The organism is [Phormidium] sp. LEGE 05292, from assembly GCF_015207735.1.
Classification (GTDB): Bacteria; Cyanobacteriota; Cyanobacteriia; order Cyanobacteriales; family Aerosakkonemataceae; genus Floridanema.
In genome coordinates, this window is sequence record NZ_JADEWG010000046.1 from 1 (window position 1) to 44,177 (window position 44,177).

The following is a 44,177-nucleotide window of genomic DNA, read 5'->3' on the forward strand; positions in this document are numbered from 1 at the left end:
GTCCCCATCTCCCCAGTCCCCTTTTAAAAGGTAGAATCTCTATCGTTGTGTAAAACATAGGGAATCATGAAACGGCGAAAGTTGCTGCGTTATACGGGGGCGAGTTTGCTGACAGCTTTTGGTACTGCTTGGGCTTCAGGATGGCAAGCAACGCAAGCTCAAACTGGTAATTCGCTATCAGTTCGATGGCTGGGTCACACTTGCTTTTTGTTTACTGGTAATAATCAGCGTGTGTTAGTGAACCCTTTTCGCGCAATTGGTTGTACTGCTGGTTATCGGTTGCCAAATGTACAGGCAGATGTGGTTTTAATTAGTAGTCAATTGTTTGATGAAGGTGCGGTGGAAGGATTACCAGGTAATCCGAAAATACTTTATGAACCGGGAGTTTATCAATTTAATGGTATTCAATATCAGGGTATTCGCACTAATCATGATACGGTAGGTGGGCGCAGGTTTGGTACAAATGTAGCTTGGCGTTGGACTCAAGGTGGTCTTAATATTTTGCATTTGGGAGGGGCAGCTGCACCAATTGAAATTGAGCAAAAAATTCTCATGGGAAAACCAGATTTGTTGCTGCTTCCTGTAGGTGGAGGCTCAAAAGTTTATAATCCAAATCAAGCAATTGAAGCGATTAAATCTCTGAATCCAAAGATGGTGATTCCTACTCATTATCGAACTCAGGCTGCTGATGATAAGAGTTGCGATATTGTGGGTGTGGAGGAGTTTCTAAAATTGACGGATGGTAGTGGTATCTCTGTCCGCAATATTAATAGTGATTCTATAACTATTAGTACTGCTGATTTGCCTGCTAATGGTTCTACAGTTAATATTCTGAGTTATCAGTTTAATTCTGTACCTGTTGCGCCAAAACCTGTGGCACCAAAAAAGGGTAGTTAAGACATTTACAAATCAATTCAATAGTTTAAGTTTGTAGTAATTAAACGATCGAAGTCGTTACTACAAACTTATTATATGATTTATCGTTTAAGTTTGATTGCTGGTCGTTCGATTAGGTAATAGCTTGCGGTGGCTAGTAATGTTGATAAGATTAGGGTTTCTAAGAATCTTAGGAAGAAAGCTTGTAGAGGGTTATTTGAGGTAAATAAAATGGGTGTTAGTTTGGTAACTATTGGGTAATGCCAAACGTAGATGCCATAAGAGAGGTTGCCTAAGTAACCCAAGGTTATGAAGGGCAATTCCCAGAAAGATTTTTGGGGAAAGTGATAAGATTTGGGGTAGGGGTCGGATTCTATTAAGTAAAGGAATGTTGATGTTAGTAGGGCGGTTATTGTGGGAGCAATCAATAATAAGTTTAATTGATGGTAATATCTACAATAAGCTGTAAAAAAATAGAGAAATACAATTAATATAAATGCTAATTTAGCTTTAAATATTAATGTTTTATTAGGCTGATTAATTGGTTGTTTTGCTTTTTGTTTGATAATTATTGCATTGACTAAAAATCCACAAATAAAAGAGTCTAAGTTGGTGATTAAGGGGATGTAAATATAGCTGATGAAGCTGTTCATCTGTTCTTGGGGAAGGGAAGTTTGAGTAGCGATCAATGTCCAAATTAATATTCGGAGGCAAAAGGAAAGGAAAATTAGACTGAAGCATAAGGTAATTATTTGGTTGAGTTTGGTTAGGCGATCGCGCAAGTAAATATAAATAAACGGAATTACTAAATAAAACTGCACTTCTGTTGATATATACCAAAATGCTCCGTGAAAATCGACGGGCAAGGTATAATCGTAAGTAAAGGTTAAAATTCTGAGTAAATATTGTCGGTTTTCTGGTTGCCAAATTTGAGGATAAAAAATTAAACCTAAAATTATTACAGCAAAGTAGTAAAGGGGAAAAATTCTTAAGGCCCGATTCCGCCAAAAATTAAGTATTCCGATTAATTGGGCGGTGTAACGTTGATTATAAAAAGCTTTTCCGATTAAATAACCGGAGAGACAAAAGAAGATTCTGACTGCTACTCCTCCGGCTGTGAATATTAACCAAGTTAAGTCATAATTGTGAAAGTAAATTGTGGATTTGGGTGGTGCGGAATGTGCCATAACCACCATTAAACAAGCAAAACCTCGCAATGAAAGTAGCGGATCTACTGCTAACCTTAGTTTTATTTTAGGAACAAAAAGCAGTATTTTTTTCATTGCTGTAATAAATATTGTTTAATTGGTTAAATTTATCATAAATCGGGAAATGGGAAAATTTATTCAAAGGTTCTATCGCTAATTAACTAAAGTTAGAATATCATAGTATTTTTTAGGTAGTCTGCACTTATGCAAACAGAGTATCAGAAGCGTCGGGAAGAGTTAATGGCGAAAATAGGCAATGGTACAGCTATTTTTCGCAGTGCGCCAGTGGCGGTGATGCACAATGATGTAGAGTATGCTTATCGACAAGATAGTGATTTTTACTATTTGACGGGGTTTAATGAGGCGGATGCGGTAGCAGTTTTAGCGCCTCATCATGCGGAACATAGGTTTATTTTGTTTGTGCAACCGAAGGATAAAGAAAAGGAAGTTTGGACGGGATATCGCGTAGGGGTGGATGCGGCGAAGGAAAAGTATGGTGCTGATGAAGCTTATCCGATCGCAGAATTAGATGAAAAGTTACCCCAATATTTAGAAAAAGCTGACAGAATTTATTATCATTTGGGACGCGATCGCAAATTTAATGAAACCGTCCTTTCCCATTGGCAAAGGTTAATTGCCACTTATTCTAAACGGGGTACAGGTCCGATCGCAATTGAAGATTCTAACTTTATACTTCATCCGATGCGCTTGATTAAAAGTGCGGCAGAATTAGAGTTGATGCGAAAAGCGATCGCAATTTCTGTAGAAGCACATAATCACGCTAGAGAATTCGCAAAACCGGGACGTTACGAATACGAAATCCAAGCAGAAATTGAACATATTTTTCGCTTACGGGGTGGGATGGGACCTGCCTATCCTTCGATTGTTGCTTCTGGCGCGAATGCTTGCATTTTACATTATATTGAGAACGATCGGCAATTACAAGAAAATGATTTGTTGTTAATTGATGCAGGTTGTTGTTATCAATATTACAACGGAGATATTACCCGGACATTTCCGGTAAATGGCAAATTTACGCCCGAACAAAAGACAATTTACGATTTAGTTTTGACCGCACAATTAGCGGCAATTGACCAAGTAAAACCGGGAAATGCTTGGAACTTAGGACATGATAACGCAGTGCGAATTTTGACCGAAGGTTTAGTCGAGTTAGGGTTGTTAAAAGGTGACATTGAGGAATTGATTAAAGAAGAAAAATATAAAGCATTTTATATGCACAAAACTGGACATTGGTTAGGTTTAGATGTGCATGATGCAGGGATTTATAAACATGGGGAAGAGGTTTGGCAAACTTTACAACCGGGACAAATTTTAACTGTCGAACCGGGAATTTATATTGCACCTGATTACCAACCAGCAGAAGGACAACCTGAGATAGATGACAAGTGGCGAGGTATTGGCATTCGTATAGAAGATGATGTGTTAGTCACCGAGTCAGGAAATGAAATTTTGACTGCTGGTGTGCCTAAATAAAAATGCCTACAATGATGGATTTACTGTTTAAGATAGATTGGTATAAGGTATTTATTCCTAGTACCTCAGTTGCCGAACTTTTTGTGCGGGGAACGCTAGTTTATTTGATGTTATTTGCGATTCTGCGCTTTCTTCCTAACCGTCAAATCGGTGTGGTGGGAATTTCCGATTTACTAGTAGTAGTATTGTTTGCCGAAGCTGCCCAAAATGCAATGGCAAGCAATTATACATCTATTTCTGATGGTGTAATTTTAGTGAGTACAATTATTTTCTGGAGTTACACATTAAATTGGTTGGGTTTCAAATTTCGACCGTTTCAACGTTTTTTAAATCCTCCGCCAACACCATTGGTAGTTAATGGTAGAATGATACGGCAAAATTTGGAACAACAGTTAATTACCCAAGATGAATTAATGAGTATGCTTCGGAAACAGGGGGTGCAAAAAATGAGTGAGGTAAAATTGGCATTTATGGAGTCGGATGGCAATATTAGTGTGATTACTAATTTCTCAAAATCTACTATTCCTAAAGAATCAAATGAAGAATCTGAAGCTTATGCGACAGAATAAACCATTTGATGTGCGAGAATTTTGAGCAACTAGTGCAAGAAGGCAGAAGGCAGAGGGCAGAAGGCAGAAGGGTTTGATCAGCTTTTATGTTCAGCTTTCTAGCTGTTTTCAGCTGCTCAATCATTTCTGCCACGCTGCACTAGCAGCTTGAGTTATTAATTTACTGTCTTTTAGATAGATGCGGAAAAGTTAGATAAGGCTATAAGATTAATTGTTGTTAGTGCTTTTACTCGTTGATTGTGCAGGAAATAATAATTTTTTTTACTATTCGTAAAAAGTAGTCTAAACTGATCGGAAAATTAAGTAAATTACTGTTATTGAAAATAGGGTAGGATTGGGGCAATGCAAGTAGTAGATTTTTCTGTAGATTCTCCAGGGGAAAAGTTTAGATTTCTCCAAAATCAATTGCGCGATCGCTGGCAAAGTATCGAAGGTGTTAATCTGGGAGATTATGATATCTTGGTGATTCCTTCTGTGAGTTTAGATCAGCGAGAACTAAAGAAAGTGGAAGGATTTTTGAATTACGAAGAACGATTACTTTTTTCGTTAATTCGCTTGCGTAATCCTCGCACAAGAGTAATTTTTGTAACCTCTCAACCTCTGCCACCAATAGTAATTGATTATTACTTACAATTGCTCCCGGGAATTCCATTTTCTCATGCCCGCGATCGCTTAATGTTATTTTCCACTTATGATTCTTCTGCCAAACCTTTAACTCAAAAAATATTAGAACGTCCCCGATTAATGCAGCGGATTCGCCAAGCATTAAGACCTGATAAATCTTTTATGATTTGTTATAACTCTACTCAATTAGAGAAAGACTTATCTTTACAGTTAGAAGTACCTTTATTAGCCGCAGATCCAGATTTACTTTATTGGGGAAGTAAGAGTGGAAGTCGGCAAATTTTTGCTGAATGTGGTGTACCGCATCCCGATGGAAGTGAAATGGTAAAAAATGCTGATGATTTAGCAGAAGCAGCTGCGGAACTTTGGGAACGTCAACCGAATTTACAGCGGATGGTGGTTAAGCTGAATGAAGGTTTTTCTGGGGAAGGAAATGCCATTTTGGATTTAAGAGAAATATCTAATATTGCGCCTGGTATTGTTTCTCATCAAGAAAGAGTTGGGGTAATTAGCGATCGCTTTACTTCCATGAATTTCCAAGCTAAAAATGAAACATGGGAAAACTTTTCTAGTCGGATTCCTGAATTAGGGGCAATTGTGGAAGCTTTTGTAGAAGGAAAAACAAAAAACAGTCCTAGCGTTCAAGGTAGAATTACCCCCGAAGGCGAAGTAGAAATTCTCTCCACTCATGACCAAATTTTAGGCGGTTCTGATGGTCAAATTTACTTAGGTTGCTATTTTCCCGCCCAAGAATCTTATCGCTTACGTTTACAAGAATTAGGATTAAAAGTAGGAAAAAATCTGGCGGAAAAAGGCGCATTAGAAAGGTTTGGCGTTGACTTTATTGCTGTACGTCTACCTGATGTAGCAGGTAAACCACAATGGGATTTCCAAGCAATTGAAATTAACTTGAGAAAAGGTGGTACTACTCACCCGTTTATGACTCTAAAATTCTTAACAAATGGGCGTTATGATATGGCGACTGGCGTATTTTATAGTCAGCAAGGTAGCGCGAAATATTATATGGCTACTGATAACTTACAAAAAGAACGTTATCGTGGTTTGTTACCAAATGATTTGATGGATATCATTGCCGATCATCGCTTACATTTTGATACGAGTACGGAGACTGGAACAGTATTTCATTTAATGGGTTGTCTGTCAGAATTTGGGAAGTTGGGATTAACTTGTATTGGTAATTCTCCCCAACAAGCTAAAGATATTTACAACAAAGTAGTCAAGGTTTTAGATGAAGAGACAAAAGAAACAGCTCTTGATTCTCATGCGTTATCATCTCATTGTTTACCTATGACTTGGCATGAGTAATAGAGTTTTGTTTGTTAGGACATTATACTACTTTATACTCCCTTATTTCCCATTTGTCAGTATCTAATAATTCTAATATTAGATGGTGATATTTGAACAGAGTCGGACGATGACCGACGCTGATAAAAGTTGTCTGAGTACCTAACAGATGTCGATAAAGATTTTCCTCGTTTTTCACATCCAAAGCACTGGTAGCTTCATCTAAAATCACATACTTTGGTTTAGAAATTAACAGACGGGCAAAAGCCACACGCTGTTGTTCTCCTAAAGAAAGCACATCACCCCAATCTTTTTCGATATCAAAACCACCGGATCTTTCTACTAAATTGGGTAGGTTTACTTCTTGCAATACTTGATGCAATTCTCGATCGCTAATTGTATCATTAACCAGCGGATAGACTAACTGCTGACGGAGATTGCCCAACACCATATAAGGACGTTGCGGTAAAAATAAAATTTCCTCTAGTTTGGGTCGGATAATTGTGCCATTACCAGAATTCCATAAGCCAGCGATCGCTCGCAGTAGCGAACTTTTCCCACAGCCACTCGCACCCATAATTAACATTCCTTGTCCTGATTGCAGTTTTACCGAAACATCCTGGAATAAGGTTCTTTGATAGTTGGGTGTATACAATGTCAGGTCTTGAAGTGCTAAACAGCTATCTTCTACAGTATTAATAATTGTATGCTGAATGCTGCTGCTAATAATTCCTTTCTTGGGTTGTTGCAGGAAATTATAAAATTCAGATAAACGCTCAATTCCAGCAGCAAAACCAGCCAGTTCTTTAAACGTTCTGATAATTACATGAATTTCCCAAGAAAGAGTATTAAACGCCCCTTGTGCTTCAGCAAGTTTACCGATTTCTAACTCACCTGAAAAAATTTGAGGGGCAATAATTAGAGCAGGCAAAAAGCTAGGAATATAGTAATAAAAGCTGCCCCCAATATTCACAATTAGGTCTTGCCAAAATAGAATATTATTATAATTTTTAAATACTTGATTAAATAGGTGTTTAACTTGATTGAATTCCTGTGCTTCTCCCCGATAAAAGGCAACAGATTCAGCATTCTCTCGGAGTCGGACTAATCCAAAACGAAAATTAGCTTCTTTTTTTAACTGCTCGAAATTGAGTCTAACTAATTTTGTCCCAAATAACCAAATTGTGAGCAGGGTTCCACTAACAGCATAAATCACCAAAACCACCATCAAAGTGGGTGATATTATCCAAAGTACCGCGCTAAAAGCAATAATCTGTGAACCAGCATTGAACATATCAAAGAAGAAGAGTAGAAATCCGTCAGCGAATTTGTTGATATCTTCGGCTATTCGCTGATCTGGGTTATCAATTTTTTGTTGAAATTGACTGAGTTCATAAAAAGCCCGATTGCGGGAATATTTACCGAGAAAATGATGGGTTAACCACCTTCGCCAATAGAGAACAAGTTTTTTGCGGGTGTAGTGGTATGCACACCAAATAGTCGGTAACATCAGGGATAGCCCAAACAGTTTCCAAGTAGTCGTCCAGAATCCATTTACATCCTTGGCAACGAGTGTGGAAAGGATATTACCTTGTTGAGTGTTGGCAAGTACTTTGACCTGGGTGGAAACTAGAACCAGCGCAATCAAGGTCAGTAGTAACGCGATCGCTCCCCATTTTTCATTCCCACACCAATAAAGTTTCGCGATCGTCCAAAACCGCTGTAAAAAACCCCGGTTCCGTTTATTTATCATTTATCATTGCTATTAAGTCGATTAATATTTTTTTATATAAAAATGTAATAGCCGTTTTGTATAAGGCAATACAAAATTTTATCTCTTTATACAAAAATTAAGTAATTTTTACATTCTCTTCTTATTCGACAGGGAGTTTCGACTTTTCGATCGATTCGGGACTACGTTTTGAGGGCGAAAATTATCTCTCTCATTATGTTCAAGTTGTTGATTCCCATTACAACAATAAGAATCACGATCGCTATCTTCCACGCAAGAAACTTAGTTAAAGATTTATTCGTACATAATAATAACACTAGAAATGAGTAATTCGTAGTATAAATATACATTTCTTTTACATTATAAAAAGAATGTAATACTAAATAAAAAAAAATCGATAGAATTAAGGCTATAAGAATTTGTTTAACAATTGATTGCGAAACAATTACGTTTTTATAAAAACCAATCAAGAATAAAATTAACCATAGTGCTAGCGCGATCCAACCTAAAGCACTGTAGGCGAGATCTCTTGCAAAAAAGCTTAACTCTACCCTGTCTGAATGACCAGCAAAAGGCGAAGCAGAAACAAAATTTACTAGGAGAAAGTTATTTAGTAGCTCTTTTAAAACTAATAAAGGATTATTAATTAAGGTGACATTTATATAATTCAACTCTTTAATAACCGTATAAGGTAAAAAGAAGTAAGATCCTCCTAAAAACTTTTTTTGAACGAGATTTAGACAAAAAGACAAGAAAACCACAGTTCCACCGTATTCTAAAATTTTTCTAATTCTTTGATGATACTCTAGGGCGATAATTGTTACAGCGAAGCATAAAAATGTGACAACAAAATTAGTTAGCAGAATACCGAAAGAGAAAATACCAACCAAAATCCAATATAACCAATAAATTCTACTAGTTTGCAAAGAAATTATTAACAACAAACAGGTAATAACAATACTTAAAGCTTGCAAAGAACGAGATTCTGGTACAGCACTAAAAAACAACTGATTCATGCTCAAGCCAAATAATAAGGTAAAGCACGTTGTAGAAAAATATTTTTTAGTCAATAGCCAAAACACTATACAGGAAAAAAAGATAGTAAAACCGCCAAATAAAGAATTTAAAAAAATTGCTAAATGGACTTTGGAAATAGGAGGAGAAAAGAGTCTTAAAAACCCGAATATTTCTAGAAATAGTAATCGGTTTGCATGAGAGCCTTTATGGTATCGAGACCATTCTAGAGTAAGCCATTCATTTTGATCCGCTCCAAAAAAATCTCCTTGGAAGGGAATTAGTTCTAAACCGAGCGAAATGTATAAAGCAGTAAAGCCTAAAGATAAAGCTAGAGACAGTAGGATAACTTTTCTATAGTCGAACAAGACTTGCTTGAAGTGTAAAAATTCTTGAATTAGGCTCTGAAATAGTGCTGTTTTATTTTCCAATAGTCTGACGCAGAACGATATAAAGAAAATTAGACTAGTGGTAATAAAGAGCCAAATTAGAACATACCTAATCATATTTATACTTTCTTTTTCGATGAACAGGGTAAAATTGATACAGGTTAAGCACTAAAGTTATTATATGTTGAAGAATGCTCGTGGGTTAGTTGCGAAGATAACAAACTATGGCAAACTAACAACTAAGTCAAACGTTTAATAAATTATGGGTTTTTGGTCGATCGCTTTTTCCTTACCTGCATGAATAGCATATAATTTGCGATGAGTTTCTTTCATAGCGTTAATTAATTCGGGATAAGGGCGATCGGTAACATCAACCAAACCAATATTATAATTTTCCCCATCAAAACGTCCCGTACTTGGTTCATCTACCCATTGAAACCAATGTGTGCCAATTACTTCAGGAATTGCAGCTGCATTTTCCACATAATAACGATAAGCAACACCCCGTTGTTTTTGGTCACGAACTTGTTTTAAACCTGCTGACATTCCTCTTCCAGGTGTGCCAAAATGAAACTCACCAATTAACAAAGGTCTTCCGCTTAAATTGGCATATTTTTGTATCTCTTCTTTCTTCAAACTGTATTCATATTTATTAATAGTGAAAACATCAAAAAAACGTCCTGCTTTTATCATTTCATCTGGTGCATATCCGGCAAAACGAAAACCCAGAATTAAATGATTTGGATCGTATTTCCGAATCGCACTAGTGACAACTTGCAAATATTTATCGTAAGCGCGATAGAAAAACTCTTTACGTCTTTCTAGTGTATCTCCTTGCACCAAAAACTTTTGTAACTCCCGCCGAGTTGCTGTATCTGGGCCAGATAAGATCAGATTAATAATATCTAATTCCCGTCTCGGCCAAATTGGTTCGTTACCAATAAAATATCCCAGTAAAAAAGGGTCATTTTTGCGAATTCCAGACTCTTTTGCGGCAACAGATTCGCTATTTTGCAGAAACTCTGGGGAATAAACATCAGGAAATTGCAAATATGATTGCTTTGTTTCCCATCCAGTTATCGGCAATACATAAGGCATTCTCTGGGCATCAGTTACCAGTTTAGTTGACCAATTTGCGATCGTATTTATTCCCCATGCTTGCATTCGGCGCACTGTTAAATCAACCCAATCTTTCTGCCAACTTTCTCCGAAACGTCGCCAAATATTCCACTGATAAAAAGAGGTAACTGGTTGTTCTCTTTGCACTCTCACAGTTTGTGTATTTTCCGGGGGCATTGACTCAAACAAAGATTCTCTGTTAGTAATAGGTGTGCTAATTGTGGGAGTAATTACATTCACACCCGCAGAAAAAAACAAATGCCCTTCAGGATCGACAAACCACCATTTTTCCTCAATCAATTCTACCCGGAAAAAACCTGTAGGCTTAACTTTTGTTGCACAGTAACCCCCATATTGGCAGTAATCAAAATTACCTGGTTGTAGTTCTTTTTCCTCTGTTCTCCAAATTGCCTGTAACTCTGAAAGATTAGTGATTTTACCAGACCAATTATCCCGTATCCATTGCCCTAATTTGTCAACGAGTGGCTGTTTTTCTAGTACTGCATCTCCCGGAGATTCCTTTGTTAATTGCATTGTGCGAATTTGTAAAGCTGGTTTCCCGATCGCTTCTGGCATCGCTATACTAATAGAATCAACTTGATTAAGTTGTAAATATGGCCCCCAATTAAACATAAAATAACCAGCACGTTGATTGTTCAACAAAGATGCCATATCATTTCCCCGCTTAGGTGCATTGGAGAAAATTTCTAAAGGGATAGCAGCACGAATCCAACTATTTTGAAATGGATGAATGTAAGTACTAGTAACTCCCTGCGGAGTGTGCAACCGCAATAGAAAACGTTGCGGAGAAGAAGCTTTCATTTCTAAAACCAAAAACCGAAAATCCGACCAATCACTTGGCATTTTTGGTTGTAGTTCCGGCAAATTCCATTTGTATTCAGTTCTACTCTGACTGTCAAAAACTAATGTTTTCTTTTGTATTGCTATTACATTTAATGGAAAAATAAAGATACTAATTGCTAGCCAAGTTAGGAAAAAAATAAAAGTAAATTGAAATATCTTACGCATTGCTAAAGCTTTTATTTTGAATCTTTCAATTATAAATCACAAATATTTATCCGGCAATTAACGTTAACATACTTTTAAATAGGAAAAAATACTTTAACTCACTGCTTCATTGAACCATATTAACAAAAATTCTTTATGCTATAATTTGATCCTGTTTGGCAGCAAACAATCATGAATTTCTCTTAAAGTGAAAATAAAGGAAAATCAAGTGTCTCAAACTGTTGCCACAGCTGCCCATTGCATTAATCCTCTTTGCCCACGTCCTTATCCTCAAACTATGGGCAATAATTTTTGTAGTGTTTGTGGCGCACCATTGCGAATTTCAAACCGTTATATACCACTCAAAAAATTAGGAGTTGGCGGATTTGCTGCGATTTACACACTTTGGGATGAAAAAACTAAAAAAGAGCGAGTATTAAAAGTTTTACTAGAAACTTCTCCCAAAGCTTTAGCATTATTTGAACAAGAAGCCACAGTTTTAGCAAGTTTACGCCACCCAGGAGTACCAAAAGTAGAACCAGATAGTTATTTTTATGTCACTTTTGGCAAGTCTCCTGAAATCGTTTTGCCCTGTTTAGTAATGGAAAAAATTTCCGGGAAAACTTTAGAAGACATTTTAGAATATCATCAATCTCAAGGTTTGCCGGAAGCATGGGTGCAAAATTGGCTCAAACAAGCTGTATATATTTTACGAGAATTACACCAACGTAAAATTATTCACCGTGATATTAAACCTGCTAATTTAATGTTACGCGAAGGCACAGAACAAATAGTATTAATTGACTTTGGTGGGGCAAAACAAATTGGTGTAAAACAAGCTAATTTTCAGGCGAGTTCGACAAGGTTATTTTCTCCTGGATACAGTCCTCCAGAACAAATTGCTGGCGCAGTAGTTGGGCCAAATGCTGATTTTTATGCTTTAGGGATGACCTGTATTCACTTACTTACAGGTAAATATCCTTTAGATTTGGAAGACCCAAAGACGGGGGATTTACACTGGCAAAAATTCACTAATGTTAGCCCAAGTTTCGCTAATTTACTGGATGATATGATCCAGCCGAATATTCAAAAAAGACCAGCTAATGCTAATGAATTATTAAGTAGAATTAGGAGAACATCTTCTCAAACAATTACATCTGCTTTTGCTAAAGCATTATTTCAAATTATTAGCAAATTACCCGCAGATTTATTTAAATTGTCATTAGGTATTTTAGCATTTTTGGGTAAATCAATTACCCAAGCAATAGTTTTATTTTGGAAAACGATCGCACATATAACCAAAGCTTTTTTCAGTACTTTGTGGCAAATGATTTTAGGCGGAATTGGTGGTGCTTGTGGGTCAATAATTGGTTATTGGTTAGCTTACAAAACAGCTCTTGGTAAAGAATTAGACTATTTTATTTCTCAAAATTCACCTCAATTAACTGACTTTCCTATTTTCCTAAATTCAGGAATTATTTTGTTTGCTTGCGCTGGTTTAACTACTACTTGGGGCTTAATGTTAGCCGGAAAATTAAGACAACAACAACGTTATTTAATAGCGATAATAATCGGAATGAGCAGTTATATTTTAGGTTGTTTATTAGTGCAAAAAGTACCAGCAAGAACTATTTCACCAGAAGATTTAATATTAATGACCGGAGTAACAAGTGGTTTATTAACTTTGGGTTTAGGTTTACCAAGTCATCAAATAGTTTATATTTTAATTAGCGCCGTAGGTACAGCAATCACCTTTGCAGGTTTATTGGCGTTAGTTATGCAAATTGTTGTACCTTTGAATGGTGTTTTAGGAATTTATGGTAATTTTCTCGACAACTTCAATTGGACAAATTTTGCGTTTAGTATGGCATTTTTTAGTAGTATGGGAATAATTATTGGTTTTTGGTTGGGGGTCACTCACTTTTTTGTTGTACCTGTTTTACGAATGTTAGGTTGGCGTTAAGTAGAAATGAAAAAGTATTTGCAACTTAATTCATCTTTGCCTATTATTATTGCCCATCGAGGCGCAAGCGGTTTTCGTCCAGAACATACTTTAGCTTCTTATAAATTAGCCATTACTTTAGGTGCAGATTATATTGAACCGGATTTAGTTTCCACCAAAGATGGTGTATTAATCGCACGTCACGAAAATGAAATTTCTACTACTACTAATGTTGCTGAATATCCCGAATTTGTTAATCGTAAAACTACTAAATTAATCGATGGAAAACCAATTACAGGTTGGTTTACTGAAGACTTTACCTTGGCAGAGATTAAAACTCTGAAAGCTAAAGAACGTTTACCTTTTCGAGATCAAAGTTTTAACAATCAATTCTCAATTCCGACTTTTCAAGAGATTATTGATTTAGTTAAACTTAAAAGTGGGGAAATTGGTCGATCGATCGGAATTTACCCAGAAACTAAACACCCAACTTATTTTGCTTCTATTGGTTTACCTTTAGAAGAACCATTAATTGAAATTCTTCATAATAATGGATATAGATCTGCTAAAGATCCGATTTATATTCAATCTTTTGAAACAGCCAATTTGCAAAAGCTGAGAAAATTAACTGATTTACCATTGATTCAATTACTAGAAAATTTCGGGCAACCTTTTGATTTAGTAATGAAAGGCGATTCGCGAACCTACAAAGACTTAACAACACCCCAAGAATTAGCTAAAATCGCTGAATACGCTGCTGGAATCGGCCCCAATAAACAGATGATTATACCTGTGGATAAAGAGGGAAAATTACTATCTCCAACATCTTTAATTGCCGATGCTCATACTGTAGGATTACTAGTTCATCCTTACACTTTTCGGAATGAAAAGCAATATTTAGCACCTGATTACAATCAGAATCCAGAAGCAGAATATGAGCAATTTTTTAACTTAGGTGTAGATGGAGTATTTACTGATTTTACTAATACTGCATTAATGGTAATTCAGCGAATATGAACACTGAAGTGTTCACAACAGACATAAAAGTGATTTCCCCTCCCCGTTTACGGGGAGGGGATTAAGGGGTGGGGTTTAATTAAACCGATAGCCAATCTTGCTTGAATTGAGATTCAGGTAACTGAGTATATTCAGAAACAATTTTCCGCAACTCTTCGCCATCAATTGTTTCCTTATCGATCAACAAATCGACTAAACGATCGATCAAAGTGCGATTCTCCGCAATAATGCGTTTTGCATCGTCATAGCATTTGGACACGATCGATCTTACCTGTTCATCGACATCAGCCGCGATCGCTTCCGAATATTCCGAACGATTGGCAAAATCACGACCTAAAAACACCTCATTACCCTGATTTTCTAAAGCCAACAGACCCAAATTAGACATTCCGAAACGAGTCACCATTTGCCTTGCTAAATTACTTACCTGTTGCAAATCGCCACCTGCACCCGTTGTAACTTCCGCATCACCGAAAATCACATCTTCCGCAGCGCGACCACCCAAAGCATCGCAAATCATCCCAACCAACTGTGACTTAGAAATTAAACCCCGTTCTTCATTGGGAGTAAACCAAGTCAAACCCAAAGCTTGACCGCGAGGAATCAAAGTCACCTTTTCTACCGGGTCGTGACCTTTCATCAAAGTACCGACGATCGCATGACCGACTTCATGATAAGCAATTAACCGCTTCTTCTTGCTATCAACCAAAGGCGTACCTTCCATTCCTGCAACCACCCGGTCAACCGCATCGTTGATTTCCAGCATGGTAATTGCTTCTTTGCGCCGTCTAGCGGTCAAAATTGCCGCTTCATTGAGCAAATTCGCCAAATCTGCGCCTGTAAAACCGGGAGTTCTGCGTGCGATCGTTTCCAGCGACACCTCCTCTGACACCTTCTTATTCCGCGCATGAACCTTGAGGATTTCCAAACGTCCCTTCAGATCCGGTGCATCCACCATCACTTGTCGATCGAAACGTCCCGGACGCAACAAAGCAGAATCGAGCACATCAGGACGGTTAGTAGCAGCAATAATAATAATTCCCGAATTACCTTCAAACCCATCCATTTCCGTGAGTAACTGGTTTAAAGTTTGCTCCCGTTCATCATTTCCGCCACCAATCCCAGTTCCCCGCATTCTCCCGACCGCATCAATTTCATCGATAAACACCAAACAGGGAGCATTTTCCTTCGCCTTCTTAAACAAATCGCGGACGCGGGAAGCACCCACACCCACAAACATTTCCACAAACTCCGAACCAGAAATACTGAAGAAAGGAACACCCGCTTCACCTGCGATCGCTTTTGCTAACAAAGTTTTCCCAGTTCCCGGAGGGCCAATTAATAATACACCTTTAGGAATTTTCGCACCCACAGCCGTAAACCGTTCCGGCTGTTTCAAGAAAGTTACAACTTCTTGCAGTTCCTCTTTTGCTTCCTCAATACCCGCTACATCTTCAAACTTGATTCCGGTTTTCGCTTCCATTTGGAAACGGGCACGAGACTTCCCAAAATTCATTGCTTGATTAGAAGCATTAGCCGATCGCCTTACAATCATCAACAACCCTGAAATCAACAGGATCACCAACAGTAGATTGATGACAAAGCCTAAAGCTGCACTATTATCCGTTGTTGGTTGGACAGCAAAAGGGATGTCCTTTGCTCGCAACCTTTTAATTAATTCTGGATTATCCTCAAACAAATTCACCGTCGCTGGAGAATCCGTTTTATCCACTCCCTGCAATTCCACCCTAGCTACGCGCTGCGTCGGATCGATATCAACCTTCGTAACTTTGCCCGCATCTATTTTCTTCAGCAACTCATTGTAACTCATCGTTTCCTGCTGGTCAGAAGAAGCTAGAACAGGAGGAACTCCTGGCAACGCACTCTGCAATAATAACCAACTAGCTGTAATCGCTCCCGTCAAAAACACATTTTTTCTAGGGTGCTGTCTACTCGACTTTTTCATCCAGGAATTTTTCATAATGCGTTAGCCCTTTTGCTGCTGTGATTACCCAGATTACCCAAGGGTAATTTAAGAAAAGACACTTCTTTCCTCCAGTGTAGCTAAGCAGAGGTACTCCAAGGAGCCAACACTGTTTGGTTAAGGATAGGGCTTATCCGAAGCAGACGATCCCACTGTATTGGAATGGGCTGGTTCTCTGTATTTAAAACTCAAAACTTAAAACTTTCTACAATGGTGTGCGATCTTATCTAGAATGGTTTTGCTATCGAGCCAATTAGAATCCAAATACAAGCAAGCCTAATGTATATAGATACCCCTACTGCTCAACCAACACCTTTAATATTGGAAACTTTACCCGTTCCAGCTAACTTTGACGATCGCGAGTTTCCCAAACGCTCTCGGCAGCAAATAGACTTGATTTTACTGGTAATTGAAGCCTTGGATATTGGTGGTTCGGAAGCTATCCTCAGTGTGGCTAGGGAACTAGAATTGGAAGGAATAATTAAAAATCGGGTAACATTGTGGCGATTGCGCTGTACTAACCCAATGCGGCGTTACACTCAACGTCATTCTCTGAGTGTAGTCGAAGCCAAGGCATTGGTATTAATCGCCTGCAATCTAGCACGGCGGATGACAGTTCTGATCCGCCAGTTGCTACTGGCATATCAACAATTGTCCGAAAAACAATTGTCAGTAGAACATCATTTTCGACTTTCTTACTTTTTGGAGCGTTTCCGCAAACATTTTCGCAGCCGCATGAATCCCCGACGCTCTGGAGTGTTAGCTTATAGTTCAGACGAAAAGTTGAATGAGTTAGCGATCGCCCTATTGGGACAGCTACTTTTTTGTACAGGTACTTCTGGAATGCAACGCTTTTGGACTAGTCTGTTTGATGGGGAAATTTAAAACGGCTAAGAGGCAAGGGAACAAAAAAAAGGGAACGGGGAACAAATATTTCTGTTAGCTAGTCCCGGCTGATGTTGGTAGCCTATAAAAACTAACGAAAAACCCTGAAATACTAACCCCGAAAACCGATACAAATCCCCGACTGGAGTGAATCTAAAATCTGAAATCTAAAATCTAAAATCCCATGACTACGATCCAACGACAGTACAGCTTGCCCAATTGCACCCTGATCTTAGAAGGGTTGAGTGAAACCACAGGCGGTATCATTCAATCAGATATGCGCCCAGTCTTGTCAATTTTAGTCAATGCCGAATGTCGTTTGGCAGGTTATACTGGGCCTTCATTAAGTGGGGGAAGAGACTTTTTTGAAAGTTTGGTGACAGCAGTTAGCAGCTACGCTCAAGAAATTTTAAGTGGTTTACCCCATCAACATCAACATTTGGAAAATGGTCATGTACCTTTGGTGCAGTTGCGGCGCAATGGGCAAAATTTACATCGGTTAATTATCCAACCACACAATTTAAATGCTTTCTCTCATAGTGCGAGTACACCTACAACTCCTACAAATCCCATTGCAATTGATTTATCTACGGTGCAATTGTTTGATTTAGTAGAAGCTGTAGATCAGTTTTTTGCTGACAGCCAAACTTTGCCTAGTTTAGGGTTGAAGTTAGCGCCAGTGGAAAAACGCTTTGCTAAGTCGGATGAAGATTTGGTGAAACAAGCTGCACCAGCTGCTTTGGGTTTGTCTAGTTTAGCACTGGCTGCGATCGCACTCTTTTTTGCCCCCATTCCTGAAGTGCAAAGACCCAGAGAACCTTTACCACAAGAGAATTCTGGTGTTGTCTCCCCAAATTCTACTATTCCCGGACAATCTACCACCGAACCTCCCTTACCTCCCACAACCACAAATACAACTCCTCAATCTAATTTGGGCGGACAAACTACCACGCCTGTAACTTCCTCTACCACCGAAGTTCCTGCCAATTCTGCCGCAACACCCTTAGCAACACAAGTTCCACCCACTACTACTTCTAACTTGGGAACACAAACTCCCCCAGTTGCCACCCCCACACCAGAGGCAGTCCCAACTATACCGCCAAATTCCCCAGTTGCAGTGCAGTCAACTCCTGCGCCTGTTGCACCAACTGTACCGCCAACAGATTCTACAGTTGCAGTACAACCAACTCCTGCACCTGTCAGTACACCAACACCACCAACAGACTCTACAGTTGCAGTACAACCAACTCCCGCACCTGAGACATCAACTGCACCTAATTCAGTAGTGCAAACTCCTGTAGCTGTACCTACAATTCCCTCAACTGAGTCAAATGTAGGCTTGCAAACTCCTGCAACTACTTTACCTACCTCCACCCCTTCTACTTCAGGAACACAAACTCCCTTAATTACAGGAGCAACTTTAGGAAGGAATAATGAAATTGTTGATGCAGCTTCACTGAAAATTTTGAATCGTAATCTTTACAGACAACTTCAACAAAGTAGAACAGAAATTACTAAGTTTCCTGAAGAATTAGTTTATCGGGTTGCTATGCGCCCAGACGGAACAGTAATCAACTATGAACCTCGTAATCAACCTGCACAGGAATATTTAAACCAAACTCCTCTTCCCAACGTAGGTGTTGCTAATGTTCCCACAGATTCTACTAGCGTAAATCAACAACCAGTTGCATATTTTAAGGTTGTGTTTACTCCTAAAGGTGTGTTGCAAGTTAGTCCTTGGCGAGGTTATCAGTAAAACTACTAGACAATAGGGGTTTCTACCCTGACTGTTTATGTATTTCATCAGATAGGATGGAAAAGATTTATCATTGTTATTTCTATTGCAACTGATGAATATGAACTCCAATTCTCCCATGCCAGGGCATCAGAAAATAGCGCATCATTCCCGGAAATTTTGGGCTAATAAATTCAACTTGTGGAAAGATTCTGCCGATCGCCTAAGTATTAGCACTAAAATTAGATGTGGCTATGCTCTGGCTTTGGGGATTGCGGTTTTAGGGACAACTGTAGGTATTGGGTTGGGTCATTATTATGAAGAAGCTTTTCGGGAGGAAGCTGAAGAATGGCATGAAGCCGGGTTGCTGCTTAATGATTTACAAATAGCTGTTGGGCAAGCGCGATCGCACCAACAACAATTCGTCGCTTTACTGGAAAAACCAGAAGATTTTCAAAATCAACATTCCCATTTTATTGAATATATTCTTAATGTTAAATTACTACTTCAAAAAACCAAAACTTCTTTAAAAGTTCAACAAATTCCTGCGTCTAACGTTTTTTTTACAACTTATGAACAAGTAGTAGAAAATTATTTTACCCAAACAGAAAGTGTTATTAAAAAAATTAATTCAACCAATTTAAAGCCAACAGAAATTTCTCAATTACAGCAGTCACTATTAAATTTAACTATCAGTGAAACAGCACTAAAATTTGATGATTATTCAATGAAATTAGCCGAGATTGCTAGTCAGGCTTTTCGAGAAGAAACTACAGCAGCAAATAATGTAGAACGAAGTGAAGAATTACAAATTGGACTCACAATGTCTAGTATGTTGGTATCAGTGATACTAGCAATATTTTTAGCAATTTATACTAGTAGAGCCATCGCACGTCCTTTAAAAGCAACAACAGAAGTAGCTCAAAAAGTTACTCAAGAAGATAACTTTGACTTACAAGCACCTGTAACTACCAGCGATGAAGTAGGCGTTTTAAGTGTATCTTTAAATCAATTGATTAGTCGGGTTAAATATTTATTAGCAGAACAGAAAGCCGCAGCTACTCGACAAGAAGAGTTACAACAAAAACAGTTACTCCAAAGTGAGAAAATGTCTAGCTTAGGGCGCATGGTTGCTGGCATAGCTCATGAAATTAATAATCCGGTAAACTTTATTTATGGCAACCTTGTCCATGCTAGCGAATATGTTAGCGACCTTTTGGATATTTTAGCGTCTTACGAACAAGAACTAACTCAACCATCCTTAGCTTTACAAGAAAAAGCTGAAGAAATCGATTTAGAATTCTTGGAAGAAGATTTACCAAAAACTTTGCAATCAATGACTGTTGGTGCCGAAAGAATTCGCCAAATTGTGTTGAGTTTAAAAGATTTTTCCCGGTTGGATGAAGCCGAAGCTCAATTAGTTGATTTACACGCTTGTATTAATAGCACTTTATTAATTTTGCATAACCGCATTAAGAAGGGAATAAAAGTAGTTCTCAACTATGGTGATATTCCCAAAGTTTTAGGTTATACAGGTTTTCTTTATCAAGTATTCATGAATTTAATTAGTAATGCGATCGACTCTTTCGAGTCACACTCCGTGAACGATGCTTTAGCAGAAACTCTTACAACAGAAAACTCTTCAGATAAAGAACTTTTAATTACTACAGAACGCCTAGATAGTAACTGGGTAATGGTGCGAATTGCTGACAACGGTTGTGGGATTTCTCTGGAAAATCAGTCCAAAATTTTTGATACATTTTTTACTACAAAACCCAGAGGTATTGGCACAGGTTTAGGGTTAGCAATTACTCGGCAAATTGTGGAAGAAAAACATGGCGGTAAAATTACTTGTACTTCCGAAATTGGTAAAGGTACAGAATTTGCGATCGCACTTCCCATTGATGCTTCCGCAGGAAAAGTCAACCACGCAACTGCCGAATCAGTTGGTTCGTTGTGAGGACTTTAGTCCTTTTATTCCAGAAAGAAACGACTAAAGTCGGCACTACTAACTTTAACGGATAACTTGGCGCATATAATTTCCCCATAATAAAGCTGCTTGAGCACTAGCTCCTCTAGTTGGCGAATTATCATCATTTCCCAACCAAACACCAGTAACTAACTTCTGACTTGGAACATATCCAATAAACCACAAATCTCGGTTATCGCTATTAGTACCTGTTTTACCAGCTTCTTCTCCTAAACCTAAAGACGCATTTCTTCCTGTTCCAAATTGTACCACTCCGCGCAATAAAGTATTCATTCGATCGGCAACTTCTCGGCGTAAAACTCTTTGAGAATTGGCGTTTTTATCAGGAGTAAAAGAGTAGATTTCCGGGCAAGTTTTCAGATCTTTGATATCACGACAAAAACTGGTATCACGAATGCGAACTATAGCATGAGGACGATTCCAGACACCGTTATTTGCGATCGCACCAAAAGCACCAGTCATTTCTAAAGGATAAACTTCACTTTGTCCTAATACTAAACCTGGTACAGGATTAAGTTTAGATTGAATTCCCATTCTTTGTGCCATTTGCACAACATTATCTAAACCCACATCTTGCGCCACCCTTAAAGCAATCACATTTTCCGATTGCGCTATTCCATTGTACATATTTGCACTACCGCCGCCAGTACGTTCGCAACCTGGGTAACGTTTTTGCCAAACTAAAGGCGCACAAGAATAAGATTTATTAGGTGAAATACCTTTATCCAAAGCGGCTGCATAAGTAAACACTTTAAAAGTTGATGCTGCTTGTCGATGTGCTTGAGTAACCCGATTAAATTGACTTTGTTTGTAATCTAATCCCCCCACCATCGTTAAAATTGCCCCAGTATTAGAATCAAGGGTAACGATCGCACCTTGCGAAAACCTACTATTAGCACCAGCATTATTAACAGTATTCCGCAAAGCAGATTCCGCCTTAGCTTGCATTCCCAAATTCAAAGCAGTTTCAATGATAAAATTCCCTTCTCGCGCTAATTCTTCCCCCAACAAAAACTCCAATTCATTGAATACATAACTGTAGAAATAGGGAGAAATTTTACTAGCTTGTTCCTGACAAACTTTCGGGTTAACTTCTAAAGGCGATCGCCTCGCCTTACTCGCCTCCTCCACAGTAATTTTACCTTGCTCCAACATCCGAGCAATCACCCCATTTCGCAAAGTAATTGCTCTTTCCCGCGCCTGACTATCGCCACAAGGATTAAAGCTATTTGGTGCAGGTAAATTACTCACCAAAGTCGCCGCCTCTGCTAAACTTATATCTCGTGCCGACTTACCAAAATAATACTGAGAAGCATCTTCAAAACCATAACTATCACCGCCCAAAAATACCCGGTTCAAGTAAGTTAATAAGATGTCATTTTTACTGTAAAAAGTTTCTAATTTTAAAGCCACAATTGCTTCTCGCAACTTGCGCCCCAAAGAATCTGCTGAACCTACATAATCACGGAATAAACTGCGAGCAACTTGTTGGGTAACAGTACTCCCACCTTGGCGATCGCCACCTTTACTAATAATAAAACTTGCCCTAGCAATCCCGATCGGATCGACCCCCAAATGCCAATAAAATCGCCTATCTTCCGAAGCAACTACCGCCTTTGGTAAATAAGGAGAAAAATCAGATAATTTCTTAAATTCTACATGAGCATTATTACGCGGAGTTCGCAAAGGCGTTTCATCACCCGCATAAACAATTACTGGCCCTCTGGTAGGATTTGGTAAAGGATGAACAGAGAATTTTTGCCACTCCAGCAACACTGTAATTGCCAAAAGTGCTGTTAATCCAGTAATGCCATAAATACCCCAATTAATGGCTTTTTCATACCAAGTTGGCGGATCGTAATATTGAATTCTTACGCCACCAGCTAATTCCTTTGGCCCTAAAGTCAAGATATCACCATGACGTAACTTTCTTGATGAAACTCTCTTTCGACCACGATAAATCCCATTCGTTGAGTTTTCATCTTTAATCAGAAAAGTTTTCTGTCTGCGCCCGACGCGAGTCAAAGATAAATGAATTTGACTAACTACCGGATTACGCACCACAATATCGCAAGATTTAGAGCTACGACCTAGTTTATAGCGATCGCCCAACAGCGGATAAACTTCAGCTTGATCGGCATCAGCATCCTGAACTCGCAATTCCGGTACCCTAGCATTCGGCTTCAATGCTAGTTTAGAAAAATTGACCTTCGCTTGTACCGTTTGCACTGCTTGGGTGATAGCACCCATAATTGTTGGGCGGGGTTTTTGTGGATGGGGAGGAGTCATATCGTCTTCGATTGAACACTCTTAACTATGACTGACAAGGAGACAAGGGGACGCGGAAATAATTTTTCCACACCAACAAAGGGTTTTGACTATATTGGGAGAATAACTCAGCATTTCCCCTACTTTTTATAATGAACTAAAGTTGAGGCAGCAGGGGAGCAGGGGAACAGTTTCTCCCTAAACTCTAAAATTAATTAACCCAATTCAGATGTAAAACTCACAAACTATTCTCTTGTGCCCCTCTGCCCCTCTGCCCCTCTGCTCCCTTGCCCATTATCAAGGTGAGATTTACGAAATATCGAAATAAATAGACAAGCAATTCCTATGTTAATACAGACATCTGCCACATTAAAAACTGCGAAGTGAATTAATCTAAAATCAAAAAAATCCACCACATAACCGAAAACAAATCGATCGATCCCATTGCCAATAGCTCCCCCTAAAATAAAACCATAGCCCAATTGCTCCCACAAAGATAATTTTGGGCCAAACCAAGCCATAGCCATTAAAGCTAAACTTACGAACAAAGATAGCCAACGTAACCAGCTACCATCCTCACTAAACAAGCTAAAAGCTGCACCAGTATTTCTAACATAAGTCAGATGAAAAACTCCTGGCAATAAAGGCCAACTTTCATTCACTCGGAAGTTTTGTAATACCCAATATTTAGTAATTTGGTCTACAACAATACAAATCAAGGCAACAAGCCAAAAAAAACGATTTTTAATCATTGGTTAATAGTCATTGGTTGATAGTCATTGGTCATTAGTCATTGATTGTTGGTCGTCACTCATTCGTTATTTACGAGTAATTTCATTATCAATTACACCCTTTGAATTTCGTCAATTTTGCCTATTATTTAGTAGTAAAAATACAAATGACGAATGACCAATCATTAGTAAAACATGATGCGTCTGAGGATAAAAGCTAACACTGTAGCTGCACAAACAAGAGCTAATTGTCCTGGGATAGGGTCTAAAGAGTACTTTTGAATATCCGCAACTAGGGGAGGAATAGTTTCTGTATTCGCCAAAGTTATATAGTAATTGCAAACTAAATAGCTGATACCAACTAAATGAATCACTAGTAAACCGCAAAGGCAGCTAAGGGCTAAAGATTCTAATTTCAGTGGTTGGCGAAACGCTAAATAACCACATATCCAAGCACCAGGAACAAATCCCAACAAATATCCAAAACTAGGCAATTTGAGATAGGCAATTCCCCCGCCTTGGGAAAAGACAGGCAACCAAGTTAAACCCAGTACTAAATAAGCAATTTGGGAAAGGGCACCTGCATTTTTGCCACCAAGACAACCTACTAATAGTACTGCACCAATTTGATAAGTGACACCTAAAGAGTGAATGGGAATTCCTGACTCACTCCAGTGCCAAGGTAAAGCAGTTACAGATGCTTCTAAAAAGGTGCCACCAATGGTAAGCAGTAAACCAATGAAGGCCCACAAAAGTTCAGTGGCAGAAAACACAACTATTGGTAATTGGTAATGGGTAATTGGTAATGGGTTGTTAATAGTTCGTTGAGTTAATTTGGAACTATGAGTTTTGGGGAATTGGTGCTTCACCGCCTTGCAGTCCCAGTTTTTCTAACATGGCATGGTCTTGTTCTGGGGGTTGTCCCATTGTGGTTAAATAATGTCCAATCAACATGGCGTTGATTCCTGCTTTTAATCCCATTGCTTGCAGTTCTCCCATAACGGCTTCCCGTCCACCAGCGTAGCGGAGAATTTGTTCTGGTAGAATCATGCGAAAGGTCGCGATCGCCTTTAGTGCTTCAATAGGATCTAGTTTAGTGCGATCGCCTAACGGTGTTCCCACTCTCGGATTTAACAAATTAATTGGCACCGATTCTACTTTTAATTCCCGCAAAGCTAAAGCCAAATCTACCCGATCTTCCCAGCTTTCACCCATCCCGATAATTCCACCTGTGCAAGCTTGAATTCCCGCCGCTTTCAGGTTTTTCACCGTTTCCACTCTATCTTGCCAACTGTGGGTAGTGACAATCTGCGAATAAAAGTTTTCCGATGCTTCTAAATTATGGTTGTAGCGCGTTACACCTGCTTCTTTCAGTGCTTTGGCTTGTTCTGCGGTCACTTCTCCCAAAGCACAGCAAGGTTTAATCTCAGTTTCAGCAACAATTTGCCGCACTGTTTCTAAAATGTTTTCAAACTCCGATGATTTAGGGCTGTTGTATTTAATACCTCTTCCCTGACTAACTAAGCAAAATCTCTTAGCACCTGCCGCTTCAGCTGCTTTTGCTTGGGCTAAAATTTCCTCTTTAGACTTCAATCCATACACAGGTGAATCATTACCTGGATGATGAACTGATTGAGAGCAAAAACCACAATTTTCGGAACAATTGCCCGATTTAACATTAACGATGCTGCATAAATCTACTGTATTACCACAACAAGCTTGACGCACTTGGTCAGCAGCGGCACATAATAACAAAATGTTTTCTTCACCTTCTATGTTGGTGAGTGCGATCGCTTCAGAGCGACTCAGCCGTTTCCCAGCAATAATTTCCTCTGTCAGCTTTTGTAACCATTCTCGCAACGGTTGCTCAACATTAAGAGCATTCTCATCCACAACAGAATTATTAGAAGTTAATAACAGCGTTTCTCTCACACTTAACCCTCTACTACTAAAAAGTCAGTTTATCCCAGAAATATCATCTCACAAGTTAACGAGTAGCAAACTGTTTTACTTTTTCCTCACCCAAACGGAGGAATCTTTGATGTTAACCTTATCTTTACCATAAAGAGCTATGCTGCAAAGGGTTTTTAACAAAAAAAGCTGAAAATTTACCCGAATGATTTTACGTCTTACTCTCACCAATCCCAAGACTGTAGCTGCTGCCCTTTCTGGAGTAGCTTTGACCATTAGCTTAAGTTCTTGTGGCCCATCACAAACCACACCAACAGCCACTCAAACCACTCCTGCTGCTCCCAATGCTAGCCCAGCAGTAGCACCAGGAACACCTACCACCACCACTCCATCCAGACTCGACCTAACGCAAAACGTCCTACTCTCAGGTGCAGGCGCATCTTTCCCCGCACCCTTGTATCAAAGTTGGTTTGCACAGTTCAATAAAATCAATCCCAAAGCTAGAATCAACTACCAGTCAGTTGGTAGTGGTGCAGGTGTCCAACAGTTTATTAACAAAACAGTAGACTTTGGCGCTAGCGATGTCGCCATGACCGACGAAGAACTAGCAAAAGTTCAAGGCGGCGCACTCATGCTACCAGTAACCGCAGGTGGCATCGTCTTAGCTTACAACGCACCCGGAGTAGAAAACTTAAAACTATCCCGAAATGTTTTAGCAGACATCTTTTTGGGGAATATCAAGACTTGGAATGACCCCAAAATTGCCGAAGCTAACCCAGGCGTAACCCTACCTAACTCACCCATCACAGTAGTTTATCGTGCTGATGGTAGCGGAACCACAGGCATATTCACCAAATATTTGAGCGCCATTAGTCCCACTTGGAAATCGAAAGTCGGTGACGGTAAAACAGTATCTTGGCCGACAGGTGTAGGTGCCAAAGGTAACGAAGGTGTGACTGCTCAAATAGCCCAAACAGCAGGCTCCATTGGTTACATTGAATACGGTTACGCCAAACAAAATAATCTCAAATTCGCCACTTTAGAAAATAAAGCAGGCAATTACGTTACATACAATGAACAAACAGCTTCTAGTGCTTTAGACTCAGTACAACTACCAGAAAACTTACGAGCCTTCATTGTTGACCCAGAAGGTACAGACTCTTACCCCATAGTCAGCTATACCTGGTTGCTAGTCTATCCGAAATATCCAGATGCAGCCAAAGCCAAAACTATGGAAGCAATGGTGGAATATGCTTTGACTGAAGGACAAAAAATTGCTCCTCAGTTAGGTTATATTGCTCTGCCACCAAAAGTTGCTTCTAAAGTAGCTACCGTTGCTCAGGCAATTAGCCCAGATTACAACATTGCGGTTGCTCCTCCAGCAGGAACTCCAGATACAACTGCTGCTAGTCCAGGTGCAACAACTCCGGGTGCAACTACCGTCACTCCGAGTACAGCTAGTCCTGAAGCAGCTACCACCACTCCTGGTGCAACGACTCCAGATACTACTACCACCACTCCTGGTGCAACGACTCCAGATACTACTACCACCACTCCTGGTGCAACGACTCCAGATACTACTACCACTACTCCTGGTGCAACTCCCACACCAGCTACTACTCCTTAGTTACTAGCAATCAATCTTGCTACTAAAATTACTTAAGGTGAAGGTAGTCAAATTGTATTTAGCAGCATTACAAAAAATGCTGAATCTATTAAAGTTCGCTCTCTCATTTGTCAATTTTTCTTTCATAAATCTTTCATCAGAGCAATCATGAGTAGCACAGGAGCAAAGGAAAATTCTGGTATTTTCCAACCACCTACAGCCTTAGATAAAAGGTTAGATAGTGGGTTTGTTTGGTTAACTCGTTTATTTGCGTTAGGAATTGCAGTTTTATTGCTGTGGATAGCATTTCAGGTAGCTAAAGATGCTTTACCAGCAATCCAAGCTTTTGGACTGGGATTCATTTTTCAAAGTGCTTGGAATCCAGTCACAAATCAGTTTGGGGTATTACCTCAAATTTATGGAACCCTAGTTACTGCTTTCATTGCTTTACTGATAGCTGTGCCAGTTGGAGTGGGTACAGCAGTAATTTTGAGCGAGAATTTTTTGCCACTTAAAGTTCGCACAATTCTAGTATTTTTGGTAGAACTACTAGCAGCAATTCCTAGTGTAGTTTATGGGATTTGGGGAATTTTTGTGGTAATTCCCTTGCTGCGAAGTACTCTAGGGGCATGGTTATATAGTTGGTTTGGTTGGTTTCCGTTGTTTAGCACTCCTTTAGCTGGCCCTGGTATTCTACCAGCGTCTTTGGTATTAGCAATTATGGTTTTGCCAATCATTACTGCTATCTCCCGTGATGCTTTAACTTCTCTGCCTCCTGATTTACGTCAAGCTTCTTTGGGTTTAGGTGCTACGAGATGGGAAACTATTCTCCAAGTGCTGATTCCCGCAGCAATTTCTGGTATTGTTGGGGGCGTGATGTTGGCGCTGGGTCGGGCTATGGGAGAAACAATGGCAATCACGATGTTAATTGGTAATGCTAATACGATTAATACCTCTTTGTTAGCGCCAGGAAATACGATTGCTTCGCTGTTGGCAAGTCAATTTGCTGAAGCTAGTGGGTTGCAAGTTTCAGCTTTAATGTATGCAGCTTTAGTGCTGTTTATTTTGACGTTGATAGTCAACATTTTCGCTGATTTAATTGTGCAAAGAGTGAAGCGAATTTAGTTTTGATGATAGCTGGTTCATGAGAAATTAAAATAATCCAAACTACTCAAATAATTGCCGCAAATTTAGAGATTGAAATTATGACCCGGAGTTACCCAGAAAAGGATTCTTCTTTTGATAGCAGTGGTTTGGTACGTGCCAATTTTTCTTCCCGGACTTTGTTTAATAACATGATGACAGGGGTGGCATTTCTTCTTGCTGCTATGGCAGTTATACCTTTGTTTGCTGTACTTATTTATGTGACTGTACAAGGTATAACTAGTATTTCTCCTAGTGTATTTGTGGAATTGCCACCGCCGCCAATGGTAGAAGGTGGAGGTTTTGGAAATGCGATTCTGGGCACAGTTATGATGGTGGGAATTGGGGCGTTAATTAGCGTTCCTTTTGGCGTAATGGCATCAATTTATTTGACGGAATTTAGTACGGGAAAAGTTTCCCGTTGGGTGAGATTTGCAACTAATATTCTTAGTGGTGTTCCTTCGATTATTGCTGGGGTGTTTGCTTACGCTGCTGTGGTTTTGACTTTTACGACTTTGGGATGGGGTTCTTATTCTCCCATTGCAGGTGGTATTGCTTTGTCAGTGTTAATGTTGCCGATTATTGTCAGAACTACTGATGAAGCGTTACAGTTGGTGCCAAAAGATGTACGCCAAGCTGCTGTGGGTTTGGGTGCAACTAAATTTCAAACTGTTTGGGGTGTGGTTTTACCTGCTGCTGTTCCGGCAATTGTCACAGGTACTACGTTAGCAGTGGCGCGTGCGGCGGGAGAAACTGCGCCTTTGTTGTTTACGGCTTTGTTCTCACAATTTTGGCCGCAACTTTGGCCGCCAGATGCGTTCTTGCAACCAACTGCTTCTTTGGCGGTGCTAGTATATAATTTTGCGATCGTACCTTTCAAAAATCAACAACAATTGGCTTGGGCAGCTTCTTTAATTCTGGTGTTGTTGGTGTTAATTACTAGTATCATTACTCGTTACGTTACCAGTAGGAAAGCTTAAGGTAAATATGTCTAATACGCAAGGCAATGATAGCTAGGAGGGAAATAATTCACAATAAAATCATCACCCATAACATAAAATTAATATTAGATGTCGGAAATCTGCCTTAAGATATAGGTGAAGGAACTCTAAGTTAAGTAACGAACAGTAAAAATTCACCAAAAAAAGTCTGTGTTGTGATTGTTGCTTCTTGGCTGACGAGTAGACAAGAAGCATCTTGAAGAAATGAAGATTCATTGCTGGAAAATGAAACCCGCAGAGTAAATTATTCCAGCGTCCGCAAAACATATTATTTGACGAATGTATCCAAACAAAACAGGTGTATATGCGTTCTAATCCAAAAACCAATCCCCAAACAGTTAAATCTACTGACAGTGTTTTTCAAGTGCGTAATGCAAATATTTATTATGGCAGTTTCTTAGCTGTGCGGGATGTCGTGATGGATATTCCCAGAAATCAGATTACGGCTTTTATTGGCCCTTCTGGTTGTGGTAAAAGTACGTTGCTACGCTGCTTTAATCGACTGAATGATTTAATTGACAGTTTCCGATTGGAAGGTGCTATTACTTACAATGGCAGGAATCTTTACGATAGTAATATTGACCCTGTGGAAGTGCGTCGTCGGATTGGTATGGTGTTTCAAAAAGCCAATCCTTTTCCGAAATCAATTTATGACAATATTGCCTTTGGCCCACGTTTAAACCGATATAAAGGTGATATGGATGAGTTGGTAGAACGATCGCTCAGAGGAGCAGCTTTATGGGATGAAGTTAAAGATAAACTGAGACAAAGTGGGTTATCTTTATCTGGTGGTCAACAACAACGTTTGTGTATTGCTCGTGCGATCGCAGTGCAACCAGAAGTTATTCTAATGGATGAACCTTGCTCGGCACTTGACCCGATTTCTACCTTGCGGGTTGAAGATTTGCTCCATGAATTAAAACAGCAATATACAATTATTATCGTTACCCATAATATGCAGCAAGCATCACGGGTTTCCGATCGCACTGCCTTTTTTAATGTGCAACTTTCCGAAAAAGGTGGACGCACAGGTTATTTAGTTGAGTACGACAACACCGAATCCATTTTCCAAAGTCCCAAAGAAGAATCTACTCGTGAGTATGTGAGTGGACGCTTCGGTTGATTTTTAAGAAGGCTCCAAGGCAGAAGGCTCCAAGGTAGGAGGGAAAAAAGTTGTTCCTTCCTTCTTGTCTTCGGAGTTCTAAATCAGAAAATTTTGAGTTGATGTACTCATTTCAAGATAGGATGGGACATAGCTAATCAGATCTGAAAAAGGCTTATGAAGCGTTATTTGTCCCGTCTGTTCGCCCTAGTTTTAGTTGTTACCATTGGTTTGGTAGGTTGTTCGACACCATCAGGTTTAACTGGTAAATATAGTCAGGATACCTTGGATGTAGTGGCTAGTTTGAGAAATGCGATCGAACTACCAAATGATGCACCGAATAAAGCAGCAGCACAAGCTGAAGCAAAGAAAAAAATCAATGATTTTGCTGCTCTTTACTGGCGGGATAGTTCGTTGAAAAATTTGCGCTCTTTTACCACAATGCGAACTGCATTAAACGCTTTGGGTTCACACTACGCATCCTACCCGAATCGTCCGGTTCCTGACAAGTTGAAAAACCGTTTACAAGTCGAGTTTAAACAAATCGAAACCGCCATAAACCAAGGAGCCTAAAATCTATTTTAGATTGTTTGTTGTAGCGACTTTAGTCGTAAATTCTGGAATCAAAGGACTAAAGTCCTCACAACGAACCAAATTTTTCCAAAAAAAAGAATTCTAGAAACTAAAGCTCAGAATTTTTTTCCCAACTGAGTTTCTGAATTCTATTGTTCGGGTGAAATTTTACCTCTTTTTAGTTTCGATTAACTAATTCAAATTCATTCAAATCAACATCTGCAAAATCTGAGGTTGCGGTTTGAAACAGTCCGTTTAATAAGAGGGCTGGTGGCTGTTCGTAAGGCCAAGCAAAGGCATGACGAAAAGAGGCATTTTGACAAGCTTGCAATTCCTCAAAACCGATGATGTCGTAGGTTAGCAAGTTTTCATATTCAAAGGGTAAACGGACATTATGTAAACCAGCATTATCGGTGCAAATAGCAATGTCTACACCTGCGGCGAAACAGCGATCGAAAACTACTTTGAGTTGTCGAATATCTTCCAGGTTGCCAGTTTTCAAGTAAGTCGTGGGACAAACTTCCAAACAAGTACCAGCACTTGCTAACTCACCGAGAAGTTCGGGATATAGTAAGGGAATTTGAATGCCATGTCCGATTCGCATTAAATAAGGTAAAAGTTCTGGATAACAACCTTCTTTAGTTTCGTAAAGGTGTCCAGTAGTTTTTAAACCGAGCGATCGCGCATAAGCGTATAATTCGATAAACTCGTCTAAGCGATCGGCATAATGAGCATCGCCACCTGCTAGATCGATCGCACAAACATATTGCCGTTTTTGTGCAGCTAATTCCACGATCGCCTTATTCACCTCATAAGGAAGTCGCGAGTGCATACACAAAATTTGACTCGTAACAATAGGATACTCCTTCACCTGACTAGAAATACCCACAATATCGACAATTTCAGCCATTTGGTCAATTCTTTCCGTTTGACTGAGTTTGTCAGAAGTCCGCAAAAAAGGAGTATAACGTAACTCTAAATAAGCCAGATTTTCAAAAATATAAGCGCCGCGAATTAAGCGATAAATAAAGTATGGTAAAGTTTGGGTAGTTTGCACACCTTCAACCAGAGTATGCAATTCCAAATACTCATCTAATGTATTCCGAGGTTTAGTGTAAAACTCCTCAAACTCAGAATACTCAGGAAAACGATTTGCTAAATCAGCATCACTGCGATGAAAATAGCGCCAGAGAACGCGGGGTACAACCGATCCGCCTAAGTGACGGTGTAATTCTGCATATAGAGCCACAGTAACCTCTTTAATTTCGATATAGATGAGATAGAAACTAGTTATTATTCCAATTATTAACAAATATTTCGGATTTGACCGAGCAACAGCCAGTAATTTTGCGGTTAATCAATAAATTGAGTAATAATACCCAAAAACTCTTACTCAGAAATGGACATCATCGAAATTTTGCGCCAAGACTACCAGAAATTTCCCTTAGACCAAACTTACAGTATTTACGCGGAAAACGTTTATTTCCAAGACCCGATGAATCAGTTTCACGGTGTCAAGCGGTATCAACAAATGATCGGCTTTATCCGCACTTGGTTTATTGACCCACAACTTGATTTACATGAGATTAGTCGGAAGGGAGATTTCATCGAAACTCGTTGGACGTTAAGCTGGAATACACCTTTACCTTGGAAACCTCGGATTAGCATTTCTGGGTGGAGTGAATTAAAGCTGAACTCCGATGGTTTAATCGTTTCCCATATCGACTATTGGAACTGTTCGCGGTTAGATGTTCTCAAACAGCACCTAATTCCGCAAAATAATAGATAAAGTAAATAAATGTAAACAATTCTCAGGCAACAGAGGAAAATTATGCGTTTAATTCTCATGACTGGAAAGGGAGGCGTGGGAAAAACCTCCGTCGCCGCTGCTACTGGACTGCGTTGTGCTGAACTCGGCTATCGTACCCTAGTTTTAAGTACTGACCCCGCACACTCCTTAGCAGATAGCTTTGATATGGAATTGGGACATGAACCCAGAGCAGTTCGCCCAAATTTGTGGGGTGCGGAACTGGATGCTTTGGTGGAATTGGAACAAAACTGGGGTGCGGTGAAGCGATACATCACTCACGTTTTACAAGCAAGGGGTTTGGAGGGAGTTCAGGCGGAAGAATTGGCGATTTTACCGGGGATGGATGAAATCTTCGGTTTAGTGAGAATGAAACGCCACTACGATGAGGGTGAGTACGATGTACTCATTATTGACTCTGCACCAACTGGAACTGCGCTGCGCTTACTCAGCTTACCGGAAGTTAGCGGATGGTATATGCGCCGTTTTTACAAACCGTTGCAGGGGATTTCAGTTGCACTCAGACCTTTGGTTGAGCCAATCTTTAGACCGATCGCAGGCTTTTCTTTACCTGATAAAGAAGTAATGGACGCGCCCTACGAATTTTATCAGCAAATCGAAGCACTAGAAAAAATCTTAGTTGATAATACCCAAACTTCTGTACGCTTAGTCACAAATCCTGAAAAAATGGTGATTAAGGAATCGCTACGTGCCCATGCTTACTTAAGTTTGTACAATGTTTCTACAGATTTAATAGTTGCTAATCGCATTCTTCCGGGTGAAATCCAAGACCCATTCTTCCAAAGATGGAAGGAAAACCAACAACAATATCGTCAAGAAATCCACGAAAATTTCCATCCTTTACCCGTGAAGGAAGTTCCGTTATTTTCAGAAGAAATGTGTGGTTTAGCGGCTTTGGAAAGATTGAAAGATACGTTGTATAAAGATGAAGACCCAACCCAGGTTTATTATCAAGAAACCACTGTCAAAGTTGTGCAAGACCGCAATCAATATACTTTAGAATTGTACTTGCCTGGTATTGCCAAAGACCAAGTTCAATTAAGCAAAACAGGTGATGAATTAAATATCCGCATTGGTAATCATCGTCGCAATTTGGTTTTACCTCAAGCTTTAGCAACTTTGCAACCTGCTGGTGCGAAAATGGAAGAGGATTATCTAAGAATTAGATTTGCCGATGCAGCTTAGTTGCTTATAGAAGTCCTATTTGATTTCTGAAAGGGATTTTTTTTGAACCGCTTCGCGAACGCGGTTCAAAAAAATAACGATCGCCTATCAACGAATTAATTATTGCTGGATGTTTTGAGTTGCTGCAAGATCTGAGCCTACGAATCAGGGGGGACAAATTGTTACTCACTTTTTAAACTTTCGATTAAAGAAGTTTCTAAAGCTTGTGTGAGGAGAATAGCTGTTTCTTTGTCATTTTTTTGGCGATAATCTCGACTATAAATTGGGGGATTGATGTTGATGAATACATCTGCTAAAAAGTTAGCATTAGGTTGATATTTTAAGGTAATGGGAATGATGGGAATGGAGGTGGGTTGAGGTAACTTGGCTTCTGCTTGTAAGACTAATCTCGCTAATCCTGGTTTGAGCGAGCGCAAAATTCGATCGCGCACAATTCCCCCTTCTGGAAATAACACCAATTTTTTCCCAGCTTGTAACAACTCAATTGCATTACGCATACTAGATACGGTAGGATGATTTAAATCAACCGGGAAAGCTCCCAATCTTTCAATAAACCAGCCTTGAATACCCCCGAATTGATTTGCATTAGTCATGAAAAACAGGGGTTCTCTGCTCAGTAAACTAATCAATAACGGGTCCCAACGACTATAGTGTTTCGGCGCAATTACTACAGGGCCAATCTCTGGTAAATATTCCTCTCCTTTGATGATAATTTTACCAAAGTACAAACTGAGAAAAATTCGATGAATCGGCAAAAGTGACCAATAAAGCAAAGGAGATACGTGAGGTGATAATGTAATTTTGGAACTCATTTTTAAATTAGTCAATAAGGTTATGGTATAATTTATTAAAATCTGGAATTCAATCTAATTAAACAGTAAAAATCAAGAAAAATGAATAAGCGGTCATGGTTGGTATTTGTTATATTAGCGATCGCAGTACTCATTAGAGTGATTCCTCTTAGTTTAGCAAATCCTCAAGAAACAGCAACAACTGTGAACTCATCTCCTGAACCTTCACCTTCATTAGTAATTGCTGGCGGTAATCTCCGTTACGATAATGCCGAAGTTTTCCAGAAAATCATTGAATTAGCTGGGGGAAAAGGCGCTAAAATTGCCGTTTTACCAACAGCTAGCGGTAATCCCATTAACAGCGGCAAATATTCAGTAGAAGCATTTAAAAAATATGGTGCTGAACCAATTTTCATCCCCGTTGCTGTGGAAAATATCGATGTAGATTACCGAAAAGCTGTACAAGATTCCGCTTTAATTAAAGAATTAGAAGAGTGTGAAGGAGTTTACTTTACTGGCGGTTCCCAAGAAAGAATAACTCAGGCACTTTATACTGAAACAGGGGAAAAAACCCCGCTATTAGATGCTATTTGGAAACTTTATAAAAAAGGCGGTGTAATTGCTGGAACTAGTGCAGGTGCAGCAATTATGAGTGATACCATGTTTCGCGACGCAAACAATGTATTAAGCGTTTTAAAATATGGTGTAACCGAAGGTAAAGAAATAGATAAAGGACTAGGTTTTATTGGCAACGATATTTTCATCGATCAGCATTTCTTCATTCGCGGAAGATTTGCCCGTTCCTTAGTAGTCATGAAAAAGAAAGGCTACAATTTAGGAATAGGTGTAGATGAAAATACTGCTTTAGTAGTGAAGAATAACATTGCTGAAGTCATCGGATACAAAGGCGCTTTAGTCATGGATTTATCTGCCGCCACTACTAACCCAAGTATTAAAGAGTTTAATATCAAAAATGTCAAATTAACATATTTGGATCGGGGTGACAAATTTAATTTGCAAACTAAAGAAGTGATTGTCCATCCGCTAAAATTAGCGGGAACCAAAGTAGAACCGAACAATCCCATTTATCAACCTCATTTTAATCATCAGAAATTGTATCCCGATATCTTGGCAAATACAGTTGTAGTAGATTTGATGTTTAACTTTGTTGACAACGAGCAACAAGAAGTAATTGGGTTAGCATTTACCAATATTTCCGAAGATGAAAAACCCGAATTAGGTTTTGAATTTAAGTTTAGAAAGGGAACGGATACTTTAGGATATTTTACCAGTGCTTTTGGCAGTGAAGATTACACTGTTATGAATATTTATTTGGATGTAACGCCGATTCGGATGACAGATAAATTGTATGAGTATATTTCAAGTTAAACACTGAAGTGTTTACAACAGACAGGTTCGTTGTGAGCGCTTTAGCGCTAGTTAAACACTGAAGTGTTTACAACGGACAGGTTTGTTGTCGGCGCTTTAGCGCTAGTGAAACACTGAAGTGTTTACAACGGACAGGTTTGTTGTGAGCGCTTTAGCGCTAGTGAAACACTGAAGTGTTTACAACGGACAGGTTTGTTGTCGGCGCTTCAGCGCTACTTGCTACTTACTTATCCCAGTCAATTCCGTAATCTCTTACTGGATATTCAACCCAAGCATCACGCAACCACTGTCTTCCATATTCTTGAAAATACCAGTGAACGCTACTATGAACCCAATTGTAAGGAGAATTTGCCCAATTATGTTTGACTGGGTTGTAATGAATATAATTAAGAGTTGTATAATAATGTCTTTCGGAACGAATAGCGCGATCGTTCCATTTACACCATATTTTTCGCCCAGTTATATTTTCTTCCAAATTCCATTTTCGAGATGTTGCACCATGAATTTGGCGAAATAATTCACTTAATATATCAAAATTTATTAAATGCACTAAAAGATGATAGTGATTAGGTAAAATAACCCAAGCTAAAATCTCTATATCATTAGTTATAAACTTTTCAAATATTAGATCTAGTAGTTGCTGACGGCGAGATTCAGAATTTAAATGACACTTATGTTCATAACAAGCTGATGTTAATAAATAAAGAGATCTATTCCGTACTTGATGCGGTGGGGAGTGAGGTGGAAAACCACGTTTTAAGCGATGCTCAACTAATTCAGCTTTTTGTTTTGGAGTTAATTTACGATATTCGTACATATTGTGAGTTTGTTTTTTAGTTTGTTGTGAGCGCTTTAGCGCTAGTGAAACACTGAAGTGTTTACAACGGACAGGTTTGTTGTGAGCGCTTTAGCGCTAGTGAAACACTGAAGTGTTTACAACGGACAGGTTTGTTGTGAGCGCTTTAGCGCTAGTGAAACACTAAAGTGTTTACAACGGACAGGTTTGTTGTGAGCGCTTTAGCGCTAGGGAAACACTGAAGTGTTTACAACGGACAGGTTTGTTGTCGGCGCTTTAGCGCTAGTGAAACACTGAAGTGTTTACAACGGACTTTTTATTAGTTTACCTTATTTTATTAGGGTGGAAAATTTTCCACCCTCACTCGATGAATTAGTTATTCAAGGCACGTAAAAAGCGTTGCATACTGGCAAAAATTCCGGGTTTTTTCGGTTTTGGTGCATCACCGGAATTATCACTTGTTGGTTGAGTTTCTCTCATTAAAATTTGATCGATTTCCTCACCAACTGGTTTTGTCGGTAATTCCACCAAGAGTTGATATTCGCTGTTATTTTCTAACCAAACTTGCCATAAACCAGGATAACAACGGAAAATTGCTGCACCTTGTAATGGTCGAACATAGTAACAGGAAAAGAGTGTACTAAGAAAACGCAGACGCAATTGGCGTGTACTGTAACCAATTCCTACAGTACCAGCATCTTCTAAGTGTGGGTTGAGTAAAATTACAGGTCGATCGCCAACTGCATTACAAATTTTTTCCACTTCCCCCACTTCCACAGAACTGGGATCAATTAACAGAAAAACATCATCTTCGGGAGCAATTTTATCTTGTACTGGCAATCTACCTAAACCAATATCTTCTAATTTGTAGGGAATATCTTTTCCCCAGTCGCGTCGCGCCAACGCTGCTGCACCTGCATCAGGGAAAAACACTTTCACTTGGGGACGAGTTTTTGCTTCTGCGTCTTCACTGTTTTGGAAATTAGGGAGATTGTCGAACACAGGAAGAAATTGTAGTGCGATCGACTGCGCTTGCAAGGCGATTTCGGGAAACACCATTTCGACTTGGATTCTATTTTGTCCATTTGCGATCGCTGCTAGGGTAGCTTGTTGTGCTTGTGCGATCGCTTCTTCTAAAGTTTTGGGAAGTTCCACCATAGAGGATTTGTAGCTGGGTTTTAAGTTAACTTACGATCAACAATAGTATTATTCAAAAACGCCACTAATACCATCTAAAATTCATGAGTCGTAAATTAATTGCTTCTGTTTCCATAGCTGTATTATGTTTAACGATCGCTGGCGGGACTATTTGGAACTTAATAAAACAAAAAAATAGTACGATCGAACTCAAACTTGCCACAGGTAGTAAAGGCGGAGATTACTATACTTTTGGTGAAGCGATACGCCAGGTAATTGCCAAGAATGAACCGCGCATTCAACTAAAAGTAATACCTACTAATGGTTCTGTGGAAAATATGCAACTCTTAGATGAAGGTAAAGTACAACTTGCTCTTGTCCAAAATGATACACCAGCCAAGCCTTCAGCCCGTGCTATTGCTCTAATTTATCCAGAAGTTTTCCATTTAATTGTTTCGCAAAAATCCGAAATTAAAAGCATTTTCGACCTCAAAGGTAAACGTATAGCCTTAATGCCTAAAGGCAGTGGTGCTTATAATGCTTTTTGGATTTTAGCTAAGCATTATGATTTTAAACCTACTGATTTTCAGTTGCGGGAAATGACTCCTCAACAAGCAGCATTAGCTTTGCGTAACGGTCAAGTAGATGCGATTTTTCGGACTTTGCCAATAGGTAATAGTTGGACAAGGGAATTACTGAGAACAACTCAAGCACGAATGATTCCGATCGACCAAGCAGCAGCCATGAAAATCTCTTATCCTTATTTGGTTGATAGTACAATTCCTAAAGGAACTTATAAAGCTATTCCGGCTGTTCCTGAAGATAATTTACCTACTGTTGGTGTGCAAGCAGCATTAATCACCAGTGAACAAATACCTGGCAAATTAGTTAAAGACATTACCAGTATTCTCTATGAGAATCGTCATGATTTGGTGAAAATTGAACCGAAAGCTGCTACCATTTCTCAACCAGATATAGGTCAAAATTTAGGTTTTAGTTTGCATGAAGGAGCCAGAGATTACTACGATCGCGAAAAACCCTTTTTTCTGGCTGAAAATGCTGATTATTTTGCTTTGTTGATATCAATTGCTACTTTGGTTGGTTCTGGTTTGTGGTCTTTGCGTTCCAATTTTGTAGCTAAACAAAAAAACCGTGCTGATAATTACAATTTAAAAATTTTAGCTTTAACAGAAACAGCACGCCAGACAGATAAATTAGAAGATTTGGAAAACTTACGGCAAGAATTATTCAAAATTCTTCGGCAAGTTGTGCAAGACTTAGATACCGATCGCATTTCCCCCGAAGCTTTCCAATCCTTTGCCTTTTCTTGGCAAGTAGCAATTAATACTATTCATCATAAAGAAATTATGGCAATTAATAAGTTACCTAATCCTAAAGATTTGGAACTAGAGTCATTAAATAATAATAAATAAGCAAATTTTAGATTTGAAGAGTTGAAATCTAAAATTTATTGACTTTAACAGCCTTTCATCTCTTGTCCCTTATTCGGGGGAACGATCGGCCAACTAGTTTTTAATTTACTTTCGTCTTTATTTCGGACTGCTTCAATTAACTCCATCATTTGAGCAAATTTAAATTTAAATAATCTGGCTTCTGCTAGAAAATCAGCAATTGCAGCTTGATTATAGCCCAAAAAATAATTAGCAAATCCTCTATTTTCTCGCACTAAAGGCGTAGAACTATTCAGTCTAATTGATTGGGTATAATCAGCAATAGCAGCCCGATAATTCTTCGATCGCGCATACGCAGTTCCCCGATTAGCATAAACTAAATGAGCGTTAGGAAAGTCAGGTTTGAGGCGCAAGAGAAAATTGTAATTAGCGATCGCATTTGGTAAATCTCCTAATAATACATAAGTGTTACCTCGGTAGAAATAAATGTTTGCATAGTGAGGATTGCGCCGCAAAGCTTCATAGAAGTTTGTCAAAGCACTGCCTAACTTATAATTGAAATAATCTCGCTTACCTCGACAAAAATACTGCTCTACCGAAACATTTGTAGATGAATTAGTTAACTTAGGATAAATCACCTCATTTTTCAGTAAACAATTTGAGGCAAAATAAGCTGAACAAATTGACAACATGATTACCTATTTAATTGATAGATACGGAAACCTCTACAGCAAGTGCAAAGGTAAAAACTAAACTTTAGATAAAGCTGGTTCAGGAGTCAACCTTTGTAAAACTTGCTGTAAAACCATCGCCGTCCAATCTACGTCTTCTTCAGTAGTATAACGCCCCAAAGTCAGACGAATTCCAGCTTTTGCCATTTGATTGCTGTAGCCCATTGCCAGTAGTATCGGACTAGGATTAAGTTTACCACTGTTACAAGCAGCACCAGCACTAATCCCAATTCCGGCTAAATTTAATTGCCGAACGATCGTTTTACCACTTAATTTTTTACCATCAGCATTTAGCAAACAAAAACTCACATGATGGGGTAAACGCTGCCAACGATGTCCAGTAGATTGAAGGTTTATCAAATCAGATAATTGCTCAAAAAGCCGATCGCGCAACCCGATCAATCTTGGCGTTTCTTCACTCATTTCCTGCGCCGCCAACTCCGCCGCCACACCAAAACCAGCGATAATTGGTACAGCTTGCGTTCCCGATCGCAACTTCATTTCCTGACCCCCACCACCCAACAAAGGCACCAACTCCACACCCGGACGCACATACAACGCACCCGCACCTTGAGGGCCATAAATTTTGTGACTGGAAAGGGAAAGCAAATCTACCCCTAATTTTTGCACATCGATCGGCAATCTTCCCGCCACTTGCACCGCATCAGTATGAAATAATACCCCATGAGAACGGGCAATTTCGCTCAATTTTTCAATTGATTGCAAAGTTCCCACTTCGCTTTGACCATAAATAATTGAAACTAAAACCGTGTTCGTTCGCAAAGCATTTTGCAAATCATTTGGATTCACCCAACCCCAACTATTCACAGGTAAACGAGTGATTTCCCAACCCCAACTTTCCAACAACTTTGCAGGTTCGGAAATCGCTGAATGTTCCACACTAGAAATAATAATATGTTGCGGTTGAGAATAACATCGCGCCACACCCATAATCGCCAAATTATCTGCTTCCGTACCACCAGAAGTAAAAATAATCCCATCAGCAGGCGCATTAATTAACCCTGCTACTTGCATTCTCGCTTGTTCTAATATAGTTGCTGACCTTTGCCCCCACTCATGCAAACTGGAAGGATTTCCCCACTGTTGAGTGAGGATTTGTTGCATAAGTGCGATCGCCTCTGGACGGGGCGGAGTTGTGGCGCTGTAATCTAAATAAATTTGCATATTTTTAACTCTAACAGTTTCAGAAACAACAGATTATTTAACTTTTAGAATATAACGCTGATTCCACCTTAATTTGTTTAGTTATCAATTTGTACCTAAAGACACAGAAAAAAGTTTTGAATTTTGAGTTAATAAACTTCTTCTTCCCCCCATCTCCCCATCTCCCCATCTCCCCATCTCCCCTGCTCCGAAAACCCCTAACAACCAGGTTTCTTGACGTTATAATCCTCATGAGACAAAACCTCTTGGGGAATTAACATTGTACCGCAGTCACGGCAAAGCATTCGGTAATTGCGGGTGATGGGAATACTAATGATAAAGCGATCGTAGCGCAAACGCTTTCCACCAAACTCTCGATAATCCTTATTTTCTTGTAAAGCGGCGATTACCAAACGCGCCTTAGTCACCACATGATAAGGCAAATCCCTTAAATTAATGGGGTCTTCATTAAAGGTAGACTCCCAATCTTGTTTTTCCCGCCGCTTCTGTTCCAAAATGGCGCGTATTTGGGCGCAACAATGGCAAATTTGCCCATAACCCTTATGACCACAGGGAAACAGCTTCTTTCGTCTTGCCATAAAACAACGGTGTGCCTCCTATTTGGCACCCAAAAGAGTGCCCACCTAGTTAAAGTTGTATTAATCCCAGCGAAAAAACAGCCCGATCTAAAATTACCTTGTAAATTCCCCAAAAGTCTGTAACTTAATTAATCTCTACTGATTTATCTGATGTTATTGTACTTAATAGCTGGTAACTAAAATTACCCAAAATCTTTTCTTTGGTGAGTGATGTTGCATCTACCTACCCGCAATCTCCCAAAACTTTTTCCGGCAATTGTTTTGGCATTCTTCCTCTCAGCTTGCCAAAAAGCAGTCCCCCAAACGCAAAAACTTACTCCCTTACCCCAAGATCCCTTCGTTCAGGTATATTTCAATCACGCCCAGTTACCTGAATATGTAGAATCTTACCGTCCACAAAGAAGGTCAGGAGATGACCTAGAGCAAGTTATAGTTAATACTATTGCTAATGCTAAGTCCACAGTAGATGTAGCAGTGCAAGAATTACGTTTACCTAAAATTGCCCAAGCTTTAGTTGCACGCCAAAAAGCAGGTGTAAAAGTTAGAGTAATTTTAGAAAATAATTACAGTCGTCCTTGGAGTAAGTTTACCGCAGATGAAATAGCAAAACTGCCTCCTAGAGAACAAGACCGCTACAAAGAATATCGCAAACTTGTAGACCTAAACGAAGATGAAAAATTAGATGTTGGAGAAATTAATCAGAGAGATGCTTTAGTAATTTTAGAAAATGCTAAAGTGCCAATAATTGATGACACTGCTGATGGTTCTGCTGGTAGCGGTTTAATGCACCACAAATTTGTCATTGTTGATAATCAGACATTAATTATTACTTCAGCTAATTTTACAACTTCTGATATTCACGGAGATTTGCAAAATCTTGATAGTTTAGGAAATGAGAATAATTTACTCAAAATCAATAGTCCTACATTAGCAACAGTTTTCACTGAAGAATTTAATTTGATGTGGGGTGATGGAGTCGGGGGAAAACCAGATAGTAAATTTGGGGTGAAAAAACCATTACGTCCTGCACAAACAGTAGATTTAGGAACTGTTAAAATATCTGTCCAATTTTCACCGACATCTAATACAGTACCTTGGGAACAAAGCAGCAATGGGTTAATTGGTAAAACTTTAGTTACTGCTACTGAATCGATCGATCTAGCCTTATTCGTCTTTTCCGAACAGCAATTAGCCAATATATTGGAAACAGATCGTCAGCGAGGAGTAAAAATCAAAGCTTTAATTGAGCCGGATTTCGCCTATCGTTATTATAGTGAAGGTTTGGATATGATGGGAGTAGCTTTGGTCAATGATTGTAAATACGAAATCAACAATCGACCTTGGCAAAACCCAATTAATACTGTAGGAACACCTTTGCTCAGAAAAGGCGATTTATTACATCATAAATTTGCGGTCATTGATGGAAAAATTACGATCGCAGGTTCCCACAATTGGTCAGACGCAGCAAACAGCAACAACGACGAAACATTAGTAATAATTCAAAGTCCCAAAGTAGCCGCCCATTTTCAAAGAGAATTCGATCGACTTTATGCCGACGCTCAAATTGGTTTACCAGATAGAATTAAGCAGAAAATTAAAACTCAACAGCAACAATGTCCCCAAATTGAAACAGCCTCTAAACCAGTTCAGCAAAACTCAAATTCTCCTACAGTTCCCGAAACTCAAAATCTTCCCAAAGTTAACCTAAACACCGCAACGCAACAAGAATTAGAAGCATTACCAGGAATCGGGCCAAAATTAGCTCAAGAAATTATTAAAGCAAGACAACAAAAACCTTTTACCTCCCTAGAAGATCTCGATCGCATCCCCGGCATCGGGCCAAGATTATTAGAAAAATTGAAAGACCGAGTAACTTGGTGATTGGGGAGATGGGGTGCAGGGGGGCAGAGGGGCAGAGG

35 protein-coding genes are annotated in these 44,177 nt (G+C 39.2%); 19 read left to right on the top strand and 16 right to left on the bottom strand.

Annotated elements, in window-relative coordinates; genetic code table 11:
* The first annotated feature begins 66 nt into the window (after positions 1–66).
* Complete coding sequence (locus tag IQ264_RS14785) at positions 67–897, top strand: MBL fold metallo-hydrolase (protein WP_193981556.1); 831 nt, start codon at positions 67–69, stop codon at positions 895–897.
* Positions 898–977: 80 nt separating this feature from the next.
* Here the strand turns inward: IQ264_RS14785 and IQ264_RS14790 are convergent, their stop codons facing one another.
* Positions 978–2,159, bottom strand: a complete 1,182-nt coding sequence (locus IQ264_RS14790) for an acyltransferase family protein (RefSeq protein ID WP_193981557.1) — start codon at positions 2,157–2,159, stop codon at positions 978–980.
* A 129-nt stretch (positions 2,160–2,288) separates the two neighbouring features.
* Here IQ264_RS14790 and IQ264_RS14795 point away from each other — a divergent pair, with 129 nt between their 5' ends.
* The 3 genes from IQ264_RS14795 (at position 2,289) to IQ264_RS14805 (ending at position 6,097) form a co-directional block, all read left to right on the top strand.
* Positions 2,289–3,578 (top strand): aminopeptidase P N-terminal domain-containing protein, encoded by a 1,290-nt coding sequence (locus IQ264_RS14795; protein ID WP_193981558.1) that lies wholly within the window; start codon positions 2,289–2,291, stop codon positions 3,576–3,578.
* Positions 3,579–3,580: 2 nt separating this feature from the next.
* Positions 3,581–4,147: a DUF421 domain-containing protein gene (locus IQ264_RS14800; RefSeq protein ID WP_228061551.1), complete on the top strand. Its 567-nt coding sequence runs from the start codon at positions 3,581–3,583 to the stop codon at positions 4,145–4,147.
* A gap of 342 nt (positions 4,148–4,489) precedes the next feature.
* Positions 4,490–6,097: a peptide ligase PGM1-related protein gene (locus IQ264_RS14805; RefSeq protein ID WP_193981559.1), complete on the top strand. Its 1,608-nt coding sequence runs from the start codon at positions 4,490–4,492 to the stop codon at positions 6,095–6,097.
* Between the two features lie 22 nt (positions 6,098–6,119).
* On the opposite strand, the gene IQ264_RS14810 is transcribed toward IQ264_RS14805, so the two are convergent.
* From IQ264_RS14810 to IQ264_RS14820, 3 genes are all read right to left on the bottom strand, one after another.
* Positions 6,120–7,829, bottom strand: coding sequence for an ABC transporter ATP-binding protein/permease (locus tag IQ264_RS14810; RefSeq protein WP_193981560.1), 1,710 nt, complete (start codon positions 7,827–7,829; stop codon positions 6,120–6,122).
* 161 nt (positions 7,830–7,990) lie between these two features.
* Complete coding sequence (locus IQ264_RS14815; RefSeq protein ID WP_193981561.1) at positions 7,991–9,253, bottom strand: hypothetical protein; 1,263 nt, start codon at positions 9,251–9,253, stop codon at positions 7,991–7,993.
* Positions 9,254–9,463: 210 nt separating this feature from the next.
* The gene (locus IQ264_RS14820; RefSeq protein WP_193981562.1) at positions 9,464–11,359 is read right to left on the bottom strand and encodes a hypothetical protein; all 1,896 of its coding nucleotides are present in this window, start codon (positions 11,357–11,359) and stop codon (positions 9,464–9,466) included.
* Between the two features lie 208 nt (positions 11,360–11,567).
* Here IQ264_RS14820 and IQ264_RS14825 point away from each other — a divergent pair, with 208 nt between their 5' ends.
* Together IQ264_RS14825 and IQ264_RS14830 are read left to right on the top strand one after the other, a co-directional pair.
* The gene (locus IQ264_RS14825; RefSeq protein ID WP_322744695.1) at positions 11,568–13,301 is read left to right on the top strand and encodes a serine/threonine-protein kinase; all 1,734 of its coding nucleotides are present in this window, start codon (positions 11,568–11,570) and stop codon (positions 13,299–13,301) included.
* A gap of 6 nt (positions 13,302–13,307) precedes the next feature.
* Positions 13,308–14,297, top strand: a complete 990-nt coding sequence (locus IQ264_RS14830; RefSeq protein ID WP_193981563.1) for a glycerophosphodiester phosphodiesterase — start codon at positions 13,308–13,310, stop codon at positions 14,295–14,297.
* A 79-nt stretch (positions 14,298–14,376) separates the two neighbouring features.
* On the opposite strand, the gene ftsH is transcribed toward IQ264_RS14830, so the two are convergent.
* Entirely contained in the window at positions 14,377–16,263 is a 1,887-nt protein-coding gene (gene ftsH / locus IQ264_RS14835; protein WP_193981587.1) for an ATP-dependent zinc metalloprotease FtsH, read from the bottom strand.
* 297 nt (positions 16,264–16,560) lie between these two features.
* Between ftsH and IQ264_RS14840 the strand changes: the two genes are divergently transcribed.
* The 3 genes from IQ264_RS14840 to IQ264_RS14850 all read left to right on the top strand — a co-directional run bounded on the left by IQ264_RS14840 (position 16,561) and on the right by IQ264_RS14850 (position 20,861).
* Positions 16,561–17,166 (top strand): DUF3038 domain-containing protein, encoded by a 606-nt coding sequence (locus IQ264_RS14840; protein WP_228061552.1) that lies wholly within the window; start codon positions 16,561–16,563, stop codon positions 17,164–17,166.
* A 184-nt stretch (positions 17,167–17,350) separates the two neighbouring features.
* Positions 17,351–18,922: a DUF4335 domain-containing protein gene (locus IQ264_RS14845; RefSeq protein WP_193981564.1), complete on the top strand. Its 1,572-nt coding sequence runs from the start codon at positions 17,351–17,353 to the stop codon at positions 18,920–18,922.
* Between the two features lie 100 nt (positions 18,923–19,022).
* Positions 19,023–20,861, top strand: a complete 1,839-nt coding sequence (locus tag IQ264_RS14850; RefSeq protein ID WP_228061553.1) for a sensor histidine kinase — start codon at positions 19,023–19,025, stop codon at positions 20,859–20,861.
* Positions 20,862–20,915: 54 nt separating this feature from the next.
* On the opposite strand, the gene IQ264_RS14855 is transcribed toward IQ264_RS14850, so the two are convergent.
* The 4 genes from IQ264_RS14855 to bioB all read right to left on the bottom strand — a co-directional run bounded on the left by IQ264_RS14855 (position 20,916) and on the right by bioB (position 25,783).
* Positions 20,916–23,180, bottom strand: coding sequence for a transglycosylase domain-containing protein (locus tag IQ264_RS14855; protein WP_193981565.1), 2,265 nt, complete (start codon positions 23,178–23,180; stop codon positions 20,916–20,918).
* A 224-nt stretch (positions 23,181–23,404) separates the two neighbouring features.
* Positions 23,405–23,911, bottom strand: a complete 507-nt coding sequence (gene lspA, locus IQ264_RS14860; RefSeq protein WP_193981566.1) for a signal peptidase II — start codon at positions 23,909–23,911, stop codon at positions 23,405–23,407.
* Between the two features lie 164 nt (positions 23,912–24,075).
* Positions 24,076–24,663, bottom strand: coding sequence for a biotin transporter BioY (locus IQ264_RS14865; protein WP_193981590.1), 588 nt, complete (start codon positions 24,661–24,663; stop codon positions 24,076–24,078).
* Positions 24,664–24,730: 67 nt separating this feature from the next.
* Complete coding sequence (gene bioB / locus IQ264_RS14870) at positions 24,731–25,783, bottom strand: biotin synthase BioB (RefSeq protein WP_322744697.1); 1,053 nt, start codon at positions 25,781–25,783, stop codon at positions 24,731–24,733.
* A 223-nt stretch (positions 25,784–26,006) separates the two neighbouring features.
* Here bioB and pstS point away from each other — a divergent pair, with 223 nt between their 5' ends.
* The 5 genes from pstS (at position 26,007) to psb27 (ending at position 31,226) form a co-directional block, all read left to right on the top strand.
* Positions 26,007–27,428 carry a phosphate ABC transporter substrate-binding protein PstS gene (gene pstS, locus IQ264_RS14875; RefSeq protein ID WP_193981568.1) on the top strand — a complete coding sequence of 474 codons (1,422 nt, stop codon included), beginning with the start codon at positions 26,007–26,009 and terminating at the stop codon, positions 27,426–27,428.
* A 147-nt stretch (positions 27,429–27,575) separates the two neighbouring features.
* Positions 27,576–28,532, top strand: a complete 957-nt coding sequence (gene pstC, locus IQ264_RS14880; protein WP_193981569.1) for a phosphate ABC transporter permease subunit PstC — start codon at positions 27,576–27,578, stop codon at positions 28,530–28,532.
* Between the two features lie 80 nt (positions 28,533–28,612).
* A complete protein-coding gene (gene pstA, locus IQ264_RS14885; protein ID WP_193981570.1) occupies positions 28,613–29,530 on the top strand; it encodes a phosphate ABC transporter permease PstA in 918 nt (305 codons plus the stop codon).
* A gap of 325 nt (positions 29,531–29,855) precedes the next feature.
* Positions 29,856–30,674, top strand: a complete 819-nt coding sequence (gene pstB, locus IQ264_RS14890) for a phosphate ABC transporter ATP-binding protein PstB (RefSeq protein ID WP_193981571.1) — start codon at positions 29,856–29,858, stop codon at positions 30,672–30,674.
* Between the two features lie 156 nt (positions 30,675–30,830).
* Positions 30,831–31,226, top strand: coding sequence for a photosystem II protein Psb27 (psb27, locus tag IQ264_RS14895; RefSeq protein ID WP_193981572.1), 396 nt, complete (start codon positions 30,831–30,833; stop codon positions 31,224–31,226).
* Between the two features lie 178 nt (positions 31,227–31,404).
* Here psb27 and IQ264_RS14900 read toward each other — a convergent pair whose 3' ends face one another.
* The gene (locus IQ264_RS14900) at positions 31,405–32,475 is read right to left on the bottom strand and encodes an adenosine deaminase (RefSeq protein ID WP_193981573.1); all 1,071 of its coding nucleotides are present in this window, start codon (positions 32,473–32,475) and stop codon (positions 31,405–31,407) included.
* Between the two features lie 150 nt (positions 32,476–32,625).
* Here IQ264_RS14900 and IQ264_RS14905 point away from each other — a divergent pair, with 150 nt between their 5' ends.
* Together IQ264_RS14905 and IQ264_RS14910 are read left to right on the top strand one after the other, a co-directional pair.
* Positions 32,626–33,015: a DUF2358 domain-containing protein gene (locus IQ264_RS14905; protein WP_193981574.1), complete on the top strand. Its 390-nt coding sequence runs from the start codon at positions 32,626–32,628 to the stop codon at positions 33,013–33,015.
* A gap of 42 nt (positions 33,016–33,057) precedes the next feature.
* Positions 33,058–34,239 (top strand): TRC40/GET3/ArsA family transport-energizing ATPase, encoded by a 1,182-nt coding sequence (locus IQ264_RS14910; RefSeq protein WP_193981575.1) that lies wholly within the window; start codon positions 33,058–33,060, stop codon positions 34,237–34,239.
* 161 nt (positions 34,240–34,400) lie between these two features.
* Here IQ264_RS14910 and IQ264_RS14915 read toward each other — a convergent pair whose 3' ends face one another.
* Positions 34,401–35,051, bottom strand: coding sequence for a lysophospholipid acyltransferase family protein (locus IQ264_RS14915; RefSeq protein WP_193981576.1), 651 nt, complete (start codon positions 35,049–35,051; stop codon positions 34,401–34,403).
* An 81-nt stretch (positions 35,052–35,132) separates the two neighbouring features.
* Between IQ264_RS14915 and IQ264_RS14920 the strand changes: the two genes are divergently transcribed.
* The gene (locus IQ264_RS14920; RefSeq protein WP_193981577.1) at positions 35,133–36,419 is read left to right on the top strand and encodes a cyanophycinase; all 1,287 of its coding nucleotides are present in this window, start codon (positions 35,133–35,135) and stop codon (positions 36,417–36,419) included.
* Positions 36,420–36,642: 223 nt separating this feature from the next.
* Here the strand turns inward: IQ264_RS14920 and IQ264_RS14925 are convergent, their stop codons facing one another.
* Together IQ264_RS14925 and IQ264_RS14930 are read right to left on the bottom strand one after the other, a co-directional pair.
* On the bottom strand, positions 36,643–37,236 hold the full coding sequence (locus IQ264_RS14925; protein ID WP_193981578.1) for an REP-associated tyrosine transposase: 594 nt from the start codon (positions 37,234–37,236) through the stop codon (positions 36,643–36,645).
* Positions 37,237–37,587: 351 nt separating this feature from the next.
* On the bottom strand, positions 37,588–38,373 hold the full coding sequence (locus IQ264_RS14930) for a DUF1995 family protein (protein ID WP_193981579.1): 786 nt from the start codon (positions 38,371–38,373) through the stop codon (positions 37,588–37,590).
* 83 nt (positions 38,374–38,456) lie between these two features.
* On the opposite strand from IQ264_RS14930, the gene IQ264_RS14935 reads away from it, so the two are divergent.
* Positions 38,457–39,785: a TAXI family TRAP transporter solute-binding subunit gene (locus IQ264_RS14935; protein WP_193981580.1), complete on the top strand. Its 1,329-nt coding sequence runs from the start codon at positions 38,457–38,459 to the stop codon at positions 39,783–39,785.
* 44 nt (positions 39,786–39,829) lie between these two features.
* Here the strand turns inward: IQ264_RS14935 and IQ264_RS14940 are convergent, their stop codons facing one another.
* The 3 genes from IQ264_RS14940 to IQ264_RS14950 form a co-directional block, all read right to left on the bottom strand.
* Positions 39,830–40,456, bottom strand: a complete 627-nt coding sequence (locus tag IQ264_RS14940) for a tetratricopeptide repeat protein (RefSeq protein WP_193981581.1) — start codon at positions 40,454–40,456, stop codon at positions 39,830–39,832.
* Between the two features lie 57 nt (positions 40,457–40,513).
* On the bottom strand, positions 40,514–41,680 hold the full coding sequence (locus IQ264_RS14945) for a cysteine desulfurase family protein (protein WP_193981582.1): 1,167 nt from the start codon (positions 41,678–41,680) through the stop codon (positions 40,514–40,516).
* A gap of 197 nt (positions 41,681–41,877) precedes the next feature.
* On the bottom strand, positions 41,878–42,258 hold the full coding sequence (locus tag IQ264_RS14950) for a DUF7682 family zinc-binding protein (RefSeq protein WP_193981583.1): 381 nt from the start codon (positions 42,256–42,258) through the stop codon (positions 41,878–41,880).
* A gap of 210 nt (positions 42,259–42,468) precedes the next feature.
* Here IQ264_RS14950 and IQ264_RS14955 point away from each other — a divergent pair, with 210 nt between their 5' ends.
* Positions 42,469–44,139, top strand: coding sequence for a DUF655 domain-containing protein (locus tag IQ264_RS14955; protein ID WP_193981584.1), 1,671 nt, complete (start codon positions 42,469–42,471; stop codon positions 44,137–44,139).
* Positions 44,140–44,177: the final 38 nt, after the last annotated feature.

Coding starts and splice junctions, on each gene's coding strand:
- IQ264_RS14855 (WP_193981565.1), bottom strand. CDS start 23,180: ATGACTCCTCCCCATCCACAAAAACCCCGCCCAACAATTATGGGTGCT.
- pstS (WP_193981568.1), top strand. CDS start 26,007: ATGATTTTACGTCTTACTCTCACCAATCCCAAGACTGTAGCTGCTGCC.
- IQ264_RS14950 (WP_193981583.1), bottom strand. CDS start 42,258: ATGGCAAGACGAAAGAAGCTGTTTCCCTGTGGTCATAAGGGTTATGGG.
- IQ264_RS14850 (WP_228061553.1), top strand. CDS start 19,023: ATGAACTCCAATTCTCCCATGCCAGGGCATCAGAAAATAGCGCATCAT.
- IQ264_RS14810 (WP_193981560.1), bottom strand. CDS start 7,829: ATGATAAATAAACGGAACCGGGGTTTTTTACAGCGGTTTTGGACGATC.
- IQ264_RS14805 (WP_193981559.1), top strand. CDS start 4,490: ATGCAAGTAGTAGATTTTTCTGTAGATTCTCCAGGGGAAAAGTTTAGA.
- IQ264_RS14930 (WP_193981579.1), bottom strand. CDS start 38,373: ATGGTGGAACTTCCCAAAACTTTAGAAGAAGCGATCGCACAAGCACAA.
- lspA (WP_193981566.1), bottom strand. CDS start 23,911: ATGATTAAAAATCGTTTTTTTTGGCTTGTTGCCTTGATTTGTATTGTT.
- ftsH (WP_193981587.1), bottom strand. CDS start 16,263: ATGAAAAAGTCGAGTAGACAGCACCCTAGAAAAAATGTGTTTTTGACG.
- IQ264_RS14830 (WP_193981563.1), top strand. CDS start 13,308: ATGAAAAAGTATTTGCAACTTAATTCATCTTTGCCTATTATTATTGCC.
- IQ264_RS14935 (WP_193981580.1), top strand. CDS start 38,457: ATGAGTCGTAAATTAATTGCTTCTGTTTCCATAGCTGTATTATGTTTA.
- IQ264_RS14845 (WP_193981564.1), top strand. CDS start 17,351: ATGACTACGATCCAACGACAGTACAGCTTGCCCAATTGCACCCTGATC.
- IQ264_RS14795 (WP_193981558.1), top strand. CDS start 2,289: ATGCAAACAGAGTATCAGAAGCGTCGGGAAGAGTTAATGGCGAAAATA.
- IQ264_RS14945 (WP_193981582.1), bottom strand. CDS start 41,680: ATGCAAATTTATTTAGATTACAGCGCCACAACTCCGCCCCGTCCAGAG.
- IQ264_RS14910 (WP_193981575.1), top strand. CDS start 33,058: ATGCGTTTAATTCTCATGACTGGAAAGGGAGGCGTGGGAAAAACCTCC.
- IQ264_RS14785 (WP_193981556.1), top strand. CDS start 67: ATGAAACGGCGAAAGTTGCTGCGTTATACGGGGGCGAGTTTGCTGACA.
- IQ264_RS14915 (WP_193981576.1), bottom strand. CDS start 35,051: ATGAGTTCCAAAATTACATTATCACCTCACGTATCTCCTTTGCTTTAT.
- pstB (WP_193981571.1), top strand. CDS start 29,856: ATGCGTTCTAATCCAAAAACCAATCCCCAAACAGTTAAATCTACTGAC.
- psb27 (WP_193981572.1), top strand. CDS start 30,831: ATGAAGCGTTATTTGTCCCGTCTGTTCGCCCTAGTTTTAGTTGTTACC.
- IQ264_RS14790 (WP_193981557.1), bottom strand. CDS start 2,159: ATGAAAAAAATACTGCTTTTTGTTCCTAAAATAAAACTAAGGTTAGCA.
- IQ264_RS14955 (WP_193981584.1), top strand. CDS start 42,469: ATGTTGCATCTACCTACCCGCAATCTCCCAAAACTTTTTCCGGCAATT.
- IQ264_RS14840 (WP_228061552.1), top strand. CDS start 16,561: ATGTATATAGATACCCCTACTGCTCAACCAACACCTTTAATATTGGAA.
- IQ264_RS14925 (WP_193981578.1), bottom strand. CDS start 37,236: ATGTACGAATATCGTAAATTAACTCCAAAACAAAAAGCTGAATTAGTT.
- IQ264_RS14940 (WP_193981581.1), bottom strand. CDS start 40,456: ATGTTGTCAATTTGTTCAGCTTATTTTGCCTCAAATTGTTTACTGAAA.
- pstA (WP_193981570.1), top strand. CDS start 28,613: ATGACCCGGAGTTACCCAGAAAAGGATTCTTCTTTTGATAGCAGTGGT.
- IQ264_RS14800 (WP_228061551.1), top strand. CDS start 3,581: ATGCCTACAATGATGGATTTACTGTTTAAGATAGATTGGTATAAGGTA.
- IQ264_RS14905 (WP_193981574.1), top strand. CDS start 32,626: ATGGACATCATCGAAATTTTGCGCCAAGACTACCAGAAATTTCCCTTA.
- IQ264_RS14920 (WP_193981577.1), top strand. CDS start 35,133: ATGAATAAGCGGTCATGGTTGGTATTTGTTATATTAGCGATCGCAGTA.
- pstC (WP_193981569.1), top strand. CDS start 27,576: ATGAGTAGCACAGGAGCAAAGGAAAATTCTGGTATTTTCCAACCACCT.
- IQ264_RS14820 (WP_193981562.1), bottom strand. CDS start 11,359: ATGCGTAAGATATTTCAATTTACTTTTATTTTTTTCCTAACTTGGCTA.